Annotated in this window: 54 protein-coding genes and 1 pseudogene (1 of these 55 only partly in view); 13 read left to right on the forward strand and 42 right to left on the reverse strand. The window is 41.8% G+C overall.

Annotation, left to right across the window (positions count from 1 at the left end):
• The 5 genes in view from ABS301_RS07290 to ABS301_RS07310 are tightly spaced (at most 43 nt apart) and all read right to left on the reverse strand, a layout consistent with a single transcriptional unit that may run on beyond the window.
• Positions 1–155 carry the beginning of a MalY/PatB family protein gene (locus tag ABS301_RS07290; RefSeq protein WP_349671583.1) on the reverse strand. 1030 nt of this gene lie to the left of the window's left edge, so 155 of the gene's 1185 nt are visible here — the first part of the coding sequence; it begins with the start codon at positions 153–155; its stop codon lies off the left edge, out of view.
• 24 nt (positions 156–179) lie between these two features.
• Positions 180–935: an amino acid ABC transporter ATP-binding protein gene (locus ABS301_RS07295; RefSeq protein WP_349671660.1), complete on the reverse strand. Its 756-nt coding sequence runs from the start codon at positions 933–935 to the stop codon at positions 180–182.
• A gap of 43 nt (positions 936–978) precedes the next feature.
• Complete coding sequence (locus ABS301_RS07300) at positions 979–1683, reverse strand: amino acid ABC transporter permease (protein WP_349671584.1); 705 nt, start codon at positions 1681–1683, stop codon at positions 979–981.
• A gap of 18 nt (positions 1684–1701) precedes the next feature.
• Positions 1702–2406, reverse strand: coding sequence for an amino acid ABC transporter permease (locus tag ABS301_RS07305; RefSeq protein ID WP_349671585.1), 705 nt, complete (start codon positions 2404–2406; stop codon positions 1702–1704).
• Positions 2407–2435: 29 nt separating this feature from the next.
• Entirely contained in the window at positions 2436–3266 is an 831-nt protein-coding gene (locus tag ABS301_RS07310; protein ID WP_349671586.1) for a transporter substrate-binding domain-containing protein, read from the reverse strand.
• A 335-nt stretch (positions 3267–3601) separates the two neighbouring features.
• Here ABS301_RS07310 and ABS301_RS07315 point away from each other — a divergent pair, with 335 nt between their 5' ends.
• The 4 genes from ABS301_RS07315 (at position 3602) to ABS301_RS07330 (ending at position 6972) form a co-directional block, all read left to right on the forward strand.
• Positions 3602–4285, forward strand: coding sequence for a helix-turn-helix transcriptional regulator (locus tag ABS301_RS07315; RefSeq protein ID WP_349671587.1), 684 nt, complete (start codon positions 3602–3604; stop codon positions 4283–4285).
• Between the two features lie 85 nt (positions 4286–4370).
• The gene (locus ABS301_RS07320; protein ID WP_349671661.1) at positions 4371–5582 is read left to right on the forward strand and encodes a DUF401 family protein; all 1212 of its coding nucleotides are present in this window, start codon (positions 4371–4373) and stop codon (positions 5580–5582) included.
• A gap of 61 nt (positions 5583–5643) precedes the next feature.
• Positions 5644–5871 carry a hypothetical protein gene (locus tag ABS301_RS07325; RefSeq protein WP_349671588.1) on the forward strand — a complete coding sequence of 76 codons (228 nt, stop codon included), beginning with the start codon at positions 5644–5646 and terminating at the stop codon, positions 5869–5871.
• 90 nt (positions 5872–5961) lie between these two features.
• Positions 5962–6972, forward strand: coding sequence for a hypothetical protein (locus ABS301_RS07330; RefSeq protein WP_349671589.1), 1011 nt, complete (start codon positions 5962–5964; stop codon positions 6970–6972).
• Between the two features lie 45 nt (positions 6973–7017).
• On the opposite strand, the gene ABS301_RS07335 is transcribed toward ABS301_RS07330, so the two are convergent.
• Complete coding sequence (locus ABS301_RS07335; RefSeq protein ID WP_349671590.1) at positions 7018–7470, reverse strand: GyrI-like domain-containing protein; 453 nt, start codon at positions 7468–7470, stop codon at positions 7018–7020.
• 69 nt (positions 7471–7539) lie between these two features.
• Positions 7540–8718, reverse strand: coding sequence for an MFS transporter (locus tag ABS301_RS07340; protein WP_349671591.1), 1179 nt, complete (start codon positions 8716–8718; stop codon positions 7540–7542).
• Positions 8719–8834: 116 nt separating this feature from the next.
• On the opposite strand from ABS301_RS07340, the gene ABS301_RS07345 reads away from it, so the two are divergent.
• The gene (locus ABS301_RS07345; RefSeq protein ID WP_349671592.1) at positions 8835–9845 is read left to right on the forward strand and encodes an AraC family transcriptional regulator; all 1011 of its coding nucleotides are present in this window, start codon (positions 8835–8837) and stop codon (positions 9843–9845) included.
• A 171-nt stretch (positions 9846–10016) separates the two neighbouring features.
• Here ABS301_RS07345 and ABS301_RS07350 read toward each other — a convergent pair whose 3' ends face one another.
• The 3 genes from ABS301_RS07350 to ABS301_RS07360 are packed head-to-tail and all read right to left on the reverse strand — an operon-like array spanning position 10017 to position 11892.
• Positions 10017–10670 (reverse strand): ABC-2 transporter permease, encoded by a 654-nt coding sequence (locus tag ABS301_RS07350; protein WP_349671593.1) that lies wholly within the window; start codon positions 10668–10670, stop codon positions 10017–10019.
• Positions 10667–11515: an ABC transporter ATP-binding protein gene (locus ABS301_RS07355; RefSeq protein ID WP_349671662.1), complete on the reverse strand. Its 849-nt coding sequence runs from the start codon at positions 11513–11515 to the stop codon at positions 10667–10669. The genes ABS301_RS07350 and ABS301_RS07355 overlap by 4 nt, the downstream gene beginning before the upstream one ends.
• Positions 11516–11520: 5 nt before the next feature.
• A complete protein-coding gene (locus tag ABS301_RS07360; protein WP_170822140.1) occupies positions 11521–11892 on the reverse strand; it encodes a GntR family transcriptional regulator in 372 nt (123 codons plus the stop codon).
• A gap of 185 nt (positions 11893–12077) precedes the next feature.
• Here ABS301_RS07360 and ABS301_RS07365 point away from each other — a divergent pair, with 185 nt between their 5' ends.
• Complete coding sequence (locus ABS301_RS07365; protein WP_349671594.1) at positions 12078–12578, forward strand: GNAT family N-acetyltransferase; 501 nt, start codon at positions 12078–12080, stop codon at positions 12576–12578.
• Between the two features lie 90 nt (positions 12579–12668).
• On the opposite strand, the gene ABS301_RS07370 is transcribed toward ABS301_RS07365, so the two are convergent.
• The 8 genes from ABS301_RS07370 to ABS301_RS07405 all read right to left on the reverse strand — a co-directional run bounded on the left by ABS301_RS07370 (position 12669) and on the right by ABS301_RS07405 (position 22745).
• Complete coding sequence (locus ABS301_RS07370) at positions 12669–14345, reverse strand: methyl-accepting chemotaxis protein (protein ID WP_349671595.1); 1677 nt, start codon at positions 14343–14345, stop codon at positions 12669–12671.
• A gap of 134 nt (positions 14346–14479) precedes the next feature.
• Complete coding sequence (locus ABS301_RS07375) at positions 14480–15373, reverse strand: tocopherol cyclase family protein (protein ID WP_349671596.1); 894 nt, start codon at positions 15371–15373, stop codon at positions 14480–14482.
• 74 nt (positions 15374–15447) lie between these two features.
• Entirely contained in the window at positions 15448–16485 is a 1038-nt protein-coding gene (locus ABS301_RS07380) for a TRAP transporter substrate-binding protein (RefSeq protein ID WP_349671597.1), read from the reverse strand.
• 69 nt (positions 16486–16554) lie between these two features.
• Positions 16555–17640, reverse strand: coding sequence for an ABC transporter substrate-binding protein (locus tag ABS301_RS07385; protein WP_349671598.1), 1086 nt, complete (start codon positions 17638–17640; stop codon positions 16555–16557).
• Between the two features lie 34 nt (positions 17641–17674).
• Positions 17675–18724 (reverse strand): ABC transporter permease, encoded by a 1050-nt coding sequence (locus ABS301_RS07390; RefSeq protein ID WP_349671599.1) that lies wholly within the window; start codon positions 18722–18724, stop codon positions 17675–17677.
• Positions 18725–18726: 2 nt separating this feature from the next.
• Positions 18727–20268 (reverse strand): sugar ABC transporter ATP-binding protein, encoded by a 1542-nt coding sequence (locus ABS301_RS07395; RefSeq protein WP_349671600.1) that lies wholly within the window; start codon positions 20266–20268, stop codon positions 18727–18729.
• A gap of 178 nt (positions 20269–20446) precedes the next feature.
• Positions 20447–21256 carry a response regulator transcription factor gene (locus ABS301_RS07400; RefSeq protein WP_349671601.1) on the reverse strand — a complete coding sequence of 270 codons (810 nt, stop codon included), beginning with the start codon at positions 21254–21256 and terminating at the stop codon, positions 20447–20449.
• A 7-nt stretch (positions 21257–21263) separates the two neighbouring features.
• On the reverse strand, positions 21264–22745 hold the full coding sequence (locus ABS301_RS07405) for a sensor histidine kinase (protein ID WP_349671602.1): 1482 nt from the start codon (positions 22743–22745) through the stop codon (positions 21264–21266).
• Between the two features lie 266 nt (positions 22746–23011).
• Between ABS301_RS07405 and ABS301_RS07410 the strand changes: the two genes are divergently transcribed.
• Positions 23012–23563, forward strand: a complete 552-nt coding sequence (locus tag ABS301_RS07410; protein WP_349671603.1) for an ECF transporter S component — start codon at positions 23012–23014, stop codon at positions 23561–23563.
• A gap of 56 nt (positions 23564–23619) precedes the next feature.
• Here the strand turns inward: ABS301_RS07410 and ABS301_RS07415 are convergent, their stop codons facing one another.
• The 8 genes from ABS301_RS07415 to ABS301_RS07450 form a co-directional block, all read right to left on the reverse strand.
• On the reverse strand, positions 23620–24576 hold the full coding sequence (locus ABS301_RS07415; protein WP_349671604.1) for an L-lactate dehydrogenase: 957 nt from the start codon (positions 24574–24576) through the stop codon (positions 23620–23622).
• Positions 24577–24674: 98 nt separating this feature from the next.
• The gene (locus ABS301_RS07420) at positions 24675–25508 is read right to left on the reverse strand and encodes a methyl-accepting chemotaxis protein (protein WP_349671605.1); all 834 of its coding nucleotides are present in this window, start codon (positions 25506–25508) and stop codon (positions 24675–24677) included.
• A 130-nt stretch (positions 25509–25638) separates the two neighbouring features.
• Positions 25639–26220 (reverse strand): DJ-1/PfpI family protein, encoded by a 582-nt coding sequence (locus ABS301_RS07425; RefSeq protein ID WP_349671606.1) that lies wholly within the window; start codon positions 26218–26220, stop codon positions 25639–25641.
• A 12-nt stretch (positions 26221–26232) separates the two neighbouring features.
• Positions 26233–26991 (reverse strand): acyl-CoA dehydratase activase, encoded by a 759-nt coding sequence (locus ABS301_RS07430; RefSeq protein ID WP_349671607.1) that lies wholly within the window; start codon positions 26989–26991, stop codon positions 26233–26235.
• Positions 26992–26994: 3 nt separating this feature from the next.
• Complete coding sequence (locus ABS301_RS07435; protein ID WP_349671663.1) at positions 26995–28149, reverse strand: double-cubane-cluster-containing anaerobic reductase; 1155 nt, start codon at positions 28147–28149, stop codon at positions 26995–26997.
• Between the two features lie 102 nt (positions 28150–28251).
• Positions 28252–28707 (reverse strand): peptide deformylase, encoded by a 456-nt coding sequence (gene def, locus ABS301_RS07440; protein WP_349671608.1) that lies wholly within the window; start codon positions 28705–28707, stop codon positions 28252–28254.
• Complete coding sequence (locus ABS301_RS07445; RefSeq protein WP_349671609.1) at positions 28682–28942, reverse strand: helix-turn-helix transcriptional regulator; 261 nt, start codon at positions 28940–28942, stop codon at positions 28682–28684. Before ABS301_RS07445 ends, def begins: the two co-directional genes overlap by 26 nt.
• Positions 28943–29094: 152 nt before the next feature.
• A complete protein-coding gene (locus ABS301_RS07450; protein WP_349671610.1) occupies positions 29095–30453 on the reverse strand; it encodes a PTS transporter subunit EIIC in 1359 nt (452 codons plus the stop codon).
• Positions 30454–30715: 262 nt separating this feature from the next.
• Here ABS301_RS07450 and ABS301_RS07455 point away from each other — a divergent pair, with 262 nt between their 5' ends.
• Together ABS301_RS07455 and ABS301_RS07460 are read left to right on the forward strand one after the other, a co-directional pair.
• Positions 30716–31915, forward strand: coding sequence for an enolase C-terminal domain-like protein (locus tag ABS301_RS07455; RefSeq protein ID WP_349671611.1), 1200 nt, complete (start codon positions 30716–30718; stop codon positions 31913–31915).
• Positions 31916–31941: 26 nt separating this feature from the next.
• The gene (locus ABS301_RS07460) at positions 31942–32670 is read left to right on the forward strand and encodes a GntR family transcriptional regulator (protein WP_349671612.1); all 729 of its coding nucleotides are present in this window, start codon (positions 31942–31944) and stop codon (positions 32668–32670) included.
• A 5-nt stretch (positions 32671–32675) separates the two neighbouring features.
• Here the strand turns inward: ABS301_RS07460 and ABS301_RS07465 are convergent.
• Positions 32676–33152: pseudogene (locus ABS301_RS07465) on the reverse strand (VOC family protein).
• 222 nt (positions 33153–33374) lie between these two features.
• Here ABS301_RS07465 and ABS301_RS07470 point away from each other — a divergent pair.
• Positions 33375–34613, forward strand: a complete 1239-nt coding sequence (locus tag ABS301_RS07470; protein ID WP_349671613.1) for an MFS transporter — start codon at positions 33375–33377, stop codon at positions 34611–34613.
• A gap of 163 nt (positions 34614–34776) precedes the next feature.
• On the forward strand, positions 34777–35823 hold the full coding sequence (locus tag ABS301_RS07475; RefSeq protein ID WP_349671614.1) for a PocR ligand-binding domain-containing protein: 1047 nt from the start codon (positions 34777–34779) through the stop codon (positions 35821–35823).
• Positions 35824–35884: 61 nt separating this feature from the next.
• Here ABS301_RS07475 and ABS301_RS07480 read toward each other — a convergent pair whose 3' ends face one another.
• The 6 genes from ABS301_RS07480 to ABS301_RS07505 form a co-directional block, all read right to left on the reverse strand.
• Positions 35885–36823, reverse strand: a complete 939-nt coding sequence (locus ABS301_RS07480; RefSeq protein ID WP_349671615.1) for an ArsR/SmtB family transcription factor — start codon at positions 36821–36823, stop codon at positions 35885–35887.
• 120 nt (positions 36824–36943) lie between these two features.
• Positions 36944–38590 (reverse strand): glycoside hydrolase family 43 protein, encoded by a 1647-nt coding sequence (locus ABS301_RS07485; protein ID WP_349671616.1) that lies wholly within the window; start codon positions 38588–38590, stop codon positions 36944–36946.
• 4 nt (positions 38591–38594) lie between these two features.
• Positions 38595–39443 carry a carbohydrate ABC transporter permease gene (locus tag ABS301_RS07490; RefSeq protein WP_349671617.1) on the reverse strand — a complete coding sequence of 283 codons (849 nt, stop codon included), beginning with the start codon at positions 39441–39443 and terminating at the stop codon, positions 38595–38597.
• 2 nt (positions 39444–39445) lie between these two features.
• The gene (locus tag ABS301_RS07495; RefSeq protein ID WP_349671618.1) at positions 39446–40342 is read right to left on the reverse strand and encodes a carbohydrate ABC transporter permease; all 897 of its coding nucleotides are present in this window, start codon (positions 40340–40342) and stop codon (positions 39446–39448) included.
• A gap of 25 nt (positions 40343–40367) precedes the next feature.
• On the reverse strand, positions 40368–41738 hold the full coding sequence (locus ABS301_RS07500; RefSeq protein ID WP_349671619.1) for an ABC transporter substrate-binding protein: 1371 nt from the start codon (positions 41736–41738) through the stop codon (positions 40368–40370).
• 62 nt (positions 41739–41800) lie between these two features.
• On the reverse strand, positions 41801–42769 hold the full coding sequence (locus ABS301_RS07505) for a glycoside hydrolase family 43 protein (RefSeq protein WP_349671620.1): 969 nt from the start codon (positions 42767–42769) through the stop codon (positions 41801–41803).
• A gap of 338 nt (positions 42770–43107) precedes the next feature.
• Here ABS301_RS07505 and ABS301_RS07510 point away from each other — a divergent pair, with 338 nt between their 5' ends.
• Positions 43108–44748, forward strand: coding sequence for a putative polysaccharide biosynthesis protein (locus tag ABS301_RS07510; protein WP_349671621.1), 1641 nt, complete (start codon positions 43108–43110; stop codon positions 44746–44748).
• Between the two features lie 52 nt (positions 44749–44800).
• On the opposite strand, the gene ABS301_RS07515 is transcribed toward ABS301_RS07510, so the two are convergent.
• From ABS301_RS07515 to ABS301_RS07535, 5 genes are all read right to left on the reverse strand, one after another.
• Complete coding sequence (locus tag ABS301_RS07515; protein ID WP_349671622.1) at positions 44801–45892, reverse strand: glycosyltransferase family 2 protein; 1092 nt, start codon at positions 45890–45892, stop codon at positions 44801–44803.
• A gap of 133 nt (positions 45893–46025) precedes the next feature.
• The gene (locus tag ABS301_RS07520; protein WP_349671623.1) at positions 46026–46922 is read right to left on the reverse strand and encodes an AraC family transcriptional regulator; all 897 of its coding nucleotides are present in this window, start codon (positions 46920–46922) and stop codon (positions 46026–46028) included.
• Between the two features lie 78 nt (positions 46923–47000).
• Positions 47001–48644 carry a TIR domain-containing protein gene (locus tag ABS301_RS07525; RefSeq protein ID WP_349671624.1) on the reverse strand — a complete coding sequence of 548 codons (1644 nt, stop codon included), beginning with the start codon at positions 48642–48644 and terminating at the stop codon, positions 47001–47003.
• Positions 48645–48666: 22 nt separating this feature from the next.
• Positions 48667–49356 (reverse strand): hypothetical protein, encoded by a 690-nt coding sequence (locus ABS301_RS07530; protein ID WP_349671625.1) that lies wholly within the window; start codon positions 49354–49356, stop codon positions 48667–48669.
• Positions 49357–49386: 30 nt separating this feature from the next.
• Complete coding sequence (locus tag ABS301_RS07535; RefSeq protein WP_349671626.1) at positions 49387–50529, reverse strand: SPFH domain-containing protein; 1143 nt, start codon at positions 50527–50529, stop codon at positions 49387–49389.
• 394 nt (positions 50530–50923) lie between these two features.
• Between ABS301_RS07535 and ABS301_RS07540 the strand changes: the two genes are divergently transcribed.
• The gene (locus ABS301_RS07540; RefSeq protein ID WP_349671627.1) at positions 50924–52084 is read left to right on the forward strand and encodes an endo-1,4-beta-xylanase; all 1161 of its coding nucleotides are present in this window, start codon (positions 50924–50926) and stop codon (positions 52082–52084) included.
• 125 nt (positions 52085–52209) lie between these two features.
• Here the strand turns inward: ABS301_RS07540 and ABS301_RS07545 are convergent, their stop codons facing one another.
• The 4 genes from ABS301_RS07545 to ABS301_RS07560 are packed head-to-tail and all read right to left on the reverse strand — an operon-like array spanning position 52210 to position 57599.
• On the reverse strand, positions 52210–54153 hold the full coding sequence (locus tag ABS301_RS07545; RefSeq protein ID WP_349671628.1) for an FAD-binding protein: 1944 nt from the start codon (positions 54151–54153) through the stop codon (positions 52210–52212).
• Between the two features lie 22 nt (positions 54154–54175).
• Positions 54176–54946: a 3-ketoacyl-ACP reductase gene (locus tag ABS301_RS07550; RefSeq protein WP_502877952.1), complete on the reverse strand. Its 771-nt coding sequence runs from the start codon at positions 54944–54946 to the stop codon at positions 54176–54178.
• A 49-nt stretch (positions 54947–54995) separates the two neighbouring features.
• Complete coding sequence (locus tag ABS301_RS07555) at positions 54996–56330, reverse strand: oxidoreductase (RefSeq protein ID WP_349671629.1); 1335 nt, start codon at positions 56328–56330, stop codon at positions 54996–54998.
• A 27-nt stretch (positions 56331–56357) separates the two neighbouring features.
• Entirely contained in the window at positions 56358–57599 is a 1242-nt protein-coding gene (locus ABS301_RS07560) for a purine-cytosine permease family protein (RefSeq protein ID WP_349671630.1), read from the reverse strand.
• Positions 57600–57671: the final 72 nt, after the last annotated feature.

A 57671-nucleotide genomic window follows, 5' to 3' on the forward strand; every position in this document is an offset into this window, starting at 1 on the left:
CCTTCAATGATTTCCGGTGGATTTTTCCACTCCATATCCGCTACGGAAAGAGGCACTACATTGTCCTTCACATCCGGGTTTTTTACCTTCATATCATTCCATTTAAATGAACCGGCATGGTCTCTTCTTACCAGGGTTTCAAAATCATAATGCATTTGGCTTCCTCCGTTTAACTTCTCTTATTCTTCACCTGCAGCCTGGGGATCTGTGATCCTCTTTAAAAACTGCTGTGTTCTTGGTTCTTTTGGATTCACCAGAATCTCAGAGGGTTTTCCTTCCTCAACAATGCTTCCGCCTTCCATAAATATGATTCTTGATGCCACCTCTCTGGCAAATGAGATTTCGTGTGTTACAACGATCATGGTAATTCCTGTCTGTGCAACCGTTTTAATTGTGTTTAAAACCTCTCCTACCAGCTCCGGATCCAGCGCAGAAGTAGGTTCATCAAATAGAATTACATCCGGATCCAGGATCAGTGCCCTTGCAATGCCGGCTCTCTGCTGCTGTCCACCGGAAAGCTGGGATGGATAAAAATCACACCGTTCTGACAATCCTACTTTAGCCAGTATGTCACGGCTCATTTTTTCTGCATCTGCTTTTGCTATTTTCTTAACTGTCACAAGACCTTCCATTACATTTTCCAGAATGGTTTTATTCTGAAATAAATTATAGTTCTGAAATACCATAGCGGTCTTTCTTCTCAGCTCAATGACCTGGGTTTTGGAATGCTTTTTGCAGTCTAAACTAAAACCATTCACAGTTACACTGCCGTCATCTGCGCTGTCTAAGAAATTGACTGTACGAAGAAGTGTTGTTTTGCCGGAACCGCTGGGACCCAGAATTACCACAACTTCCCCCTTTTCAATGTTTAAATTAACGCCCTTTAAAATGTGGTTTTTCCCAAATGACTTATGGATATTGTTCAGTTCCACCATATTTGCCATAATATCTGCTCCTTCCTCCTATTCATGCCCCCGCTCAGGCAGACGCGCCTGCCCGGAACTTTTTAAGCCGGTCTTCACAGATGCGGAATACTTTATTTAGTACAAAGCTGATTGCTTCGTAAATCAGTGTTGTCATGATATAGGCTTCAATGAAATTAAGTGCCGGCATAGCCAGTAAGTTTGCGGTTGCTGTTATCTCGTAAACTCCTACATAGTAAGCCAGGGACGTTCCCTTTACCAGACCGACAAAGATGCCGCCTAAGTTTGGAATGGCAATGGCAAGCGCCTGGGGAAAGATAATCCGCAACAACGCCTGGGTCCGGGTCATTCCCACACTGAACGCTGCTTCCATCTGCCCCTCATCAACGGCTGATAATGCGGAGCGGAATATTTCCGAGGAATAGGCTGCCTGGTCAAGAGCCAGGGCGATGATCGCATACACCATGGGCGGAACTGCATTAATATCAATGGTAATTCCGATGCTCAGACCATAGCTGTACAAAAGAATGGGCAGTGCATAGTAAGAGATGTATAATAAAATCACCATGGGCACGCCTCTCATAAAGGAAACGAATACAGCTGAAAACTGGGACAAAACCGGAACCCTGTGTTTTCTGATCAATGCGATGGAAAGACCAAGCATCCAGCCTGCAGCAGCCGATACAAGAGACATGAAGAGCGTGATGGGAACTGCAAGCATGATCTTTGGCAGCGCTTCTATGATAAATTTAAAATCCATCCTGTTTTCCTCTTTTCTTTAACTTGTTGCCTTTTTCCGGCCCTTTGTATAGATTTTCTCTGTAAATTTGCTGCAATACTCCAGGATAATACAGGCTGCCCAGAAAATAATACCCGTTGCTATGTAAACTTCCAGTCGGTTTGCTCCATAGCTGGCAGAACTGATGGCTCTCGCTTTTCCCATTAAATCAATGACACCGATTGCAAATGCCAGTGAGGTGTCCTTAAACAGCATGATGACGTTATTTCCCAGCGCGGGGATGGCAATGCCAAAGGCCTGTGGGAAAATGATCCGGCGAAATGCTGTAAATTCCTTCATTCCCACACTGTAGGCCGCCTCCCTCTGCCCCTTATCCACTGCCAGATAAGAGGCTCTCATCATCTCCGCCATATTAGCGGAGCTGCTGAGGGAAAGACATGCCACAATAAATACGGTCTTGCTGACTCCTGTTAAATCAACTCCCACACTCTGAGCCAGCTGGGGAAGACCCAGATAGATTAAAAATATTAAAACAAGAGTGGGAATTCCTCTCATAAATGCGATATAACCGTTTGCAATGGCTTTGGGCCACTTTTTTTTACCGATTCCGGCTGCAGTGACGAGAGCCCCCAGTGCCAGGCTGATTAAGAGCGATATCAGGAGAATCTCCATGGTAACAGGAAAAGCCCTTAATACATTGGGAATATAGCCCGGAATTGTCTCCGGTTTGAATGTGTTCTCCAAATTCTTTTCCCTCCATTTCTACAATCCGTTTATTTTACTGTTGTGCTGACCATATCTGCATATTTTGAAAATACATCCTGACCAAGATACTCGGAGGCGATCTTTGATAAGGTTCCGTCCTTTACCATATCTTTTAATGCCCCGTCAATGGCAGTATTTAAATCATCTTTTCCTTTTGCACACATAATGTAGGTATCTTCTACCATAACGACATCGGTGAGGGACAGATTATCAAGCTTTAATTCCTTTTGCACGCTGTCATAGGTGGACTGATAGGTAAGACTTGCATCTACCTGGCCATTGGCAACCTGCTTAAAGCCGTCTGCTGTTGACAAGTCACTGACTGCGTTGATTTTCAGTTCCTTTCCCGGATGGCTTTCATTGTAAGCCATCAGCATGGAATATTCGTAACTGGTTGGTGACTGGTTAATGGATTTTCCTGCCATATCATCCAATGTCTTAATTCCACTGTCCTTTTTCACACATAAGGACATGGGGGAGAGACAGTAATACTGCTCAGGAAATAAGTATTTCTCTTTTCTTGCATCGCTTTTTACAAGCTGGTGAGACAGTACATCCAGTGCGCCTGAATCAATGGAAACAATGAGGGTATTAAAATCCATTGCCTGAATATCAAATTCATATTTGTCAAGACGCTTATCAATTTCTTTTAATACTGCCACGTCATACCCCACCGGCTCCCCCTTATCGTCCAGTGAGCAATACGGCGGCATTGCATTACCAGTACCTACCTTTACTTTCGTGACGCCTGAACTCTGGGTTTTTCCGCATGCGGTCATAGACACCGCCAGTGTAAGAACCATAACCGAGCAAACTGCATTTTTCATAATCTTTTTCATTTTTTTCTCCTCCTGCATCTGTCATCGTCGATTGAACAACAAAAAAGGCGCTTGCTTTTATGCAAACGCCTTTGTCTACCTTCCGTTCCCCTTCCTGACGGCTGTGGAACTGTTAGGCAAAGTATATTCCATCGTTTTGCCTTTGTCAATATTTTTTTATCAGGATAATAATGTTTTATTATTTTCACAAAAACCAATTGTCCATTTCTGACTTTCAGTACATTTTTCACAAATATTCAAGATTGACAGATAATTCAAGGACAAGGATTTACATATCAGGCTTTTTTGTTATATAATAATCTAAAATTTATGAGACCATAAGGGGGCCATACTCGATGAGTGATATCATGAAGCACTACGAAGTGCTGACTAATTTTCTGGGAAATGTACTAAGTGACAATTATGAAATTGCACTTCTGGATTTAAGAGAAGGGAAACGCTGCATCACAGCCATAGCCAACGGACAAAACAGCGGCAGAACCGTCGGGGCTCCATTAACGGATCTGGCTCTTAAAATCATAAGAGAAGGAATCTGGAAAAAAGAGCCGTATCTGCTTAACTACAGCGGACTGACAAAGGACAAGAGACCTTTGATCTCCTCAACCTTTTTTATTAAAGAGGAACAGGAGCTTTTAGGCATGCTCTGCTTAAATGTTGACACGCAGATTTATCAGCAGCTGTGCCAGTCCATCTTAAAGCTTGGCGGATTGTGCATTGATTCTCCCTCCAGCAAGATCATTGACCTGCCTGTGGAACACACCGAAACCTTTACCAACGACATCGGTGATATCATTGCCAGTGCCATGCCGGATTACATCATGGAAAACCGCATACCTGCAGACCGCCTCACCCAGGATGAGAAGATCTCCATCGTGAAGCAGTTAAACGAAAAAGGAGTTTTCATGATCAAAGGTGCAGTCAGTGAAGCAGCCTTAAAACTGAATTGCTCCGATGCCACCATTTACCGGTATTTAAGCAAAATAAGCAAGCAGGAGCAAAAAAAACAGATTGACATTTAAAAAAAATGGTGCTAAACTCCCTGATAATATTTTATTGCAATAATAATTTTTTATCACACAACAGGGAGGAAATATAATGGTATCAATGGAGCTGGTCAAACTTTTCCTGGTCTTTCTAGTCATTTTAGTACTGCTCTGGTTAAAAAGGCCTTTATGGCAGGCAATTGCGTGCAGCATCTTGCTGTCATTTTTTATTTTTCAAATTCCGGTTTCAAGTGTCTGTTCCATACTCATCCGGGCCATATGTTCCAAAAGCACTGCAACTATTTTATTAAGCTTTTACACCATTACGTTCTTACAGCGAATGCTGGAAAAGCGGAATCTTTTAATGACAGCAGAATCCTCATTAAACCATCTGTTCCGCAACCGGCGAATCACCACCATACTGGCTCCCATTTTCATCGGTCTTCTTCCTTCTGCAGGAGCAGTCTATATCTGCGGATCGATTGTGGATTCTTCCTGCGGAGATTATTTAAGCAAAGAGGATAAAACCTTTGTCACCAGCTATTACCGTCATATTCCGGAGAGCTTTCTTCCCACTTACTCATCTATTTTAATCGCACTGGGACTGGCAGGCGTTGAGACAGGAGACTTTCTTCTGTCCATGCTACCGGCTGTGGGAATCCTGGTTTTTCTGGGTTATATTTTTTATTTAAGAAAAATTCCAAGAGAAATTGTAAATGACCAGGGGATGTCAAAAAAGGAAGCGCTCCGGCAGCTTATAAAAAGTCTGTGGACCATTGCCGCAGCCATCCTACTCATTATTGCATTTCATCTTGAGGTATACATAGCAACTCCCCTTGTAATTGTTTCGGCATTTTTCTTTTACCGCTTTTCCTTACGGGAAATCAAACCGTTTTTTCTTTCTGCACTGGAACCAAAAATCATTGTTAATACGCTTCTCATCATGATTTTTAAAGAGGTCCTTACCTATACGGACGTGATTTCAAAACTTCCCGGTCTCTTTAGCTCTCTTCCCATACCGACTTATCTTGCCTTTGCACTGATCTTCTTCTTTGGCTCCATTGTAGGCGGATCAACAGCAATTATTGTGCTTTGCCTTCCTCTGGCCTTTGCAGCCATACCAGATGGAGGAGCCGCACTGATGATGCTTCTAATGTCCTCTTCCTACTGTGCCATGCAGGTATCTCCCACCCATGTATGCCTTGCGCTGGTAACGGAATATTTCCACACCGGAATGGGCGATTTGTTAAAACGGACACTTCCAGTGATCCTGATTTTCTTTCTCCTCATCCTCCTTTATTACCAGGCACTGACTGCTCTTTTGCTGATTTGACTCGCCACCCATTTTATGCTAGGATGTGCTTATTAATCTAGAATCAGAAAGGAATTACCGTATGAATCTCGTGAACCTTATGCAGCTGAAAGAGGCCTGGAGTATCTTTAAAGACAATCACCCTAAATTCCCCTTATTCTTAAAAGCAGCTTCGGATAGTGCTTTAAAGGAAGGATCCATGATAGAAATCCATGTCACGTCTCCGGAAGGGAAAACACTGACAACCAACATGAAGCTGAAAGCCTCTGATCTGGAGCTGATAGAACAATTGAAATCATCTTTAAAATAGCAGGTTGTTGTTACTGGAAAGTTATGGTAGAATACTTTCAGGCCATGAAACATCTACCGTTTCAATGGCAAAACAGGAGGAGTAAAAGGCATGAAAAAACTAATCAAAGTATTTGTTGCTGCCTCACTTCTGTCAATCTCTGTTGCATCTACTGCAATGGCTGGAACCTGGAAACAGGGTTCCGATGGCTGGCGGTGGAAGGAAGACGATCATACCTATACAGCATCTGCCTGGAAGTGGATCGATTCTGATAAAGACGGAATGGCGGAGTGCTACTATTTTAATGAAGACGGAATTCTGGTAACCAATACCATGACTCCTGATGGCCGTACTGTGAATGAAGACGGCGCATGGACAGAGGATGGCATCGTACGCTTAAGAGCGTCCAACCCTTCCGTTGCCGTTCAGATGAAGAAAAAGGGAGTTCTTCTTTACCAGGATGCGGACAAGAAAAGTTCTTCTTTACCAGGGCAGGATATCAACGCTGATATTGCCATGAATTTATATTACGACTGGCTGCAGATTCCGGTTATTATGAATATGCAGATGAAATACCACGATATCAACACTCCCAGTATGGAGTTTTTATCCAACAGCACGGTAAAGACTCTGGGCATGGAAAAGGTTGAGAGCTCCTTTTATACTGGCGGCTGTTATTACTCCGATTCCAAAGACAGCGGCAAGTATAAGATGAAAATCGGATATGAGGATATGACAAAGCATCTCACTCTTGGAGGTCTTACCGGACAGTTTTGGGGATTTTTAGACAATGTGCAGATCGCACAGGATCAGGACGGTAACAGTGTCATGTTTTATACCACTGAGGCAGACGGTCTGGAACAGTATTTAACCAAATTCTACGATAAAGTATGGCCCACACTTTCCGATTCGGATTATAAAATCACTGGCGTGACCGGAAAAGCGATTATTAATCCGGAAGGATACTTTTCCAAAGAACAGATCCTGATCTCCATGATTATTAACGAGGATGGAGATACCATGGGACTGGATATGAGTGTAAATCTGGATTATAAAAATCCAGGGCAGACGGTGGCAATCGCCTTTCCTTCCACGGACGGGTTTGAGGAAGTGGTATATTAAAAAAGCGGAGGAAGTGGTTCATAAACGAACTGCTTCCTCCGCTTTTTAATTCTTTAAGCCAATATAAATATGTATCCGGCAACGCCCCTCTTCTGTCTTTTCGTACTCCTCAAAGTCACATACAAATGATCTTGACAGATCCATGTTCCACAAATTCTGCCACACTTTTGCGACTGCCTCCTTACCCTCTCCCTCTGCAGTAAATTTTGCATACGTTCCGGCCGGTATGGTTTTGATTGTTATCCCGTCTGGCTGTCCTTCTGTTTTCTTGACTTCACAGGCAGCCAGTACGCTGTAATCTTCAGTTTCTCTTCCCTCATACTCCGTATAAATCCCCAATGTCTTTTCATTAGCCTTATACAATACCGAAGAATAAACACCCATAAACTGCGCCCACAAACCGCCGATTACATTTCCCATATCCGGTACATAATTATTAGTTCTTGCTGACAGACCAGCCACCATCATATCTTTTAACTCTACTAACTCATACGTCATTTAATTTTCCTCTTTTCTATTTTATGAAGAAAATTATAACAAAGATAACATGACAGCTGACTGTCATTATTACTCCCTTTTTACCGCAAAAAACCTCATAAGAACGATTACCAGAATCAGCGGAAAGATAATTGCAGAAAAAATTCCGATTTTTAAATTGCTGCCAAATAATCCCGATACAATTCCAACGAGGGTTGGTCCTCCCGAGCATCCAAGATCACCACCCAGTGCCAGGAATGCGAACATGGCAGTGCCTCCGCCCCGAATGGAAGCAGCAGCCAGACTAAACGTCCCAGGCCACATAATTCCCACTGAAAAGCCGCAAAGTCCGCATCCAATCAGTCCCAATACCGGATTAGGAGCACAGGTAATCAAAAGATAAGATGCCATACAAAGAACACCGCTGGCAGCCATGACTTTTTTCAGTTCCCATCTTTCCCCATACTGTCCATAGACAGCTCTTGATATCCCCATCATAAGTGCAAACAGCATGGGACCCGCCAGATCTCCAATAGTCTTCGTTACACCCAGCCCCTCTTCCGCAAAAGCAGATGCCCACTGGCTGACTGCCTGCTCGCTTGCCCCCGAGCAGACCATAAGAAGCAAAAAGACCCAGAACAGCTTATTTCCAATCAATGCGGCAAAAGACATTCCTTCCTCCCCTTTTGAAAGAGAAGCAATCGGCACGCGGAAAAATAAAACCATGCACACAGCCGGTACAACTGCCCAGAAAGCCGCCAGTATCTTCCAGTTTCCGATTCCCCATAACCGGAAAAATAAGGTTGAAATCAGAACAACTCCCACATGGCCCCAGCAATAGAAGGAATGGAGCATACTCATGGCTTTTTCTTTATTATCTGTGGGACACGCTTCCACAATGGGACTGACAAGAACTTCCAAAAGCCCGCCGCCGATGGCATATATAATAACTGCCAGCAGCAGTCCAACCCAGGAAACAGATACAATTCCCGGTAAAACGGTGAGAAGAATCAGTCCTGCTGCCGCCATGAGGTGCGCGGTAATCATGGAAATCCGGTATCCCACCCGATCTATTACCGCAGCCGATAAAAGATCCACCAATAGCTGAACACCAAAATTTACGGTAACGAGAAGCGTAATTCTGGATAGTGATATTCCATACTCCCATTGAAAATGCAGAAACAAAAGCGGTACAAAATTATTGACAATCGCCTGGACAATATAGCTTAGAAAGCAGGCATAAACAGTACTTTTATAATTTTCCTTCACGTATTCGGCCCTCCCCTGTAATATGATTGTATTATACTGCAGTTGGTAATTCAAATCTTGCAATTTACCGCCAGCTTATGGTACAATTTAGCCGATCACAAAAAGGAGAACGCTCTATGCAAAGCACAAAAATACTGACCGACGAATCCATGATGGAGCTGGTCTCCCATGGTTTTGCAGACTTTCCGTTTCAATACTATTACGAAGATGTGGGAAAGTTTGACAACCGCTGCATTGACTGGCACTGGCACCGGGAATTTGAACTGGTATCTGTGACCGAAGGAATGGTACATTGTTCCATCGGAAACATTCATTACATACTGGAACCCGGCGACGGTGTCTTTATTAATTCCGGCGTTATGCACCGGTTTTTATCAACCGGAACAGCAATTATTCCAAACGTACTGTTTGCTCCGGAATTTATAGCCCGGGAAGGAAGCTCAATTTACGAAAAATTCATTGCTTCCTTTTTATTTTCCGGCATATCCCACTTTGTATTAAGGGGGAGAAATCCATGGCAGAGCCATCTACTTTCCATTCTGTCTGACTTATACAAGCTATGCGAGGATCAGACAGCGACCTGGGAGCTTAATGCTCATGCACTGGTCTGCCAGATCTGGTCCATCCTGTTTTTACACAGGGACGAATTTGCCACCATGGAAAATGCAGGCGTCAACCGCCTTTCCCAGGCTCGTTTCAAACGGATGACCCATTTTATTGAGCAGAACTATGAAAAGAGACTGACTCTGGAAGACATCGCCCAGTCGGTGGGAGTCAGCAAAAGAGAGGCACTCCGCTGTTTCCAGTGTTCCGTACCTCTCTCTCCAATTGAATATTTAAATAAATACCGGTTAAATCAAGCCAAAACCCTGCTTCTTCACACTGACCGTTCCATCACTGATATCGCTGAAAGCACCGGTTTTGAAAGCACCAGCTATTTCGACCGGCTATACAAACGGGAATATCACATGACCCCCGGCCGCCACAGATCCGCTTTTGTTCAGGCAAATGTCAAAAAAAATGATACCGGTCAGGCTTCTACCAAAAAGAACGCAGAGAAAAAAGAGCAGGAAATACAACAGAACCAGGATAAAACAGATTTCACCTGCCAACCGGTATCTGACTAATCGGATTCCTTTTGCCCATTTATAAAAATAATAGGATATTAAGCCAATTCCCATGGATCCCACCAAAATCGGCATCCATGCCATGAAAAGAAGAATAAGATTCATTGTACTACGCTCCGGCACTTTCTCCTCTTATCTTCCCCTTTTTATGCCTTAATAATCCAGTTTCTGTCAGAATTGCTTTTTCTTCATGATTTTGACAGAAATAAGATATGATACAAAAACTGCTGCCAGACTGATCAAAAGCAGAACTGTTATGACTGACCCTGCTGCAGACGACGTTAAAGCTGCAACCATTGTTGATAAATCCAACTGAAAAGTCTTTGCCGCATTCACCACAAAGAATCCTGCGGCAAAGATTATCCCAATTATAAAGATCAAAACAATTCTACCTTTTTCTGTTCCGAATTTCAGCTGGACCGGAACCACTACCGCCATGAACATGAGGGAAATAAAAAGATACAAAAGCGCCGAAATCACAAGTTCCAACGTGCCTGCTCCTCCTTTCACAAAATTCATGAAAACTGCAAATACGGTCACAATAATACAAGCGGAGCCTCCCGTCACAAATCCGAATACATATTTCTCCGCTGCATATTGATTCCTTGTGATTGGAAGGGTGAATAAAAAAGCATATCCATTGTCAAATTCATCGTAGCTGATGGAACTCAGTGTGAACATTGTCAAAATTAAAGTCACATAATTAATCACAAAAACAGGATTGACACCTGCCAGTAGCATTCCTGCTGACATAATGAAGACGAGCAGGAAAAAACGCTGCTGGTTTTTCAACAAAAGTAAATCTTTTATCAACAACCCCTTCATAACCGTTCCCCCCTTATCATCATGGTAATCACTTCATCAACACTTCCCTTTTCCATTATAATTTCCGGCTGGCTTTCTCGGTAAAATCCAATTTTATCCGTAAGGAGACGATATCCGTAAGCTTCCTTTTTCCTGCGGAGAATATATCTTTGATCCAGCTTCTGTTCCTGTTCTTCTGTTACTTTTAAAAGACCATAACTTCCTAAAAGTACATCCGTCTCTTCATGCAAAACAATAGTTCCATGATCAATCAGATAAAGATCATCACAAAGCTGCTCTAAATCCGTTGAAATATGTGAACTGATCAAAATGGATCGGTCTCCCTGCTCCATATACTCCCGAATGGAATCAAGCAGCTCCTCTCTGGCAAGCACATCAAGTCCCGCTGTAGGTTCATCCAGTATAAGTAGTTTGGCCTCATGAGACATGGCAGCCAATACTTTCACTCTGGCTTTCATTCCTGCAGAAAGATCCTTTCCTCTCTTATTCAGGGGCAGACCACATTCTCCGCATTTTTTTAAAAACCCGTCCTGATCAAACAACTGATACATATTTTTCATAATTTTAGCAATATCCTGAATTGTTAAATACCCGCTGAATCCAGAGTCTGCCAGAACCACTCCCATATCCTGTCTTTCCTTCAGGGACAACTGACTGAACGGCTTGTCAAATATCTTCACTTCACCCTGATCTAAGGTAATAAGGCCCAGAGCCGATTTAAATAACGTGGTTTTTCCTGCACCATTGGTTCCAATCAGTCCGGTTATATATCCTGACTGCAGTTTAAGAGAACAGTTCAGCGTAAAATCTCCATACGTTTTCTGAATATTTTCCATTTCTAACAACATCATTAATCCTCCAAAATCAAATAAAACAAATCCGTCAGTTCCTCATCCTTCATTCCGCAGCTTCTGCCCTTACGGATTGCCGACTCCAGTTCGGCCTCAACCTCTTTTTTCTTTTCTTCCAGCATGAATTCCTGGCTGGCGTAAGCGATAAAACTTCCTTTTCCATGAACAGTGACAATAAACCCCTCCTGTTCCAGAATGTCATATGACTTTTTCACTGTTAAAGCACTGATGCGCAGTTCTTTTGCCAGAGTACGCACCGATGGCAGATTTTCTCCTTCTTTTAACGTTCCCTGCATAACACCGCACTTAATCTGCTCCGTAATCTGGTCATACAGGGGCTGCATGGATGAATTATTTATTATTATTTTCATTTCACCCCTCCTTGATAAACAGTATATAACAGTGTATTACTGTTGTCAACTGTTATATACTGTTTATTACAACTTGAAATATATTTATAAAATAGATTATTTATCCAGCCAATATTTAAGATGTGTGCAGTTTTGTAAATTATGCTATAATATGTTTCGTTAAACCCAAGAAGGAGAAAATATAAATGAATCTAAGTATAAGCAAAATTGCAGAAGAAGAAATTGAAATATTACTTGAGCTGTTACGTGAAAAAGCAAATTGGCTTATTAAAATCGGAAAGCCTATGTGGAATCCTGAATACTTATCTAAGGAGGAATTTTTAAAGAAATATATTAACTGTGAAATGTTTATTGCACAGGAAAATAAAGAGGTAATAGGTGGATTTGTATTAGTAGAGAGCGACCGCTCATTTTGGAATAATGATGAAAATAAGGATTCTGCATATTATATACATAAGCTTGTAATTAAAGATGACTATACAGGAAAGGGATATGCGAAAGAGGTCATAGAATTGATTAAGAGACACTCAATATCCCAGTGTAAAAATTATCTTAGACTTGATTGTTATGGAGACAGAGAATATTTAAATAAGTTATATAGTGAATGTGGGTTTACTTTAAAACGAGAAATTAACGTAGAAGATGGTTTAGATGCCTGTTTATATGAATTATCACTTGAAAAATAGGATGAAGAACCAAAAAAAAGGATACACAGGCTTTGAGGTGTGATGTGACCCCTTCCTGTGTATCCTTTTTCTAAACTGACTTCAGGTATTTCAGATTTTTAGCTGAAACTGGCCCATTAAGTCCTTCAGATTCTGAGCCTGCCCTGCAAGTTCCTCGCTGGAGGCGGAATTCTCTTCTGCAGAAGCCGCATTGTTATCTACTTCCATGGAGATTTTTCCGATTCCATGTTCAATCATTTTTACGGAATCCGCCTGATCTAAGGAAGCCTGGGCAATACTGCGTACCTTATCCATGATCTGGCTGCTTTCTTTTGCCACGCCGTTTAAATTACCGGCTGCCCGGTCCGCTATAACAGTCCCATCTTCCACTGCCTTTAACGATGCCTCGATTAAGTCGGTAGAATTCTTTGCAGCCTCTTTACTCTGACTTGCTAAAAGACTGACCTGACCGGCTACCACTGCAAACCCTTTTCCTGCTTCTCCGGCTCTTGCCGCTTCGATTGAGGCGTTTAATGCCAGAAGATTGGTCTGCATGGCAATATCATCAATGGTTACAATCATCTTGCTGATTTCCTGAGATGTCTTCTTAATGGTGCTCATGGCAGAAACCATTTCCTGCATATTCTGATTTTCTGTTGAAATATCCCGGGCGATCCGTTCCATCTCCAACTGAATTTCATTGGTCAGCTTGGCATTTTCATCAATCTGTTCTGTAATATGAGTCACTGACTCAGACAATCTTCCGGCAATTCCTGCCTGGTTTTCGGCTCCAACTGCCAGAAAACGGGCTGATTCGGAAATCTGGCTGGAACCGTCTGATACCTGATTGGCTGCCTCATTAATTTCTTCAAAACTTCTTGAAATCTTTTCTGTGAAACAATGAAGAGACGATTCAATATTTTTAAAATCCCCGATGAATTCACTGTTAAAATCCACATTGAAATTACCGCCAGCCATCTGTTCCATGGCACAATCGATTTCCATAATATAGCTGCGGATCTTCTCCATGGATTCCCGTAAGCTCATGGCCGCCTGACCGATTTCGTCTTCTGATTCGTAAGCAATCGCCGTATGTAAATTACCTTTGGCAAACTCTCCTGCTGCATCCTGTATCTCTTTTAATGGAACAGCTATGGACTTGGTCAGACGTTTTCCCATGAGAAGCGCAATAATGAGAGAGATCAGAGAGAAAAATGCCAGACATGCTGTGGCAGCATTCTCAACTCTCTGACTGTTTGTATATTTTGCAAGAGCTGCTTCATCCGCCTGGGAACCGGTTTTATCCAGTGCATCCGCCAGTACTTCTGAAACATCATTGAAGGTAGTCTGGTAATACTCCACGGCTCCTTTTGTATCTCCCTTTTCCAGCATAGAAAGCAGATCACCGGTATCTTTCTGGAAGTCGTCAAATGCCTGGTCCAATGTTTCTCCTGACTGTTTATCCTTCAGATTCTGTTTGATAACTGCAATATATTTTACAATTTTCTCGAATCTTCCTTCTATTTCTTTTTTTTGCTCTGCAGTAACAGAAGCATCTTCCCGAATGGCAGCCCAAAGAATTCGTTTATTAATGGTCTGTACATCCTTCCGGATCTCCATCTGTTTTTTCGTTGTTTCATATTGAATTCTGTAAAATGTTGACATGTTGTTCCCGATGCTGCGAAAACTGATCAGCGAAAATACTGAAGAAAGAAAAATAATAAAAACCAGAATTGCAAATACCCGTTTCAGCCTTGTTGAAATACTTAATTTTCCTGATTTTTTCATCTCTAGCCCCCACTTTCGATTTGTTATTGTATTTCTAATTCCATTATAACAATCCGTCTTCTCAATGCCAACTTAATATTTATTCAGAATAATAGCCATAATCTTAATAAATTGTAAGATTACGGCTATTATGACTATAAATCGTATTCAAAACTAACCGAATTACTGGAGAGATCAAATATCATGTTCTCTCCTTTATACAGCAAAAACCTTCCACGAAGTAGATGCTCTTCCTTAATAAAACGGCTCATCTCTCCCTGGACTGGCGCCCGCAGTTTATGAGCAAACCGCTTTTCATCCTTTCTGTTTTGATTGGAAAGAAATACTTTCAAAACATAGGCTCCCTGTTTTACAATGACCGCCGTCTCCCGTTTGCTGACCACTCTGGCTCCCAGGTAAGTAGCAAACCGGTATTCTTTTTCCTGATACATGACCACACAGATACAGCCTTCAAACCGGAGTCCCAGCCAAGGGATTTTGGCTACGGAAACCATGACGGAAGCATTTTCAGAAAATGCATTGCACTGAATCCAGAGGTAGCTCTCGGGAAATGATGTCCCTCTGTCTCCTTCTATATATCCCATTCCCCCAGCAAAGTCCACAACATCGCCGTTTAGTTTCACCTTTCCGGACAGTCTGTGGGACATGCTGATGATCTCATGTTTGCATTCCATAAAAGGCATGTACTGAAACGGGCCCATAATGGGATACTGAATTGGGGTAATGGGTCCAAAACGAACGATTCCTTTTAATGAAATGTCTTCTGTCTTTATATCCAGCCGGACGCCCTTGTGGGAAAAGATATTATTACCCAGTATAATCCTTTTTTGATTCCAGTCAATAAAAAAATCCTCTTCTTTAAAATCCAGCCAGCAGGCTTTCTCGTTCCATATGACCTGTAAAAATGGAAGGCGTTTTCCTGTTCCATCTCTTATAAGCCCTGGAATCAGAGCCAGAACGGTGTTTCCACACTGCATCTTAAAATACCAGCCAATAAAGAATTTCCCCTTGGTTTTCCCTTCTGCCATTTACCAGAACCCTCCTGTATCCATTATTTAATCATATGGTTGCCAGGAATGGGAAAACGTAGTCAGGAAATATATTACTGTACCTGGGCTATCCGGTTTACCACATCGATATAATCCTTGCAATAGGTCTGATAAACAGTCATCACGGCACTGCGGAAACGAACCTGCTCCGCCGGGCTTAACTCTGTTACGATACAACCGGCTTTGATCAGACGATCCCTTACATTCTGCTCCCTTTCGGTAAAGATCTGGCGCTCATACGTTGCGGATTCTTCCCCGCATTGTTTGATTATTTCCCGGTCTTTCTCGCTTAACCGGTCCCAGGTTGCCTGGGAAGCAAGCTGAAGCTCCGGTATCCGGCTGTGGGCGTCAAGGGTAATGTATTTTGCCACCTCATAGTGATTCATGGTTTCATAGGAAGGCCAGTTATTTTCTGCGCCGTCGATATAACCGGTTTCCAACGCTGCATATACATCGGAGTATGCCAGGGGAACTGCTTTCGCTCCCAATGCCTCAACTACGGCAGCCATCATATCCGACTTTGCAACCCGGATTCTCATCTTTCTGATGTCCTCCACCCGTTCAATGGGACGTTTGGTATTATAAAAATGTCTTGCACCGGCATCATACCAGGATAAGGCAACCGTCCCGCTGCCTTTTAAATCATTCATAAACTCGTCTCCGATTGCACCGTCAAGAACCTTCCACATATGAGTTTCATCCCGGTAAAGATAAGGCAGCTGCAATACGTTGAATTTGGGATTTACATCAGTCAGCGTCATAATGGATACGCGGGCAAAATCAATCCCCCCATACTGAACCTGCTCTGCGATTTCATTTTCATTTCCCATTTCCCCTCCGGAAAAGACTTTTATTTTAATTCGCCCTTCCGTTCTTTCCCATACCAGCTCCGCAAACTTTTTCGCACCCTCTGTTGTGGGATAATCATCCGGCTGGTTATCGGCATAGGTAAATACATATTCCGGAGTCTGTTCTCCGGAAGAAAAAAGTGATTCTGACGTATTTTCTTTATGAAAAATACCATAAGAAGCCATAATGACCGCTCCTGCCAGAAGGACTGCTCCCCCAATTTTTATTATACGTTTGTTCATTCCTGTACCCCCAAAACGCCTCCCCTGATTACAGGGGAAGCGTCTGATCTTTTATATAGTATGAACTGATTAAGGATTAATGATACTCTGAATTTCCTTATCATCCACATTTGTTTTATCCACCAGAATAACTCCGGTATCTACAGTTTTGTCTTTAATTTCACCGCCATCAGCAATCTGAAGAGCAGTTTTAACACCATCATAGCCCATGTAGTACTGGCGCTGAACAACAGAAGCTACATCGAACTTTCCGCTGCGGATCATGGTCTCGATCTCTGCTGAGAAATCAAATCCAACCATGGAGATATCGTCGCGTCCGGATTCTGTTAAACCAGTTACAAAGCCTACAGTAGAACCATTGTTAGGACCAAATACTGCCTTTAAATTTGGATAAGTTGTGATGAAATCCTGGCAGAAACCAACTGCCCTGCTGATGTCACCGTCATTTACCTTGATGTCGTTGTTTAAAACCTTCCAGGACTTAGGTGCATTTGCGTCCCAATACTCATTGAAGCCTTTTACACGGTCATTGATTGTCTGGGAACCAGTGGAACCAACCTGAATTGCAATCTGTGCCTCTTCTGTCTCAGAAATTCCTCTGTTCTTTAAGCGGCTGATCAGTTCGTCTGCTGCTGTTTTTCCAGCTTCCACATTATTTGTTAAAAGAGCGGCGCTGTAGTTATCGCTTTTAATTACGGTATCTACCAGTACAACCGGAGTTCCTGATTTGTATGCTTCTGTAATTGGTGCATCTAATGAAACGCTGTCAAGTGGAGCGATTACGATTCCGTCCGCCTGAGCAGATACTGCATTCTGAAGAAGGGTAAGCTGTCCTTCAATATCGGATTCCAGAGCGGTTCCGACTACAACTACATTACAGCCTAATTCCTTGCCTGCCTGCTCCGCTCCTGCCTGAAGAACGCTCCAGTACTGGTTTCCAAGTACCTTTACAATTACGTAAATGGTCTTTTCACCGGATTTTTTATCTGTCTTTGCTGCCTCTGTTGTCTTATCTCCAGCTGCTGCAGTGGTAGTTTCACCTGCTGCTGCAGTGGTTGCTGCTGTTCCGCTTGAAGATGTACTGCCACAACCTGCAAGGCCTGTTACTGCCATAGCTGCCGCTAATACAACTGCTGCTAATTTACTCTTTCTCATTTTTTTCTTCCTCCTGAATTATATAGTTTTTTTTTTATTTTTTCAAGCCAAAAAACCGCTTGAGTGCCCCTAAGTCACCGCTCTTCTTTGCTGTCTGGGAAGCAACTGCAATCAACAGGATAATTCCTACAATAACCTGCTGCCAGAAGGAGTTGACACCGTTTAAGTTCAGTCCGTTCCGGATTACACCCATCATCAGAGCTCCAATTACTGTATTTAAAACAGTTCCTTCTCCACCTGAGATGGCGATTCCACCAAGTACGGAAGCGGCAATTGCCTCCATCTCATATCCGTTTCCGGCTGTCGGCTGTGCACTGGAAAGTCTTGAAGCTACCAGGATACCACAGATTGCAGCGGATAAACCGGAGATGCAGTATGCAAACATACGTGTTTTTACTGCATTGATACCGGAAAGCTTTGCTGCCTCAAGGTTGGAACCGCAGGCATAAATCTGACGTCCGATTCGCATCTTTGCAAGTACTACTCCAAGAATTAATGCATAAACCAGAGTGATAATAACGCTATAGGGAAGACCGGTTCCGCCGATTCTTCCTCCACCCAGAACATAGAACTGTTTCTGAACCTGCTCGGAAGGAATATTGGTTGTATAAAGAGGTGCTCCGTTAACCAGTACGTTGGCCATACCACGGTATACCCACTGGGTTGCAAGAGTTGCAACGAACGGCACAACACCAAGTATCTCAATAAAAAATCCATTCATAATACCTGTCATAATACCCATGGTCAGACAGAGTATAATACACAGCCACAGGGGCAGTCCCTGCATTAAAAGCGCTACCATAATAATACCGGACAACGCCATGGAAGCACCTGCTGATAAATCGTTTCCGCCGCATACAAGGCAGAAAGTCAGACCGCAGCCGATAATCGTATAGGTTACAATCTGCTGCAGAAGGTTCTGTAAATTAGCCGGAGCCAGAAACTTTGCCGGCTGAAGAAATGAAAACAGAACAAACAGTCCGATCAGGATTCCGATAGAAAAGATCGCCCGGCGTGTTGCTGCATCAAGTTTTCCAAATGAGCCGGCTTTCTTCTCCTGTCCCTTTGCTTTTAAGTTCATCATTCTTAATCTCCCTTTCTATTTCCCACACCTAACGTAGGCGCCGGTTTTCCTTCAAGTTTGTTATAGCCAGCTGCCAGATACAAGATCTCTTCCTGGGTGGTTTCTTTCGCATTCAGTTCTCCGTTTATTTCTCCCTGATGAATGACTAAAATACGATCACTCATTCCAAGAATCTCAGGAAGCTCGGAAGATATCATGATAATGGATACACCCTGGTCGCTTAGCTGGTTAAACAGTTCGTACACCTCATATTTGGCGCCAACGTCAATTCCTCTGGTCGGTTCATCTACAATTAAAACTTTAACATCATTGCACAGCCATTTTGCGAGAACTACCTTCTGCTGGTTTCCACCTGATAAGTTGCCGCAAAGCTGATGGACGCTTGGCGTTTTAGTACGAAGACGCTTTACGTATTTCTCAGCATTGACCAGTCCTGCCTTATCATCGATGAACCCGAAGCGGGTGATGCTTGGAAGATGAGCCATATTGGTATTGTATTTGATGTCCAGTCCAAGAGCCAGTCCGTCTTTCTTTCTGTCCTCTGTTGCATATCCGATTCCATGCTTGATTGCCTGAATAACGGAATTAACCTTAATCGGCTTTCCTTCCATAATCAGCTCCATGGAATCCGGCTGGTCTGCTCCGAAGATGCAGCGCATCAGCTCTGTTCTTCCTGCTCCTACCAGACCAGAGATTCCAAGAATCTCGCCTTTTCTCACACATAAATAATCGGCATTGACTTTAGTTCCTCTTTTGACATTTTTTGCCTCCAGAACAATATCGCCGATTTTTCTTGTATGCTTGGGATATTTATCATCCAGGGAACGACCAACGATCATATTAACCAGTTCGTCCATGGTGATTTCGTTTAAGTTCCTGGTTCCGATATACTGACCGTCACGGATAATGGTAACCCGTTCACAGATCTGATTTAATTCCGCCATACGGTGGGAGATATACACCATTCCAACTCCCTTTTCCTTCAGACGTCTGATAATACCAAACAGCTGGTCGATCTCTTTTTCAGTCAGGGTTGCTGTCGGCTCATCAAGAACCAGTATTTTTGAATTGAAGCTGATTGCTTTTGCAATTTCCACCATCTGCTGTTTGGCAATGCTTAAGCTGCCTACCATTACATAGGTGTTTATATCAATCCCAAGATCATCGAGAATCTTCTGAGCCTCCTCGTGCATCTTCTTGTCATCGACAAAGATTCCTTTTTTGTGAGCTCTCCCAATGAAAATATTATCTGCAACGCTTAAATGACCGCACATATTTAATTCCTGCATGATAATACTTACTCCAAGATCATGGGCTTTGGCCACAGAATCAATGACTACTTTCTCCCCTTCGATAAAGATTTCTCCTTCATCAGCCCGGTGAACACCGGACAATATCTTCATCAGGGTGGATTTTCCAGCACCGTTTTCACCTACCAGTCCCAGAACTTCTCCTTTATTTACAGACAGACTTACTTTATCGAGAGCTTTGACTCCAGGAAAGCTTTTGCTGATTCCGTCCATTCGAAACAATTCCTGTCCCATGCCATATCCTCCTCTCTGGTTTCTACACTTTTTGTGCCTGGGTTTATTATACGGGTGATTACCCCCTGGATTCTATCGTAACATTTTAGCTTTCATAGAAAATTTTTATCCTTTTTTGTGAATGAGCACAAAAAAACACCTGTCCCGTTTAAAAGACAAGCGTTTTTTTACCAATTGTTTAAGATTGAAGTTCTTTTAATTTGTTCATTCTGTACTCAGATGGATTTAAGCCTTCCAGACGTTTGAAGACTTTCGTAAAGTAATTATTGTCCGTATACCCCACTCTGGCACCGATTTCCTTTACATTGACATTGGGCTGCTCCAGCATCTTTTTGGCTTCCCCCACCCGGTATTCCGCCAGGTAAGAGGTAAAGCTCTGACCAAACTGTTGCTTGAACATCTTGCAGAAATAAGGCTCTGAATAGCCGATTGCCCGGGCTGTTTCACTCATGGAGATCTCATTCATAAAATTGGATTTAATATACTCCATAACCATGGCGGCCATAACTGACAGACGGCTGCTGTTTAAATCCGTTTCCTCTTCCATCAGTTCTTTCTGTTCCTCAGCCTCGTTTTGTATTGTCTGTATTGCTTTAATGCCATGCCCGGCCCAGTCATCAGTCACCCGGAGGGCCTCTTCTACCACACTGATTACCTCTTTCTGGGAGTAGGGTTTCAGTATATATTCCATGGCTCTGATAGAAATCGCCTTTTTGGCATAATCAAACCGGTCATAAGCCGTCAAAAAGATCAGACAGCACCTGGAATTTTCTTTTCGCATAATTTCTGCAGCCTGGATCCCATTCATTCCCGGCATGCCAATATCCAGAATAATGATCTGTATGTCCTCTTTTCGAAAGAGTTCCACCGCTTCTATGCCGTTTCTGGCTTCATAGATCATGCAGTCCTCTCCGAATTTTTTTTGGAGCATTTTTTTGAGCACCATCCGCTCAATCATTTCATCTTCCACAATCATCAGCCGATACATCGTTTGTTCACCCCTTTTTTCCTCCAAAAACAATGATTACCTCTGTTCCCTGATCCAATGTGCTGTCAATCGTCACTTTTCCATATTCGTAGTACGAGGAAATTCTTCTGTATATATTTCCAAGCCCAATCCCCAGACCTTTTCCTTCTGTCTCAATGGCATTGCGGATCTCTGCCAGCTTCACCGGATCCATGCCCCTGCCTGTATCAGAAATCAAAATATGCAGCAGTTCCTTCTGCTTTCTGATACTGATAAAAATACTCCCCCCATTTTCCTTTTCAGAGATCCCATGTATGACTGCATTCTCCAGCAAAGGCTGCAGGATAAAAACGGGGACTTCCTCCTTATAGAGATCTTCCTCACAGTCAATATTCCAGGACAGCCTGTCTCCGAACCTCATCTTTTGGATATACATATAATCTCTTGCCACCTTTAGCTCCTGCTCCAAAGGTTCAAACGCATTGGCAGTCCGTAAGCTGTAGCGCAGAAGGTTTCCGATGGAAACCAGCATCTCTTCCGTAACGGGCGCCTCTTCCATCTGGGCCATTCGTGTGATCATATTAAGGGTATTAAATAAAAAATGAGGATTCAGCTGGCTCTTAATCAACTGAAGCTGTGCCATGGAAAAACGCTTTTCCAAATCTGCCCGTTCCAGTTCGTGCTTATAGAGTTTTTCTTCAATCTGGCGCTTTTCTTCTGTTGCTGATATGAAATTCTTTGTGGAATGTTTCATTTTATTAAATGCGTGAACCAGCCGGCCAATCTCATCTGTCCCTTCCCAGACCACATCTGGAGAAGAAAAGTCATTCTTCTCAATTCTCCCGGAGACCGTAGCAAGCTGCATCATGATCTTTACAATATTCCCAGTAAAAAACCGGATAAATACTACCAGAATCAAAAATGCAGTTAAACTGATTGCAACCAGCAGATAGGGCATCCGTTTCAGCACAGGAACCCGAATCTCATAATAGTCGTTACCGCTCATCAGAACGACTTTCGTCAGCCGGGAAGCGTATTGATCCAGATATTTCTGCATACTATAAACCTTATACAGTTCTCGTATATAATCCGGATCCCCCTGCTTCATGGCTAAAACCCTATCCTTCTGCTTTTCATAGGTCTCGTATCCGTTTATAATGTTCCAGGTTACGCCGTACCGGTCTTCTCCGATTTTATCATACTCATAAGGCAGGCTGCTTAAGTATGCTTTGGTGTCCTGGCAGATTCTTTGATAGATCTCCAGATTTTCCATGGTTCTGCTGGAAATCAGACTGGCAAATATTCCCCTCTCCTGTACCATTGATTCCTGAAATTTATAACAAGCCAGATTATCATCCATAATGCCTCTTGCATCGTCGATAAAAATATAGGCAACCTTTAAATTAATAAAAATGGAAAAGCCCATGATAATTCCCACGCTTCCGATCGCCATATATAGCTTTCTGTTCAGCGTCATCTGATACCAACGGGCAAGCAGCCTTTTTCCCACCTGTTTCTCCCTCCAATTACTTTTTTTATGCAATAATGCTAATTAATCTTATATGCTTTGCTATATTATGTCAATATTATTCGAAAACCATTTGTACAGGACCTTAAAAATTACCTTTTCACTGCTCAGTCATGGAAATCATTATTTTCCATTCAACTGGTATGCATGATTTTGCTTAAATTGGCTATTTAAAAAACTCCAGTTTTTCTATATGATAGGTTTTATCAAAAAACATCAATTATCTTATTTGAAAGGACGAGGATACTATGAATCAGAAAAGAACAAAGAAGTTAGTATTTGGATCTTTAATGGCAGCACTTACCACGGTAGCTACCATGGTAATACATATCCCAACCGCTACCAATGGTTATATTCATCTGGGGGATGGAATGGTTTTACTAAGCGGTATCCTTCTTGGTCCTATGACAGGCGCAGTTGCAGGCGGGATTGGCTCAATGACAGCAGATTTGATTTCAGGTTACGTATTTTATGCACCGGCTACCTTTCTTATTAAAGCACTGGCGGCCTTTAGCGGGGGATATCTTTACCGGAGATTTACACGCAGCCGTCAAAAAGCGCAGTTTCGTCTGCTGCCTTTTCTGATTGCAGGCATTGTGTCCAGTATTCTCATTACAGGGGGATATTTTGCTTACGAACTGATGGTATACAATCAGTCGGCTGCCCTTATTAATGTTCCATTTAATCTGGTTCAGAATTTATTCAGCCTGATTGTGTCCGGTGCCCTGCTCCCATTTCTTCTGCGCAATCACGAAATCAGGAGCCTGAGCCTGGAAACAGATCCTGATGGCATTCAATAAAATAAGCCTGTCACTATAATATTTCACAGTGACAGGCTTTGACGTTCTGATTGTTTTTAGTCCGGCGTATGCATTTTGCCAGTATATTCCCGAAGAATTTCAACGGACTGATGAAACTTATTCAGTTCCTCATCTGTCATATGGATCTCCAGTATATCTGCGGCTCCCGTGCGGTTTAAAATAGTGGGTACTCCGGCAAATACACCGGTTTCTCCATATTCGCCTTCCAGCAGGGTGGATACAGGAATAATACGGTTTTCATCGTAAAGAATCGCCTTAATGATACCGGCACAGGCCGTGGCAATCCCATAATAGGTGGTTCCCTTTCTGTTGTAGATCTCCCAACCCTCTCTGGTTGTCTTTTTAACGATCTCATCTAAGTCAACGTCTCCAACCAGATCCTTGTTATCCTGAATGATATCATTGAAGGATTTGCCTGCCACTGTTACTGTAGACCAGGGTACCATCTGGGAATCACCATGTTCTCCCATGGAATAGGCATAGACGCTTCTGGGGTCTACGTTTACAAGCTCCGCGATAAAGTTCTGAAGTCTGGACGTATCCAGGGAGCTTCCCGTACCGATTACCTGATTCTTTGGCAGACCGGACAGCTTATAGACATAATGGGCAATGATATCAACCGGATTGGATACTACAATGAAAATCCCGTCAAAGCCGCTTGCCATGACTGGGTCAACAATGGTTTTTACAATCTTTGCACTGACCTCCAGGGTATCCAGTCTGGTCTGTCCTTTCTGTGGCGGTGCTCCCGCCGTGATTACAATTATATCCACGTCTGAGCAGTCCGCATAGCTGGCTGTACGTACTTTTACATTACGATCCAGATATTTGATGGTATCCCTTAAATCAAGCACCTCTCCTAAAGCTCTTTCCTCGTTGATGTCAATCATTAAAATTTCATCACATACTCCCTGGGTTACCAGGCTGAATGCGGTGGAGGAACCAACCAGTCCACACCCCACTACAGCCACTTTTGATGTTTTAATCTTCATGTTTTATTCCCTTTCCTGATGTTCAAAAATTTTCATTACGAAAACATAAGAATAGAGATAGTGCCTCCCTTGGCTCTATCCCTATCTCATCAGCGGCTTTACAGATGCTCTAAAAGTGTTTCCAGCTGCTTTGCCGTTCCATTTAATTCCTCAATGGAATTTAGTATTTTTGCAAATTCTTCCGTTTCTTTTGTAAAAATCACATTGGATTCTGTTATCCGGGTGTTAATTGCAGTAATGGATGCATTAATGCTTTTCAGCACACCGTCGATCTGCCCAATGGATTCGCTGGTAGAAGCCGACATCTTTCTGATCTCTCCTGCTACTACAGAAAAGCCTCTTCCTGCTTCTCCTGCACGGGCTGCCTCAATGGCTGCATTCAGTCCCAGTAAATTGGACTGGGTTGCAACATCCTTAACAAAATCCAGTATGGAATCTGTATTCTTCGTGCTGTCATTGGCTTCCTTCACCTTAACAGAAATCTCGCCGTTCATCTCCCTGAGTTGTCCGATTCCCTGGCTCACTCCATTGGTTGATACAGAAATCTGGTTTGCACCTGCACTCAGCTTGTTAATCAGACTAATTAAGTTATTCCTCTTTTCCAGGCTTCTTCCCAAAGTCAGGACACCAATAACCTTATTCCTTTCTGTAATGGGTACTGCGTAGGATTTAAAAGGAATGCCATACACCGTGGCAGGCACATCTTTTATAATTACCCTGCCTAAATCCAATGCCTCTCTGATTGCACCTCCGGCAGGTACAACGTCACCAGAATTGACATGAAATTTTAAATTTCTGCCATTCCAGACATGGATAAACTTCTCTGAATCGGTTAAGGCAAATGATACATCATCATCAAATAAATTCATTAAATATGGTATAACAGAATAAAAAGAATCCAGTATTTCGTTACCAGTCACTGAACTGCCCATCTTTCGTAATCCCCCTTTTTTAGGAAATCATCCGGTACCTGTCTGCGGGAGCACAGGTCAATGATTTCAGACACATTTCTATTTTAATACATTCCAAGTTTTCTGTCAATGTAACCAAATGAAAGCTTATTTAATTTTTATATTCAAATTCACCAATTCTAACGATTTGCTCATATTCCTGAATATCTGATTCAAATATCTTTAGATATCTGCAAATTTCCAAAGCGAAATCAACAAATGCATAACCCTGAGCCGTAATAATATGCCGGTCACAAACAACCCGTTTCATCACTTCATTTTTCCGGTTAAACGGATCCTTGCAGGACAATGTAACAATCTTCTCCTGAGAACAGGAGGTCGTGTAGCGATACCGGTCAAGAAGTCCCGCTCTTCCGAGGAACTGCGGGCCGAAACAAATGGCTCCTATGAGTTTTTCCCTGTCATCCATCAGCCGGATCAGAGGGCAGATTTCATTCTGACCATTATCAATGGGGCCGCCTGGAATAATCAGCGCTTCTACCTCATCCAGATTATGAATGTCACTGATCCTTCTGTCTGGTTGATAGGTCAGTCCCGACTGGGCCGTTTTTAAATCCAGGTCTTCTGAGATTGCTATAATCTCCCTTTTCCCTGTATTCTTTAATCTATGAAGCAGCAGAGTGACTTCAAAGTCAGCCATATTATGATATACATAGCATAAAATTTTACCCATTTATCCTCCTCACTAAAACCCTTTCCTTGCAGCTCCGATTGCTCCTGCATACCTGGATAATTCAGAAGTGATAACCGGTAGTTGAAACTGCCCCTCCAGGGCGATTTTTAATCCTTCCAGATCAGCCAGTCCTCCTGTCAGAAGAACAGGTGATCCCATTTCAATTCTGGCTGCAAGCGCTGACGTTCTGACCGCCACTGAATTCACAATCCCGCCAGCCACTTCCTCCCGGCTTTTTCCACCAGCCAGAAGGGATACGATTTCCGAATCTGCAAACACCGCACACATACTGCTGATGGCGCAGCTTTTTCCTTCCTTTAAAAGAGCCGCAAACCCCGACATATCAACTCCCATTCGGTGGGCTGACATTTCCAGAAACCGACCGGTTCCAGCCGCGCATTTATCGTTCATCTGAAATGACTGTACCTTGCCGTCTCTGACGGAAATTACTTTGGAATCCTGCCCGCCGATGTCAACCACAGTACGGACACCGGGGAGAATATAATCTGCCCCCAGTGCATGGCAGGTAATTTCAGTTACCGCCCTGTGTGCAAAATCAATTCCCACTCTTCCATACCCAGTAGCAGTAATAAGCAGCTCTTCTCCCTCTGCTCCTGCTTTTACAATCAGTTCATCAAGTATGGTTTTCGCTGTTTCTTTTGGGTTCCAACCCGTTGGTTTTACTGCGGCTGCTTTTACCGCTCCATCCCACAAAAGAATTCCTTTGCAGGCTGCTGAACCGCAGTCAATTCCTATCCTCACCTGTCCCATAATTTAAAGCATCTCCACAAATGCGCCTGCCCGGGTAGAAAGCTGTCCGATGTCCGCAGTGCTGTAATCCGTCTCCAGCTGCAGGTAAGGGATGTTTTTCTCCTGCATAAACAATTTAACAGAATGAGCCTCTACGGCATAAGGGTGGCAGGCCTGGAGCGTCATCTCAACCACTCCGTCAATGTGAAACTGCTGGCAGAGGCGCTCTAAAAGTTCAAACCGGTTTGTATCCGGCGTCATGACGGCACAGCCAATCTGCAGATAGTGATCTGCAAGGTTGGTCAATGGATCTCCCTCTTCCCTGCACTGTCTGTCCATCTGTTTTGCACCGGTACAGTTTTCAAATACTACTACTACCCCTCCAGCTTCCTCAATCACCCGTACTACTTTTTCTGTCACACCGCCGATGGGGCATCCGGTGACCAGAATTCGGGGAGCACTGGCAGCAACTGGTCTTTCTCCCGCATCATAAGCCTGTCTGATGCCGGCTATGGCATTCTCGATTTCCCTTATTTTCTCTTCCCAGTTGAATTTAAACTGGGACCCGAACAGGATCTGAAGCTGCCGCATTCCCGTTAAAGGAGGAGGCGTCATCGTGCTTAACTCATAGAGTTCTTTTAACAGCTTTCTCTCCATATTCCGCCTGCGAATTGCCTCCTGAAGCATCTCATCTGTAATGGTGACATGAAAATCCTTTTCCACCCGCTCTTTTAACCGGACCAGTTCTTCTCTCCAGAGAGCCTTTGCCTGGGGCGTATTCTGCCGTTTGGGCAGCTCCAGAATATGTACATTTTTGATCTTGCCAAGAAGTTCATACATCTTCACTTTTCCATCACAGGTGGTTTCTCCTACCACCAGATCAGAGAAGTACATATACGGGCATTTATCCGTTATGGCAAAGCCGTAGCTGGACTTGATCAGAGGACATAAATTACTGGGGAGATCCTTTTCCGCTTCAGGAATTGTCTCGTCGCTGGTTGCACAAAGACCTACTGTAACAAGCCCTGCAGCCATAAATATTTCCTGAGGGGTATAGGTGCAGAACTGACCTACCACTCCGGTGCCACTGTCCTTTAATTCCTTCATAGCCAGAAATCCATCCTGTCTGGCCTTTGCGAAGCTGTCAAATATCCGGGGTAACTGGGTTTTTAATTCCACCATAATTTCTCTCCATTTCGACAAGTATTGTATGTATAATCATACACTATGACACATAAAATGAAAACACCCATCTTTCGACAGGTGTCCATTCCTAAGATTCTAAAGTTGTAATTCTTCTATGGCTTTATCCAAAAATATAATTCCGTCCAGATGTTCCAGTTCATGACAGAAGCATTTTGCCAGCTCATCTTCCCCTGTGACCATGATCTGTTTCCCGTTCTCATCCAGTGCCTCAATGGTAACTTTCCGGGGACGGATGGTCTTTACAAAACGATCGGGAAAACTGAGACAGCCCTCGATGCATTCCTGTTCTCCGCTGCATCCGATGATTCTTGGATTAACCAGCTTTAGCAGGCAGTCACAGTAATCAATGACAACCAGCCTCTTGCAGATCCCTACCTGATTGGCCGCGATAGCGGCTCCGTTCTCTGTTTGATGCAGGGTTTCCAGCATATCATCCAGGTTCTGCCTGATTCTGTCGTCTATGACTGTTACTTCTTTACAGCGTTTCCGAAGGAGCTCATCCTCATTATACCGCAGCTTCCTGACAGCCATTCTTATCCCTCCTGCTTTTATCCGCTCTGGATTTCCGTTCACTTTCCTCAAACAGAAATACCTCCTCAATGGGACATTCAAAAACACTGGCGATATCATAAGCAAGCCAGATGGAAGGCTCAAACTTTTCTGTCTCAATTGCATTGATTGCCTGCCTGGAGGTACCGACCAGTTCCCCAAGCTGTTCCTGGGTGAGCCCTTTTTCCTCTCTCAGCTGTTTCATTCTATTCTTCATATTGTCCCTTTCCATTGTCATGTTAACTTTACATTAGTATATGACGTTTGTATTGTAATGTCAACCTTACACGCAGGAACAATATAAAAAAATCCTGCAGATACCAGGCAAAATGCGGTTCCTGCAAGATTTTTTATTAATCTGATATTAAATTATTTCGTATCCATTTTTACTACAAATAAGTATGACAAGAAGAACGAAAGTCCAAATGCTATGATCCATCCCATTGCTGCATAAACAAAGTACGGTCCAATATAGGCCGGAATGCTGAACACGCTGGACGTAATATATCCATATAACCTTACACCGAATGCGCCAATAAATGCACTTCCCACACAGCTTGCAATGGTAGCTGCTAAAAATCCTTTTTTATATTTTGTTAATACACCAAATAGTGCCGGTTCCGTAATACCCAGAATTCCAGATAACACAGCTGATAAAACAATGGATTTATCCCGCTGGGTTGTCTCTTTGAAATAACATCCGCATGCAGCACCTACGATAGAAAGGTTTGCAATGAACATCATAGGCATCAGCATATCCCACCCTTTCGTTGCAAAGTTTTCCAGAGCAATGGGCGTCATGGCATGGTGCATGCCAACCAGAATGGATACCGGACGAATAAGCCCCATAACGAAACCTGCGAAAATCGGAGAAATGCCAAACAGGAAATCAAGCATTCCAGCAAGTCCTTTTCCCATATAGATACCAACGGGACCGATTACAGTAAGAGTGAAAAATCCGGAAATTAATAAGGTTAGGGTAGGAGTAACAACCGTTCTGGCTGCTTCTGGCACCACTTTATCCACCCATTTGTAAATGTAGCTTAAAGCAAAGACTCCGAAAATAATGGGAATTACGGAGCCGGAATAATTAAATACCGGAACCGGAATTACTCCGGCGAATAAAAAACTGCTGATTTCTTTTGCCTTAGCGGCGTCAACCATGGTAGGATACATGATAATAGAAGCAATTGCGGCAGCCAGATATTGGTTTGTCTGAAATTTCTTAGCTGCAGACACTGCAATAAAAAATGGAAGAAACGTAAATACTCCGCTGGCCAGCATGTCAATAATCTTATAAGTATCTGTTGTATTTGTGATGACTCCCAACGCAACAAGACCACCGATCAGACCCTTAATCATACCCGCTCCTGCTATGGCAGGTACGATGGGGCCGAATACACCGGAAACCATATCCATAAACCACGTAATAAAGTCTTTTTTCTGCTTTTCTTCTCTTTTTACCGGTGCCTGACCATCGTCTAGCGGAAGCATTTCCATCAGGATTTCATAATACTTATGTACACTGGTCCCGATCACGATCTGAAGCTGGTCTTTGGCAAACTGAATCCCCATAACACCTTCTAAATTCTTAATTTCTTCCTGCTTAATCAGCTCGTTATTCTTTAAATCAAAGCGGAGCCGGGTCATACAATGCCATGCATTGATTATGTTTTCTTTCCCACCCACATATTCTATAATTTTAGCTGCAACTTCCTGCTTTTCCATTTTTCAATGGTACCTCCTTCAGTTTTTGATGTTTTAGGCACGTGCTTTGTGGTCTAAATATAGCATAGGCGTATTTTTTTGTAAACCGCTCCATTTTTCGGTTTGCATTGTGTAAAATCCTTGTAAATAAAGGGTTTCTTAGACTTATTATTTCAAATTGGACTGTTAATTTTGGCGTTTTTGCAAATCAAAAAGCCAGGTTGACATCACCCCTGTGCCTGTGCTTAAATTAGACTCATACAAAACAAAAGGAGTATCTGACATGAGACAAACCATTATCACAGACATCCGCTGCTATATTACAAATCCGGAACGGCATAATCTGGTAGCTGTAAAGGTTATGACTGACCGGGGCGTTTACGGGGTTGGCTGCGGAACCTTTCAGCAACGGCCACTGGCGGTAAAAACTGCTGTAGAGGATTATTTAAAACCCATCCTGATCGGCCGGGATGCCAATGATATTGAGGATCTCTGGAATCTGATGATGGTCAATTCCTACTGGAGAAACGGACCTGTCTTAAATAATGCCATATCAGGCATTGACATGGCGCTCTGGGATATTAAGGGAAAACTTGCGGATATGCCGTTATATCAGCTTTTAGGCGGAAAATCCCGCACTGCTATCCCCGCTTATACCCATGCAGTTGCTGATTCCATGGAAGAGCTATACCAGGAGATTGAACGAATCCGCGCAGAGGGGTATCAGCATATCCGATGCCAGCTCGGATTTTATGGAGGAATCCCAGATGATCTTAAGACTCCTTTAAACCCGGTTTCCGGAACTTATTTTAATCAGGACGACTATATGCATAACACAGTCACCATGTTTTCAAAGCTTCGTGAACGTTATGGCAGGGACTTCCATATTCTTCATGATGTCCATGAACGTCTTTATCCAAACCAGGCCATTCAATTTGCCAAGGAACTGGAACAATATCACCCTTATTACATTGAAGATCTTCTTCCTCCGGACCAGAATGAATGGCTGTCCCAGTTACGAAGCCAGTCCTCTGTCCCTGTTGCAACCGGGGAACTATTTAATAATCCCATGGAATGGAAACATTTAATCGTCAATCGTCAGATTGATTTTCTTCGCTGCCATGTGTCACAGCTTGGGGGGATCACTCCCGCTCTCAAACTGGCTGCGCTTTGTGAAGCCTTTGGTGTCCGGATTGCATGGCACACTCCCTCTGATATTACTCCGATCGGGATTGCTGTAAACACTCACTTAAACATCCATCTGCACAATGCTGCAATTCAGGAAGACATTGAGTTAAAGGACAAGATAAAAGCCGTGTTCCCTGGCTATAATGAATCCCAGGGCGGATATTTCTATCCCATCGAACGTCCGGGCATTGGTGTGGATATTAACGAAGAGGAATTATCCCGCTATCCGGTTGTCTATCGTCCTCATGAGTGGACCCAGAGCCGGATTCCGGACGGCACGCTTATCACTCCGTAATAACCACGCACTATGGAGGTGTGACTATGAGCTCCAGAAAGACAGAATTTATCGTAATTGATTTAGTTAGTAAAATATATCAGCAAAAGTTCTGGAATAACAAACTCCCCACCCAGAGGGATCTGGCATCTGCTTATCAGGTCTCCCGTTTTACCATACAAAAAGCCCTAAAGCGCCTGGAAAGCATCGGTCTGATCTCCGTGATTCAGGGGGATGGCATCTATGTCCGGGCCCGCGCTCTGGGCAATCCTCTGGTATATAACTCCATGATTGAAGTTCCCTATCAGGAGCTTCAGTCGAAAATGCTCTACTTAAAAAAGATTGTTCCCGACCCAAAGCTGATCAGTATCTTTAATCTAAACCAAAACGAGGTAGTCTGGGAATACAAACGGTTACGCATTGTCCGATACGAAATAACCCAGATCGAAACCGGCTGGATCCCCTGCCGTCTTTTTCCGGAACTGAGCAGGGAAATTATTGAAGATTCCATACAAAATCATGCATTAAAAAACAAGTACCAGATCTCCCATTTCATGACCAATTATCAACCCAATTCCCTGACCAAAGAGGAAGCAGAATTGTTGGGCTGTAAAAAAGGAACTCCGGCGATGGAAATAACATCACGCGGAGTTCTAAAGGATGGAACCATATTGGTATACAGTAAAATCTGTGCGATACATTATGAATGTACTTACATTATACCATTTAATAAAGAAGTATATCTGTCCCGAAGGAAAAAAGGGAAGCAGAAATAACTGGATTAACGGCTATTTCCGTGATTGCCTGTCTCCAGTATTGTAGAAATGGGCAGTCCGGTTTTCGCAGCCGTTTCCTCAGCAGTCATTCCCGAACCCAGCAGTCTGGCTATCACCCCAGACTGAGATTCTCCTATCTCCAGTATATGATGGTCCGGATCAAAAATCCGGACCGTTTTCTGTCCCCAGTCCCGCTCAAAACAAGGATTTAAATATTCAATGGCATAGCTGGAATTTTCCAGCCTCCTAAGAAAACGTTCCATATCATATTCTTCAAAATAAAGAGCACTATCAAGTCCACCAAATTGTACCCCATTCCCAACTCCGCTCTCTCAGGCAGATTTCTCCTGCAAAACCAGTCCTTCCGTAAGAATCACATTCTCTCCAAAATCCGTTACAACAGAAAGGCTAAACAATTCTTTATAGAAGGTCTTGGATATTTCTATATCTTTGACAGTCAAGAGTACATTCTTCAGTTTCATATGATCACTCCTTTTCTTTGTTTTATTTTATTATACCATTGCTTCTATCAGGCAGACAAACCATTTTGATTTCTGCAGTTAGATGCCTCACCGGACTTCAGCTAAAACAGATAAACGTTTTTAATTTTAGTTTGTTTTATTATAGACGTTTTTTTGCTTTATGTTGTATAATTCATAATATAAAGGAGGCATTTTAAATGCAGCTGTTAAAAGGGGATTACTATGAGAGAAGAAAAAGATTACAAAAAAAATATTATATTATTGATTGCAGGCAGAATTACTTCGAAATTTGGTGTGGCCTTTTACCTGGTAGTTTTACCGCTATATATACTGAAAAGCTCTGGAAACCTGGCATTGTCCGGACTTTTCTTCACATTATCCACAATTCCGGCAATCGTTGTCACCCCTTTTTTAGGATTAGTTGTAGAGCGGCTGAACCGAAAAAATATAATTGTGGTATGTGACCTGCTGACATCATTCTTGTATTTTATTTTACTATTAACCATTGGTTTAAAAGATATCTATCCCATAATTCTTTTAATCGTCACCATTGTTATCAATATTATCTCTAATATTTTTGAAATTTCATCAAAGGTTCTGTTTACAGAGCTTGTTTCAGCGGAGACACTTGAAAACTATAATGGCATCAAAAGCTTTGGGGACAATGGCGCAGCACTGATCGCACCTGTTCTGGGAACGATTATCTTTGGTCTGTGGGGATTTAAGCTTGTTCTGGTCATCATGGTCTACCTTTATTTCTTGTCTGCCATCCAGGAATATTTTATCCAGTATACTTTTTGCAGAATGAGACATTTGGAGAAATCCCACTGGTTTCATGACTTAAAAGGTGGACTCCATTTTGTGTGGCATAACAAGGATATTCTAAATTTATTTATCATGGCTATGTCTCTGAATTTTTTTATAGGAGGCAGTGATGAAATTATGAATCCGGGAATTATTGTTCAGAAATATCAAATATCAGAAACATTATATGGATTCACATCCACATCATTAATTATCGGAACCTTCATTGCCGGGCTGTTTATTTTTAAGAATAAGAAAATAAAACTGCAGAATTATATGCATCACCTCATTTTTATTAACAGCATTCTGATGATTGGTATCGGTGTCTTCTCCTTCCTATTCTATCCAATGAAACAATTATACTTTTGTACGTTCTTAATCCTGCAATTCTTTATTGGGTTTATTATAACATGTGTAAATGTGCCGCTGAACTCCTATTTTCAGATACATACCCCCCTTGAATACCAGGGTCGTTTTTTTGCTTTACTTTCGTTTAGTTCCAATCTCCTGATTCCGCTTGGAATCCTTTATTCCGGTTACCTTTCCTCTGCGGCAGGCCCGGATGTCACATACATTGTGAACAATGTGTTTGTAATATTAATCATTCTGTTTTATTTTTTTAAAGCAAACAAAATACATACAAAAACAGTAGGTTGAATTTATTATTTTCTCCATTTAATTTCTAAATGAGAACCACAATCAATAAAAAATCTCTAAATTATATATACAAATCACCCTGTAAGTGGTAAAATTTATGTAAAATTATTCGACATATTTCAACACAATACATCAAATTTCAACATTTATGGAGGGCATGTATATGAACATGAATCATGAGGAAAATGTTTATAAAACACTTTCAGAAATCAATCTCTCAGATGTAATGGAGATCAGTCTGCTGCAAAAATTCCTTGATAATTTTGCAGTTAGTATGAATCTGGCCAGCGTTGCGGTGGACCGGGAGGGAAATCCTGTTACAAATCCAAGTTCCTATACCAGAATCTGCGCAAATTACACCCATTCAACAAAAACCGGAGACGACCGGTGTGCCGCATCCCATAAAAGAGGCGGTCAGGAAGCAGCCAGAACCGGAAGACCCTACATCTTTAAATGCCATTCAGGTCTGATCGATTTCGCAGCTCCAATCATGGTGGAAGGGGAATTAATTGGAACAATTCTCGGCGGACAGACCTTAAGCAGCAAGCCAAATGAAGATGAATTCCGACGGGTTGCCAGAGAAATCGGAGTCAATGAAGATCAATACATAAATGCGCTTCATGAAGTGAAGGTTACCTCAGAGAAAAGCATACAGGCAGCGGCTGAAGTACTTTTTATAGTTGCTAACTCCCTTTCCCAGATCGGCTATCAGAAATATAAGTTAAAATCAATGAGCAAGGATCTGGTCGATCAGTTTACCGTGATTGAGGCAACCATGGAAGAGCTTGCCTCCTCCTCCATACAGGTCAATGAAAATCAGAATGAACTGAACAAAGAGATTTTAAATGTAAAACAGATATCCGAGCAGATCAACGTCATTCTCAATTCAATTAAGAGTATCGCAGATCAGACTAAACTGCTGGGACTTAATGCTTCCATTGAAGCTGCACGGGCTGGTGAGGCCGGAAAAGGCTTTGCAGTAGTTGCCACAGAGATACAAAAGCTCTCCCAGAATTCAAAAGATACTGCAACAAAAGTGGTACAGCTGACCGAAGACGTACAGAAATCAATCACAAAGACACTGCAGTTTTCCAATTCAACCATGAAAAATACGGAACAGCAATCATCAGGAATTGAGGAAACGACTGCAAGTATTGAAGAGGTTTTAGCTTTAACAAATGAATTAAATAAAATGGCGAATGCGAAATAAAAAATACCGGGAAATGATATCCTTCAGACGATCATTTCCCGGTATTTTTACGTTTCCTATCTTAATCTTCCCGTTTTCCTTTTACAGGGCTATAGTGAACCCGGACTTTAATGTCCTGGTTATAGTTACCGAAGCTGCTTCCAAATATGGTTAAACCCCCTGCATTTACTGCGTCTTCCTTTACCTGGAATTTTAACTTGATGGGGCTGCGTTTATCCAGTTTAAAATCATCAATGGTAACGGAAGATATCTTTAAACCATCAATAAAGGTTCCAAACTGATTGACCACTATCATCTTAAGCAGACCATACTGATTCCAGTTGGGGAACCACCAGTCCGGTGTGAATATTCCCGGAACATCACCAAAATCCCCAGGACTGGTCCACGTTCCCAGTTCTACATTGTTGATGCTGATGGTAATATCGGAAGGCCAGTCATTGTTAATTCCAGGCGCTTCACTCCCGATTTCCACAGAAAATGTAATCTGATCGATTTTTTGAAGAGGTGGTAGCAGATTAGGAATTACATATTCAACGTATCCTTTGGTAAACCAGACAATGTCAGCCTGATACCGGTCCGGGTGAGCAAAATAACGGGGATCATCTACCTCTCCAATAATTGCCTGGCTGCTGGCCAGACCGCATGTGGGGAGAACCTCATAATCCGTAAAATATCCCACTTTAATATCTGTGGTATAGGTATTTTTCCCATCGTCACTTTGTTTTGGAGCAATATCCACCAACAGTTTATCCACATTGACACGGCATATTTTCTGGTTCCCGTGACCATTGTGCTCTGAAATCACACAAATCAGGCCACAGTCTTCCAGTTTCTTAATATGGCTGGTCAAAGCTCCATTGGTCACCCCTAAACTGGATGCCAGCTCATTCATGTTCAACTCGGTGTGCTCAATTAGAAGCTTTATAATATTTATTCTTAATTCCGATCCCAGGGCCACAAAAATCTTCAGCCCTTCCTCAACACTCTTAATATGCAGCATAGCAAATCCTTTCACGCAGATGGGCAGTATACTATAAAAAACCTTCTCCTTTTACTAACCACCATCATACATGATTTCCTGTTTTGATACAATACTGTTTTTTCATAGGAACGGCGTATCTCATTTCTCCCTGGTCCCCCATATGCACATATTGTTATCTCCAATAGCGGTGAACGTCATCACCTGTTCTGTCCCCGTTTTTTCATTAAGCTGCCTGTAGAATACGCCGTGATACTCCGCCCCCTCCATATTGATGGTGACATAATCATACCGGTCACCTTTTATTTTTTTCCACGTTCCTTCCCTGTCACCTCCAATTTTTCCGTTCGCCAATAAAGTAATTGATTCCGGGCTGATCATTCCGGTTGAAGTATCCAGACCATGATTAATAAACTCATATGTGCCTGTGATATCGTTGTCCGGATAATGGCCAGCCTTCTCATTGCGGTTTTCATATACAGCAATCACCGGCCATCCCTTTTGATTGAGAAATTGCTGGTGAACCCGGACTTCGTGATATTCCGTCCCCTGATCAAACCTCTGGTGGTAAATCAGATAATGCTGCCCGTCCTCATCAATAAATGCCGAGTTATGTCCGGCTGCTTTATACCCTGTATTGGTGCCGGCAAGCTTATAATTTCCAATCAGCTTAACGCCATACTGATCATTATTCCTATAACTGTCCGCTGCATTATTCCCTGCAGCATCCAAATATGGTCCCGTGACCTCTTTTGACCGGAACATGCGCATGTTATAGCCTCCATTGGCAGTCAGCGCTCCATATGTCTCATATAAATAATAATATCCGGCTTCATCATCATAGACAATATACGGTCCTTCCCCTGACTGATGGTTTCCGCCTGCAAGGTGAATACCAAAATACCGGTCCACATAATTTCCGCTTATTTTATCAACAGAATCCGTTCCCGGATACTTTGCATCTCCTGTCTCTCTGTCCAGTTCCAGCAAATAGATTCCTCCGGACCAGGAACCATAAACCATATAGAGCCTTTGACCTTGTGCATCAAAAAACAGTGTCGGATCTATGGCGTTTGGACAATTGTTATGGTTCCATTCTTCCCCCGTAAACCACTTCGCTCTTATACCATTTTTCAATCTTCCGGAATCAATCAGTTTTTTAATATGAATGGCATCCGTATCCCACCGGGTATTTCTCTGACTATTGCCATCCGGCTTTCCGTTTTTCGTAAAACCGGAATAAACAACTGTGCCGACATAGGTATAAGGCCCTTCTATGTCCTGTGATACTGCATAACCAATACAGGAACGGCGCCATGTGGAAGAGGCACTGTAATAAATCATATATGCCCCTTTTGTTCCACCACCGTTATTATAATAAGGATTCCAAATCACATCCGGAGCCCATACCGCATATTTTCCCCCCGCACAGTCTCCGTCATCATAACCTGCCCAGCGAAATGATTCCGCCAGATTCTCTTTTATATTCCCAAAAAGCCAGTTATCCGTTACATTCTCATAGTCTTTGCCAAGAGATTCCCAGTCCATCAGATTCTTTGATTTTGCGCCGGCCAGATGAGAGCCAAAAATATAATATTCTCCGTTTTTGGCCTTGATTATGGACGGATCGTGTACAGATACCCGTTTCAGTGGTTCTGGTTTTTTATTTGTTTTAAATGCATTTTCTCTCCCTGCTGCAAGAGTAATACTAACTAATACCATCAGGACCATAACCAATACAGCAGCTGTATATTTAACTGCTTTTCTATATTTTTTTCCACTTCCCATTCATTCACCCCTTTACTGCACCGACTGTCATACCTTCGATAAAATAATTCTGAAAGCATAAAAACACTGCCAATACAGGAAGAATTGCAAACATGGACCCTGCAATCAATAAATCATAATTATTCCCATAAGGCGTCAGCAGGGTATTCAGACCAATGGGGAGCGTAAATTTTCCCGAATCCCGGTATACCATCATGGGCCAAAGCATGTTGTTCCACGACCCCATTGCACATAAAATTCCCATGGCTGCAAACGCCGGCTTGGTTAATGGCAGCATAATCTTAACACAGATACCAAACTCAGTGGCCCCATCGATTCGTCCGGCATCCAGCAGCTCCTTGGGCAGTGATAACATGTACTGGCGGAAGAAAAAAATGGTGGATGCGCTGCATAACCCAGGAAGAATGACTCCGGCCGTCGTATCGATCAGCTTTAAATCTATCATTTCCTGATACAGTGGAAGCATCAGTATTTCAAACGGAACCATCATGGTAGCAATCACCAGAAAGAACAATACATTCTTCAGCCTGTAATTATACATAGACAGTCCATAGGCCACAAAATAGCAGATAATGAGTGTCAGTACCACTGAAAGCAGAGTCAGTACTGTGCTGTTTTTAAACCACATGAAATACTTTTTGGAATCCACATTCCAGGAAAAAAGATAGTTATAATTGCTAAGTGACATTGTTGAAAAATCCAGGTTAATGCTGAGTCCGCGGCGAATTAACTCTCTTCCCGGCCGAAATGAGGCCAAAGCCCCTGCCACGACCGGAAACATCACCAAAATGCACAGAAATGCGAAAGATGCCGTTGCTAATATGGTAAGGAGTTTTTTCTTATTAAGATTCATAATTATGTTTCCTCCTTTTTAAAGGTCCCGTTCAGGATCAACTGAATCACATTAATGATTAGTGCCATCGAAAGGAGAGTCAGACCTACCGCCGAGGCATATCCCATCTGATTCTTTTCAATTCCCCTTTTATAAAGGTATCCGACAATGGTCAATCCAATATTTTTCGGTGAAGCATTTCCTGCCCATAGCATAAAACTCTCCAAAAACATAGATAGTCCTGCATAGACGCTGATGGTCAGTACATAAATTGTGGTTGGCCTCAGAAGAGGAATGGTAATATAACGGAATTTGTTCCATGCAGATGCTCCGTCTATGGATGCAGATTCATACAGGGTGGTATCAATACTTTTAAGACCAGACAGAAAATACAGCATATTCACGCCGGTCCACCTCCAGCAGCAAAGGATTAAGAGTGCAAACATTGCAGAACTTTTTTCTTTCAGCCATGGAATCGGTGCCTTCCCCAGAATGCTTAGAAAAACATTCATCTGACCTGTTGGAAGTTCTGAAAACATCAGGCGGAATAACGTACCGGAAATTACGACTGAGGTAAGAGCAGGCAGGTATAAAGCCCCTTTCCAGAATCCTTTTGCCCTGACCAGATTACTGTCCATCAAAACAGCATACATCATGGGAAAGGGAATCAGTAATACAATAGAAAAAAACATATAAGTAAGGCTGTTTTTAACAGCTGTATGAAACGTAGTATCTCTCAGCAGTTTCCCATAATTTGCAAACCCGATCCATTCAATCTGTCCCGGTAGAATATTTTGAAAACTCATTTTAACCGTACTGAACAGAGGATAAATCCAGAATACCGTAAAACTTAATATAAATGGCAGCACAAAAATAAAAGGAGCTGCTTTTTGCGAATAGAAAATCCGTTTTATTTTCATTCATTCCCCTCCACTGTATAACCAGCTACTGTTCCAATTCCAGATATTCCTGGGCTTCCTTTAAAGCCTCATCCACGTCTTTACCGTCCTCCAGAACCTCGTTTAAGGTAGTCGTACAGAAATAATCATTGATGGAAGGAGTCATCTTTGTAATGCTTAAGGTATTAATTTCTGATTTAACCTCATTTAAAACGTCAAAAGGATTTGTCTTAAAAAAGCTGATATATTTATTTGAAGAATCCTTCGTTACCGTATCATCCGTCCATAGTTTGGTATTGCATACATCAAAACCAAGCTGTTCCCAAATCTGACGGCTTCCTACTGCCGAACACTTTGCATATGTAATAAAATCTGCTGCCAGTTCCGGATCCGAAGATTGTTTTGTCACTACCGTTCCAGTTCCTCCGATACCCACAGAGCGGCTCTGTCCATCCTTAAATACCGGCAATGGTGCCATGGCTATCTTACCTTTCATATCCGGCATATAATTTAAAAATCGGCTCATATACCATAAGGCTTTGGGAAAGGAAGCGATATTTCCGTCCAGTATATTCTGGAACCCTTCTTCCAGATCCACATGCCCGGCCGGTGAGATCATGGCAATCCCGTCTGTCAGCCAGGTCTGCTGCATGGTGAGCATATTTTTCACAGACTCCAGTTCTACGTTCAGGGTACCATCCTTGCCCGCTGCCCAGTCTTCTCCATATTCAGACATTGCAATAGACATCCAGTCAATACCTCCGGTATCTACGCTGGTCATCTTTACTTTTCCATCTGAGGCCTCTTTTAATTTTCTTCCGGCCTCCGTATAGTCATCCCATGTCTTTATTTTTGTATAATCGATTCCGTACTGATCCAGTATTTCCGTATTGTAATACATGACAGTCGCTCCTACATGGGTCGGCGCACCATAATAGTTCCCATCTTTTGAATAAACATCTAATCTGGATTGCACCAGATCACCCTGATATGGTTTTATTGCATCGTTCAACGGATAAAGCTGTATATCTCCCTGAAGGAAGTTGGGAAACTGACCAATCTCCACATCACAGAGATCCGGCGCTCCCTGCCCGGTCTGCAATGCCATAATCAGCTTATTATGCATATCGGCAAACGGATAAGTTGTAAAGGTAATCTGAATCTGCCGGTCCGGATTCTCTTTATTCCATCTTTCCAGCATATCCGCATAAAATGTATTATGCAGCTCAACAAACGACCACATATTCAGGTGTGAACCGGAATCCGGTCCCACTGTATTCACTACTTCTTTTTTGTCATCTGCAGCAGACTCCTTTGCATCAGCTTTTGAATCTGTCCCTGCTGCGGAACTGCAGCCGGTTAAAACCATTGCCGCTGTTACGGCACCAGCCAGAATAATTGATAATTTACGCTTCATATTGTTTCTCCTTTACATTATATTAAATTAATTTAGTTTTTTCTAAATATTCAGGCAAAAAATTACACACCAAAAGAAAATACCGGTTCCCCTTCTTCACTCCACTTCACTTGCATGATCATTGTATGACGATTGGGATCATACAGAGGGTTTCCCTGTATTTCACCATACTCTCTCCCATGATAAATACAATAATCAGCAGCATCCTCTTCTCCTTTTACAAAAGAATTATGGCCAGGCCCATAGATGTGCTTTGTTTCATCCGTTGTTAAAACAGGTTTCCGGCATTTCCTCCATGCGTGTGGATCCATTACGTCCTCAGTCTCATCAATGGTTAACATACCCATGCAGTAATTGCTTCCCGTATCACTGGCAGAGTAGGTCACATAGATCCGCCCGCCGTGCTTTAAAACCGCTGGTCCCTCATTTACCCAGAAACCTTTCCGCTCCCAGTCATAATCCGGTGTAGACAAAAGGATATGTTCACCTGACAATTTCCATGGTGTCTCCATCTTAGACAGATACAATTGAGATATCTTTTTTCCAGTGCCGGTTTTCTCTGCCCAGACCAGATAGTATTCCTTTTTATGCTGGAAAACAGTAGCGTCCAGTGAAAAATCCTGAAATGTAAAGGGATCCTCATCCGATGCATTCATTCTGCCCAGTTCTCTCCACTGATCTGTTACGGGATCCGGACCTGTACACTGCAGCACATAAGGCCTGATCTTCCACTTGTTCTCTGTTTCTCCAGCTGCATAATAGATGTACCAGCAGTCATTTAAGTAATGAATCTCCGGTGCCCATATGTGGCTGCCCTGCTCCCCGCTTTCATGTTTATACCATATCACATGCTCTTTTGCAGTCTGTAAGCCCTTAACCGTATCTGCGCTGCGCAAAATAATTCTGTCATATTCCGGTACTGAAGCTGTGAAATAATAAGTTCCGTCTTCATGCCGGCATATAAATGGATCCGCACGCTGACGTATAAACGGAGTGTTAAACTCGATGTCTGATTCATTTGGTCTTTTCATACACTAATCTTTGCTCTCGCTTTCTATTTTTGTGTATATTATACAACATAATTCATCTGAGCTCAAGTATCATTTTAGATATATGTTAAATATTTTTGTTTTATCTAAATATGTTAATTTTTCTATGAAATAGAAATACCGAATAAAAGCTCCCCCTGGTTTTGTTTATAAAAAATTCATTTCGCAGTTAATGAATTTTATTATATGCGGTGGGGTGGAGAATAACAACGAAAAAGAACAGGCTGGAATACAGAAATGATAACAGGATTGTAATAACTGCTTATTTGATGTAAGATAATACAGCATTGAAGTAAATATGACAGAGGAATAGAATTAATATGACAAACCAGAAAGAAAACAGAAACAGCATTATTAAGCAGGGCAGTATTTTAGCTGTTGCATCAATTACCGTACGTATAATCGGGTTAATTTACAGAATCCCCATGGCTAATATTATTGGAGAAAAAGCTATGGGCATCTATTCTGCCGCTTTTGAAATTTATAATATTATACTTATTTTATCTTCATACAGCATGCCATTGGCTGTCTCAAAATTAATATCTGAAAAACTGATACAAAAAAGGTATAAAAACGCCAACATTTACCTACTCAACTGTTTCATTTTTTCAATTATCGTGGGGTTAACAGCAAGTCTTTTTCTGTATTTTAATGCTTCCTGGATTGAAAGCAGCCTGTTAAACAAATACGCGGGAGTTTCCAAATCCCTGAAAATATTAGCTCCTACGATTTTTATCGTTTCCGTGATGGGTGTGTTTCGAGGCTTTTTTCAGGGAAAGAGTACTATGGTTCCAACAGCTGTCTCCCAGGTGATTGAGCAGATCATAAATGCAGTTGTCAGTATCGCAGCTGCCAGTTATTTAATCAGTATAAACAGTTCCTCTCCTGAAGTGGCTGCCTGGGGAGCTGCCGGAGGTACACTGGGAACCTGTATCGGGGCATTATCCGGATTGCTGTTTCTTATCTTTATATTTATTTTGTATTCTCCCAATATTCGAAAACAGATGAGAAAATATGATGGGGAACCTACCGACAGTATTAAAATCATATATCAATCCATTTTTATAACAGTAATTCCCATTATATTAAGTCAGACAGTCTATCAGATAAATGGTGTCATTGATATATCATTGTTTAATAATATCATGGGGCGTAAAGGTTTCTCTGAAACTGACATCAGTATTCTGCAGGGTAACTACAGCACACTTTATAAGCTGTTAATCAGTGTTCCGATTGCCATCTCCAGTTCCTTTGGGGGATCCATGATTCCAAGTATTGTAAGCTCACATACCAATAAAAAGTACCATGAGACCAGGAAAAAGATATCAAGCGCAATCCTTTTTAATATGAATATTGCCTTTCCAAGCGCAATTGGATTAATGGTTCTGGGAAAGCCAGTTTTAAGCATTCTGTTTCCCAGATATAACGTGATATTAGGCGGAAATTTGTTGTTAACCGGTGCATCCGCCATTCTGTTTTATGCTTATTCAACCATAACCAGTTCCACCTTACAAGGGATTAATAAGATGAAAATTCCAGTTATAAATTCAGCAATAGGCCTGTTCATTCATATCGGTGTGGTCTATCTCTGTTTAAATCATTTTAATCTGGGAATATACTCCCTGATTATTGGAAATATCACACTTCCTCTCATCGTGATGATTTTAAATAGCCTGGCTCTGAATAAGTATTTGAGTTACAGAGAAAATAAAACCAAGATCTTCCTGAAACCATTTTTATGTTCTGCTATCATGGGAGTGATCTGCTATGCTGTTTATCATGGAATTTATTTCGTTATCAGAATTAATTCCATCTCTGTACTTTTGGCAATTACGGCTTCTGTCTTCGCTTATTTTTATCTGATATTGAAATTCGGCGGAATCAGCGGGGAGGAATTAACGGAATTCCCTGCCGGCCGCACCTTATACCGGGCAGCTGATAAGTTACATTTAATTAAATAACGTTCTAAGAAAGCCTCGCACTGAGTACCAATGCAGAGGCTTTCTCTATACACTAATTTTTTGTTTTTTCCTGAAACTTCCGCATACGGCCGCAGATCAACGCATAGTAAAAATAAACGACTAAATACAGTCGTAACTCGATTAATTTAATCAGGATTTTTTCAGCTGGTGTAAATTCGTTTTTCAACAAATATTTTTTATTTTCAAATAAGAATACTTTATTTCTTAGTTTATATACATTGAAAAGTCCGCCCCAGAACCCGGCTGGATTCTCATGATGGGTTTCATTTCTTATGCTTCTAAAAAATTTCAAATACAAAGAAGTGCTTAATCTTCCCATATATCTGTTCTCATCATCAAAGAGAACTTCTGCAAATTCCTTTTTAGCTTTGAATACCTCAATTATATTATCCCAGTAATTATTCCAGTATGTAGATCGTCTACTCAAGGAATTAAAGGACATTCTGTTGTAGTGATAGAAGGATCGATCCGTTATGTATAAGCTGTTTGCCCTCATAAAGGACTGAAGAATCATAATCTCATCTTCATGCAGGAAGACGTTTTTATAAAACTTTATGCCATCTATCATTTCTCTTTTAAACAGGCAGCACCAGATGTAGCCTGTGGTGATTAACTGGTCCTGCTGTATATCACCATATAGCGGGAGTATGTAGCAATCATATAGCGCTGAAATCGGGTACAGGCCAGCGGGCAGGGGAAGATTGCATATAATGGCAACTCCATCCTGACGATGCCTGCAGGCAGAAAAGAATACCAGATCGGCGGATGATCCAATGGCTTCTTCATACAGCTTTTCACACATATCCAGTTCACACCAGTCATCACTGTCAACAAAACTGATATATTGACCTGACGCATTTTTCAAACAAACTTCTCTGGTTGCAGATAATCCCTGGTTCTTTTGATGAATTAGCTTGATACGACTATCCTCTGAGGCATACCGGTCACAAATTTCCCCCGCCCCATCGGTTGATCCATCATCTACGATTATTATTTCAATATGATCCAATGTCTGATTGATTAAAGATTGGATACATCTGTCTATTGTATCCTTCATATTGTAAACAGCAACCAGAATGCTTATAAGAATTTCTGAATCCTCTACCCCTTTATATTCCCCCATGACAGCTCCTTCCATGATCACTCATTTCATGATTCATTCGTCCGTTAGCTTAATTTTACAGGTCTTTAAAGATTCAAACCTTAAACAAAATAGGGAGAACGTGTAATATATTCAGAATTTAGTTGATAACCTATTATTTATTATGTTTCAGGGTCTTTTTGCGATACTCGGTCGGGGAACATCCTTTCACTTTGTAAAATGTATGAGAATAGTAATTGGAATCGCCAAAACCTGCCTTCGCAGCAATATCTCCAATGGAATCATTGGAAGCCACCAGATCCTTTAAGCTTTTTTCAATCCGATATTCTAATATAAACCTAAAGAGAGGAATCTTCATGTACTGCTTAAAAATCCTGCAGCATTCCCCTTTACAGATATGGATATGATCTGCAATCTCTTCCAACGTTATTTTATGACTGTAATTCTCTTCTATGAATGATAAAATACTTCTGATTCTTTCATAATTATGCTGTTCCGGTGATGTAATTGTCTGAGTAGTATCATAATTTAGATATAACACTTTCCAAAATTCCAACAGTTTGATCAGAACATCTATTTCATAGGTATCCTGCTGTTTATGATGAATCGTAACAAGTTCATTCAGAATCTTTATGATCTCTTTGTGCCAGGGCTTAGTTAAATCAAAACAAACAGAGAACAGAGAAAGATTCTGAATGAATGGGGATACGTATTTTAAGTAGAAAATACTGTTTTCATAAGAATAAATTAACCTGGGATTGAATGTAATTGAAACATACTCGCAATCCATATTCTCATACATGCGTCCTGTGTGAAGTACTCCCGTATTACCAAAAAGCGCCTCTCCCTGACAAAGATGATATTCTTCATTATTAATCTCATATATCATCTGCCCCTGAGTAATCAGTGTAAGTTCAATTTCTGGATGCCAATGCCAGAGAAATGAATTCAAGTCATATTTTGATAGTTTTTCATTACTAATTAGTAATGGAAATTGAAAATCCCCATGCTCTTTCAACTCTTTTTGGAATTGATTGGTTAAAATCTGCATACATGTATCCCCCTGGAACTGCAAATCGTATTTGATAGATTCTATTCCGGTTTTTTATGGTTTTACGGTTCTTTTCTTCTAGAAATCTTTTCCGTATTGTTTTCTTGTTTGCCGAATACGTTCGTATAATTCTATCAGCTCTTTTTCAATTTCAGCTTTTTTCCCCCTCTGGAATATATTAAGCTTCATATTAATTGTTTCAAGTTCTTTTATTCGATCACGAAGCGAGTTCATGGTATCTGTAAATTCCTGTTCTAATCGTTGTCTCTCTTCTACTTTTAAACGAGCCTCTTCTTTTTCACGTTCCCTTATAAGGCGCTTTTCATTTGCTAATGCACGACATGAATCGGCTTTATCACCAGAATCTTTATATGCCCCCAGATTTTCAAACACGGAAGCTACTTCTAAATATTCTGTCTCAGTCAGGGCAGTCTGCATCTTTAACAATCCCTGTTGATAAATGCCCTCGATCCGCTCATTCTCAATCCGAACCTCTACTCTCCGATTATAATCTTCAAGTATTGCTTTATAACTGTCATTAGCAAATCGAACCGCCTTTTGGTAATCTGGATATTCATTCAGCGATTTGGCATTTAATATAATCTCTTCCGGACTTCGCAGTTTTAACTGAACCAGAAGCTTATAGAAATATGTTTGTGAATTTCTTGGCTCTAAATCTAAAATCCGATCACAATACTCAGCGGCTGATTCGAAATCCCCGTCTTCAAGGAAAAGGCTGACACGGTCTAATAACTGAGTTACTCCAGGTGTCATATATGATACATCTACATTTCCCTGTGAATGACTGACTGGTTTCTCTGCCGCTGCAGACAATACTTTTTTTATTCCCCGTATTAAATCCTGAATAAAACCAATCTTTGTCATATCCTGACTTTGAAGCATAGACAATTCTTCAGGCAAATCGTAGGCGTCCATATCGCTGTAGCAGGGAATCAAAAGCCTGCTTCTGTCATTCTTTGATAATGCCAGGTAACGACTCCATTCATTTTTAACCCATGTGGCATTAAAATGCTCCTGCTTTGTACCAATCACCACCATCACCTTAGCGCTGTTTAAAGCAGCAAATATGTATGGTTCGTACTCCTGACCCAGTTTATCTTCTAAAGTAATCCGAGCGAAAAACACTTTATATCCCTCGTTTGTCAGCTGATAGTAGACATCCTGCGCCATTGAGCTGTCTTTTGTACGGCTTCCGCCATCGGTTGTTTCTTTATAACAGATAAAAACATCGTACGGTTTTTCTTGTGCGGATATGGTAAGAATACTCTTTTGAATGTCGGCTATACGCTTTGCTTCCGATTCGTACAGATTTTTTGTATATGCATCCTCTGCATTTTCAAGTGCAGAAAGATAATCTGTGTCAGTCAGAATGGATTCGTTTTGCACACGATGGCAGGTGGGAATTCGTTCCCTGGACTGTGGGTCTTCCACATATTCAATTCCAAACTTTGACAATACAAGTCCCCAATGGGCCTCTGCAGATGAAGCATCAATGTTGAGGATGTTCTCATACGCGGATACCGCTCTGTCAAAGTCATTCTGACGTCTGAAATGGTTGGCACGGTTATAAAGGTTCGTTATTTGTTCATCAGCAGCTTTGGGTAAAGTCATTGTGCTGCCGCAATGGTCACAGGTTCCGTATGTTTGATTTGGGGCAGCTTCGATATCGCCGCCACACATTTTACATTTTAATACTGCCATAGTCAGCCTCCTCAAAAATACATTATTTTATTGTTTTGCAGGTTCTGTTACGATCAGCGACCAGCTGCTGCATCTCACCGCAAATGGATACGATTGCAGATGAATCAAAGGAAGCTGCCGCATCTTTAAGTCCAGCCGCTTTCACCTTGATCTCATTCTCAATTGCTGAAAGCTGCGAGCTGCTCATTGGATCACTGTAGCGAATTGCTTCCGCAAGGTCCTTCAAAACCTTTTTTGCAGCTTCATCTTCTGCTTTACCAATCAGACCTTCTATATCTGTTTGCAGGGATTTAATGTAAGAAACTTTCTTTTTCACCGTCTCATCTATACGCTCAACCTCATCTATTGCAATGTCAGCCGCAATTAACCCGATGAGGCAGGCACCCAATAAAATCGCATTGAGTATAATCCCATATTGGAAGGGAATAGATGGTAAAGCCATCTCCATCAAACCTATAATGAGTTGGGCAATCAGATAACTCCATACAAGAGAAAGCAGGGACACCCCATAGACTTTGCTTTTTAAGCCTTTCCGCCTAAACGTATAAAATCCAACTCCGGCAGTCAATAAAATCGCGGCCATAGTAAAGCCGTATCCTGTCCAGAACATTCCTCCCTTACCGTTGGGGAGCATAAAAGCAATTATGTTATAAACAGCGAATATAATAAACGTTATTAGGAGTGATAACCCCTTGTTTTTTGAGATATTCATGCAGCGTCCTCCTTATGTACTGGTAGCCATTTACAGGCTGTTTAACAGTTTTTTCTTTTCTTCATCAAATTCTTCATCAGACAGCATTCCTGCGTCCTTCATTAATTTCAGCTTCTCCAGTTTTTGTTTAAAAATGGTCATGTCGTCTGAACCTGCTGGTACTGTAGTGCTGGCCGGCGACTTTAAATCCACAGGGGCAACGGCATCATTGGTAATCCCGGCAACCATTGCGCCCATACCTCCGGCAATTCCGCCCATCATTCCAAGCCCAATTCCAGCACTGGAAAAATTACCTGTTCCTTCATTCTGAGCAACCTTTTCAGCCACATCATAAGCCCGTTCAGACTGATAGGTATATCCTTCCTGTGCTCTTTTCTGAGCCATTGCTGCAGATTCAATCACCATTTTCTGCGCACTTGTCTGCTGATCGATAATCCCAACCTGCTGCCTTAACTGTGCGTTTGCAACATCCGCATATTGCCGTATGTGTATATCCTGAAATGACTCATAGGCTTTGTCTCCATCAGGCTTAACTATGGTTGTGACGAAAAAGCGTTCCAGTGACAGACCATAATCAGCAAAATCAGGAATCAATTGTTTATGTAAATTCGTTGAAAGCTCACCCATATGAGAGTCAACCTCAAAGATTCCAAATTCGCTGCTCTGCATCGTCTGGGCCAGATATGGCTTCACTTTTGCCATAAGAAAGACCCGAAACATCTGGGTGAGCCCTGTTTTATCAAGAGATTTTTCTGTTCCAAGAAGTTTCACCAGTAATTTTCTGGAATCTTCGACCCGTAAAGACATCTCACCCGATGCACCTATTTTCAGAGGAAATTTATAAGTCGGCTCCATGTATTGAACCTGACTGTCAGTTCCCCATTTAATTGACATTTGTTCCGCTTTATTGATGAAATAGACCTGACAATGAAAAGGCGTCTGATCATTTGTGGGTTTGCTCAAAAACTTCCTGATCAAAGGAATGTTTTGTGTTTCAAGCGTATGTCGACCCGGGCCAAATAAGTCCAGTGCCTGACCATTCATGAAAAATATTGCTTCCTGAGATTCATGGACAATCAGCTGTGTCCCTGTATTAAAATCTTCCACACCCGATCTCCAGATAAAGGTACTGTTATCTCCCTCATACTTGACAATCTTGAATAAATCTGCCATTTTACTGCCTCCCCTATAATGATTTTTGTCTGGGTGAATACTTAGAACTTTTTGTTTATGATATCAAATCATGATATGAATTACGAATAGAATTGGTAAAGTATTCCATTATTAGTTATACCTTAAGTTGCTTTATCTTTCAATATGTAAGTTAATTTCAATATCAACGAAAAAATGACGAACAGTATCGTAATAGTTACATTTTCATGTTTTAGCTTATATATTGTGTTATATTAGTAACACATTAATGAATTTGATATCTCAATACATTATTAAGTAAAAAAGAATCTTTGGAAGAAGGTATGAATAAAAAGCAGGTTATAAGAAAGGAGGAGAAAATACCGTTTCAAAGAATCTTAAATAAATAATTAATTACACAAAAGGGGGTAGTTTAATGAAAAGAACATTTACAAAAAGGCTATTAACTGTTATATCTGCAATTGCACTTACCGCTTCATCATTAGGAGTTACCCAGGCAGCAACCGCCGACCAGACTTTGTTAAATACCTATGGGACCAAATTCCAGAGGGTGGGAACCTGTGTAACGTTGGCCCAGTTGCAGAACGCTTCCACCTTAAATCTGATCAAGCAAAGGTACAACAGTATCACGCTTGAAAATGAGATGAAACCAGATGCACTGCTTGGCAGTTCACCTAATTTGATTTCAGTGGCAGAAGCAAAATCCTTAGGATATTACATTCCCAGCAACTATACAGAAGCTACCGTACCAAGAATCAATTTTAATACGGTAGATAAAGTATTAAAAATCTGCTATGAAAATGGCCTGGGAGTACGTGCCCACACTCTTGTATGGCATGGTCAGACTCCAACCTGGCTGTTCCGCACAGGCTATAACGCCGGCGCAAATCATGTGGATCAAAACACAATGAATGCACGTATGGAGTTTTATATAAAGACAGTGATGAATCACGTCTATTTAAGTGAATACGGCAGTGTGGTATACGCATGGGATGTTGTAAATGAATATCTGCATTCTCCGGCAAATTCAGATTGGGTAAGAATCTATGGAGGTGTTTCTACAAGTCCGCAATTTGTAAAAACAGCTTTCCGTTATGCCAATGAAACATTAAGTTATTTTAATCTGACCGATAAGGTTAGTTTATTCTATAATGATTATAACGAGTATATGGAAGCTGACAATATTGTTAAGTTGATTCAGTTTATCAATGCAGAGAAGAAATTATGCAACGGCGTTGGCGGACAGTCTCACCTTGAATCAACGTTCCCAAGTGCTTCCTATTTCAAACAGGCCTATACCAAATTTAAGAATGCAGGATTAGAGATCCAGATTACAGAATTCGATGCTGGTGCTAACTCTGAATCAGAACAGGCCGCTTATGTATATGACGTGATGAAGGCAGTCTGCGAAGTGAAAAAGGAAGGCGGCAATATTACAGGGTTCACCTGGTGGGGAATGTCAGATGATATCTCCTGGAGAAAGGATAAGAGTCCTCTTCTTTTCTCAAATATTTGGACTCCAAAGGCTTCTTATTACAGAACGCTGGATGCCTTTACCGATACATTTAACCGGTAAAGGATAAACTTCGGCAAATCCAGAATACAAATATTACGCCTTACCATAAAAGCGAGGAACAGGACTGTCTTATAACAGCCCTGTTCCTCACGATACGTTAGCAGGTAATTTTATGTCCGGAATTCTCATCTGGTTTCCATTCTCTCCCGGTAATGCTTCCATTGCGTTTCGAAGAAATAATCAACATCAGGAATGTCTCTTACCGGTCTCCATTCACAGAAACATACATTATCTTTCATATAAGTTTCCTGAACTACTTTTCCAAACTTTCCCTGATCCAGTTGGCATGTAAACAAATCCGGCATCTTTTCTCCCGGCTTTTTGCCTGTACTTGATGTATAAAGCGCAGATCCCCTGCTTCCGCCCTTCTTCATCAGGTAATCATACATGGAAGTCAGATAAACTTTCTGTGCCAGCAAAGTATCATACAGATGATAAAACAAGGACGCCTGACTGATGTTTGTAATAGAGACATATTGCAGATAATTGATCAGTACATATTCCGTCTCATCAAGAGCTTTTTTTACTTCCTCTTTATTACGGATCATGCCTCCGCACTGACTCATTCGCATGGTTGCTTCTTTCCATGCTTCTGATAAACTTTTCGTACCATGATTTGCTCCGGTCAATAATTGTATCACCTGATCTGCTCTTTCTCTGCAGACGTTTTTCATACTGTCGTTCATTCTTCCAGTGCTTATATTTTTATCATGAGCAATGTACTCCGCAGCACGGGTAGATCCTACCTGCCCGGCATTTAAGGCCGATCCTCCCGGCCTTGTTACACCGTGGGTTCCTGCAACTTCACCTACAGCAAAAAAACCTTTCACGTTAGTCTGCCAGTGATGATCTACTGCCAAACCTCCATTATTATGCTGTGCACAGATAGCTATTTCCAGTTTATCCTGGTATAAATCCACTCCATGTTCCTGATAAAAGTGAATTGCCAGTTCATTCATTTGTTCCAGTCTTTGTATTGGAGTTCCAAAACAGGCATCAGCATTCTTTAAATACTCATAAGCCTCTGATGATAATTTTTCAAACACAATCTCCTGATCTCCGGGATTTTTCTGGTAGTCCAGAAAAACACGCCGTTTCTTTATTATAGTTTCCTGATAAACCAACAAATCTATGATGGAAGAACCGCCAAATATCTTATTTGTATCAAATGGCCACTGATATCCTTTTAAGAACAGCAGTGATAACATCTCTTCTTTTGAATCAAAATAATCCAGTAAAAACTCTCTTTCATCATTTCCATGGGAATCGATTGAAATCAGCCTTGGAAGCACCTGCATGTAGGTACCGCTTACATTCCACCGCGGCTGAAGTGATGCCATTCCAAACTGCCATTCTGTAAGATTCTTTCCCCTTACTCCGGCTGCAAAAGCAATTCCTGAACTTCCAAGCTGGGATTCGGGGTAAACACTGTCGTGATACATCCCAGCTGGCCCGCCGGTAGCGTATACAATATTCTGGCACCAGATAATGACATAATGCAATTCATCTTTGCTTTTCAAATCCAGACACAGTACTCCGCATACTTCATTTTCTTCTGCCATTATGTGAATGACCTGAAGTCTGTCAAGAATTTGGATCTGCTTGCTCTGTACGTCCTTTTCAAGCTGCTGAGTCATGATTTTAGAGGTGTAGGGCCCCACACTGGTGGCCCGTCTGCCTCTGTCATGATCCGTCTTGTATCCAACGTATTCCCCAAATTCTGTACAGGGAAATGGAACTCCAAGTTCCACCAGCCGATAGAAGGATAAGGTGGAAAGGGCGGCTTCGCATAATGCCACATCCCCATCCACACATTGGCCCGCAAACAGATCTTCTGCAAGATTTAACACAGAGTCCTCGTCTTTTCCTGCCAATGACAATTTATAATACGTCTGCTTATCTGAGCCTGTGTTTCTTGAGGTTCCTGCATTGACCTGTTCCGCAATAATGGCTATATCATTGACACCATACTGCTTTAAACGGGAAGCTGCATTGAATCCAGCCGCACCGGTTCCAACCACAACGGTATGAAACTCCATTTCCTGAATTAACGTCTTTTTTATTTCCATAAAAACCTCTTGTTTTTCTAATTTACAGCCTTTTTATATGAAATCCACCGTCAACATCAATATAGTTTCCCGTTGTGTACAGTACTTTGTCTGAGCAAAATACGCTGACCATATTGGCCACATCTTCTGGTGTTCCCCAACGTTTAATAGGGAATACTCCATCGTCCAGCAGCTTATCGTATTTTCCTTTCACGGCAGTTGTCATATCCGTTGCGATTACACCGGGACGAACCTCATGTACCAGAATGTTTTCTGACGCGAGGCGGTCTGCAAAAAGCTGGGTCAGCATGGCTACTCCTGCTTTGGACACACAGTATTCGCCTCTGGAAGTAGAAGTTACTTCTGCGGAGCAGGAACCAATATTGATGATGGTCCCCTGTTTCCTGCCCAGCCGTTCCTGCTTTATCATTTGCCTGGCAACTAACTGGGTTAAAAACATGGTTCCCTTTGTGTTGATCCCAATCACACGGTCAAAGCTTTCTTCTGTCATTTCCAGTAAATCGTTTCGTTCAAGGGGTGCGACTCCTGCATTGTTCACCAGCACATCAATTCTGGAAAAACGGCTGACTGTCTCTTCCACCAGTCGTTTTCGATCTTCTGTGGAGTCAATGCTTCCCTGTACATAGTGCCATTCAATCTCCAACTCATCTAAAAGCTGAAAGTTCTCCTGATATCTGTCTGCTTCCCCAGTGGCAAGTATAACGATCCGATACCCATCCACTCCAAGCTGTCTGGCAATGGAAAAACCAATTCCTCTGCTCCCACCTGTTACAATTGCTACTTTTTTCATCATTCTAAAACTCCATCCTGACTTTGCACAGCCACATTCCTGCAGTTATATGTTATTTGTTCTCTTCCTGAAATTCTCTGTAATATTTCAAATAAGTAGCTGAATCCCGCACGATACAGCCGGTATGTTTCCCTGCACGAATCAGGTCACCGCACTTTCCGCAGGCAACGCAGACCTGTTTTGCATCAAATCTTCCTGTTTCAATGATCTGTTTCGGGAATTCCGGATTGGCAAATGACATACGTCCAAATAACATATGATCGCACAGTCCCTCTTCAATTGCACCGGCTGACAGTAAATCGGAATACTGTCTTAAATAAGACGGGCCAGATGCAGAAATAATCATTTCAGGAACTGCTTTTTTAACTTCACCGATTCCATTTATCATTCTTGCAATACCAAAAAGAGGATGTTCATCCGGTATGTATTTTCCGGCATCATAAGGTCTTGTCACATGGGTGCTCACATAAGGATTTCCCATGGTTAAGTTTACCATATCAATCTGATAATTCTCTTTCAGCTCACGGATCAGGCGGATTGGTTCTTCCAGATTGGGGACATTTCCTTCGCCTTCCTTTACTCCAAAGCCATAAGGGTAAGCAAATCCATCGTAAATACCAATTCTGGCTGTTACTTTAAAATCAGAGTCTTCATAGACTTTTGCTGCTGCGATTCCATTTTTCAACACGCGGGTTCTGTTTTCATAGCTGCCGCCGTACTCACCTGGCCGGTTGTAAGCGGAAGACAGCTCAGCCAGTAAATAACCGTGGCAGGACTTAATATCAACGGAATCAAATCCCGCTTTTTTAGCCAGCAGAGCTGCTTTTCCAAAGCTCTCTTCCAGTCCCTTTAAGTAATCATCTGTAACGATACAGGAATCATCTGCTTTACGCAGCTTTTCATACTCCGGATGACGATAAGCGATGAGAGGAGCCGGTTTTCCATCGGGATTGGAATAACGTCCGCTATGATTGGCCTGCATGATTAAATAAGGTGCAAAACCATTTGCCTTTCTTCCAGCTTCCTTAATCTTTTCCGTAAATTCCTTATATTCCTCTAAGTTCTCTTCTGTCAGCATCAGCTGATGTGCACTGGAGCGGCCTTCCTTAACAATTGAAATAGCCTCAAACCAGATTACAGAGCTGCCGCCAATGGCTTCACGCACATAACGGCGTGTTGTCAGTTCAGAAGGAGCACCATTCGGCAGGGAATCTGCACCTTCCATCGGTGCAATTCCCATGCGGTTTTCCCAGTTAACACCATGACTCACGAAAAGCTTTTCTTTAAGAATAGATGTGGTTTCTGCGAAAGGCAAATAAACGCCCAGTTCCTTTGCCTTATTTTTTATATCATCCAAATTTTTATAGTTAAATCTTTCATGCTTCATGTTAATAACTCCTGTTCTTTTATTCGCTTACTCTGTTTTATTATTTTTTTTGGTAATCATTCTTGCTATTACATAGCAAATGACAGCGGCAAGGAAACCATTTAAAGGTTTGATACCAAATGTAATGGTTTTTGAGACAATAATACCAACGATCCAGGCGATAAATGCTTCGATCCGGTAATCAGGCATATTCTCAAATGTTTTTTTGTAATCTCTGTCAACAAGGAAGAAATGTCCTACTAAAGTTCCTCCCACTGGCGGAATTGCAGTTCCAATGATACCAAGCCATGAGGCAAATGTAGAAGTAAAATCGTTTGCAGTCATCATAATCGCGATGATTCCTCCAAAGATACAGCTGGGAATAACAAAGAACTGTGTTGTGAATTTACCATCACTTTCTTTTCCTTCTCTTCCGCGAATTACTTTTGTGATATTTTCCAATGCTAATGCTGCGATATAAATCACTGCCTGTCCGCTGGTAATTGTTAATAATAAATAGATACCAAAAGCCACCACTGACATATTTAATTTAGCAAGTATTGTTACTAAATTGCTTTCTCCGGTTCCGAGAGAGCACATAAGACCTACGGTTTCCAGAACTGTTACACACAGGAAGGAGCCGATTGTTACAAACCATACGTAGGATGGTTTTTTAACAAAACGAGTAAGATCAGAACTAAAAGTTGCTCCAGTCATCCAGCTTGCAGATATAAAAGAAACAACAGTAAAAAAGGATGCCGGCGCTACAGGTACTGCAGCGGTTACATTGGTAAATCCGATCTGTTTGCCTACAACGATCATACCGTACACAATAAATAATCCAATGACAGGAACACCGATTTTACTAAAAAGGCTCATACCGGTAAATCCTTTTAAATTGATTAAGGTAATAACGATCAGATAACAAAATAAACCGATATAAGGTGAAATCCCAAAAATGGATGACATCATATTGCCCACTAAAGAGCTGTAAACACTAACAAATACCAAGGAAAAGATACTAACAATACTGGACGTAACAACCTGTCCTTTAATACCGAATACTGGTTTAAACATATCCGTTGAAGAACGTTTTGTCTTCATACCGATGATCCCCAGAATACCTGCATAAAAAGCCAAAACCATATTACCTGTGAGCAGAGCCATAACCCCATGCCAGAAATTTAACTGATTGCCTACACTTCCGCCAATTACAAATGCGGTAACACTTAACACGTAACCTGCAAATACAAAAAACACACTTCCCAAACCCTTGGTTTCTTCTTTCATTGAACCCTCCATTTGACTCCCTTTTTAAAGTAGGCTATAATGGCTACTGACAAAGGACTTTACATAATTATT

It is taken from the genome of Lacrimispora sp., assembly GCF_031982545.1.
GTDB lineage: Bacteria > Bacillota > Clostridia > Lachnospirales > Lachnospiraceae > Lacrimispora.

Coding starts and splice junctions, on each gene's coding strand:
- ABS301_RS07295 (WP_349671660.1), bottom strand. CDS start 935: ATGGTGGAACTGAACAATATCCATAAGTCATTTGGGAAAAACCACATT.
- ABS301_RS07300 (WP_349671584.1), bottom strand. CDS start 1,683: ATGGATTTTAAATTTATCATAGAAGCGCTGCCAAAGATCATGCTTGCA.
- ABS301_RS07310 (WP_349671586.1), bottom strand. CDS start 3,266: ATGAAAAAGATTATGAAAAATGCAGTTTGCTCGGTTATGGTTCTTACA.
- ABS301_RS07315 (WP_349671587.1), top strand. CDS start 3,602: ATGAGTGATATCATGAAGCACTACGAAGTGCTGACTAATTTTCTGGGA.
- ABS301_RS07320 (WP_349671661.1), top strand. CDS start 4,371: ATGGAGCTGGTCAAACTTTTCCTGGTCTTTCTAGTCATTTTAGTACTG.
- ABS301_RS07325 (WP_349671588.1), top strand. CDS start 5,644: ATGAATCTCGTGAACCTTATGCAGCTGAAAGAGGCCTGGAGTATCTTT.
- ABS301_RS07330 (WP_349671589.1), top strand. CDS start 5,962: ATGAAAAAACTAATCAAAGTATTTGTTGCTGCCTCACTTCTGTCAATC.
- ABS301_RS07335 (WP_349671590.1), bottom strand. CDS start 7,470: ATGACGTATGAGTTAGTAGAGTTAAAAGATATGATGGTGGCTGGTCTG.
- ABS301_RS07345 (WP_349671592.1), top strand. CDS start 8,835: ATGCAAAGCACAAAAATACTGACCGACGAATCCATGATGGAGCTGGTC.
- ABS301_RS07350 (WP_349671593.1), bottom strand. CDS start 10,670: ATGAAGGGGTTGTTGATAAAAGATTTACTTTTGTTGAAAAACCAGCAG.
- ABS301_RS07360 (WP_170822140.1), bottom strand. CDS start 11,892: ATGAAAATAATAATAAATAATTCATCCATGCAGCCCCTGTATGACCAG.
- ABS301_RS07365 (WP_349671594.1), top strand. CDS start 12,078: ATGAATCTAAGTATAAGCAAAATTGCAGAAGAAGAAATTGAAATATTA.
- ABS301_RS07370 (WP_349671595.1), bottom strand. CDS start 14,345: ATGAAAAAATCAGGAAAATTAAGTATTTCAACAAGGCTGAAACGGGTA.
- ABS301_RS07375 (WP_349671596.1), bottom strand. CDS start 15,373: ATGGCAGAAGGGAAAACCAAGGGGAAATTCTTTATTGGCTGGTATTTT.
- ABS301_RS07380 (WP_349671597.1), bottom strand. CDS start 16,485: ATGAACAAACGTATAATAAAAATTGGGGGAGCAGTCCTTCTGGCAGGA.
- ABS301_RS07385 (WP_349671598.1), bottom strand. CDS start 17,640: ATGAGAAAGAGTAAATTAGCAGCAGTTGTATTAGCGGCAGCTATGGCA.
- ABS301_RS07390 (WP_349671599.1), bottom strand. CDS start 18,724: ATGATGAACTTAAAAGCAAAGGGACAGGAGAAGAAAGCCGGCTCATTT.
- ABS301_RS07395 (WP_349671600.1), bottom strand. CDS start 20,268: ATGGGACAGGAATTGTTTCGAATGGACGGAATCAGCAAAAGCTTTCCT.
- ABS301_RS07400 (WP_349671601.1), bottom strand. CDS start 21,256: ATGTATCGGCTGATGATTGTGGAAGATGAAATGATTGAGCGGATGGTG.
- ABS301_RS07410 (WP_349671603.1), top strand. CDS start 23,012: ATGAATCAGAAAAGAACAAAGAAGTTAGTATTTGGATCTTTAATGGCA.
- ABS301_RS07415 (WP_349671604.1), bottom strand. CDS start 24,576: ATGAAGATTAAAACATCAAAAGTGGCTGTAGTGGGGTGTGGACTGGTT.
- ABS301_RS07420 (WP_349671605.1), bottom strand. CDS start 25,508: ATGGGCAGTTCAGTGACTGGTAACGAAATACTGGATTCTTTTTATTCT.
- ABS301_RS07425 (WP_349671606.1), bottom strand. CDS start 26,220: ATGGGTAAAATTTTATGCTATGTATATCATAATATGGCTGACTTTGAA.
- ABS301_RS07430 (WP_349671607.1), bottom strand. CDS start 26,991: ATGGGACAGGTGAGGATAGGAATTGACTGCGGTTCAGCAGCCTGCAAA.
- def (WP_349671608.1), bottom strand. CDS start 28,707: ATGGCTGTCAGGAAGCTGCGGTATAATGAGGATGAGCTCCTTCGGAAA.
- ABS301_RS07445 (WP_349671609.1), bottom strand. CDS start 28,942: ATGAAGAATAGAATGAAACAGCTGAGAGAGGAAAAAGGGCTCACCCAG.
- ABS301_RS07450 (WP_349671610.1), bottom strand. CDS start 30,453: ATGGAAAAGCAGGAAGTTGCAGCTAAAATTATAGAATATGTGGGTGGG.
- ABS301_RS07455 (WP_349671611.1), top strand. CDS start 30,716: ATGAGACAAACCATTATCACAGACATCCGCTGCTATATTACAAATCCG.
- ABS301_RS07460 (WP_349671612.1), top strand. CDS start 31,942: ATGAGCTCCAGAAAGACAGAATTTATCGTAATTGATTTAGTTAGTAAA.
- ABS301_RS07470 (WP_349671613.1), top strand. CDS start 33,375: ATGAGAGAAGAAAAAGATTACAAAAAAAATATTATATTATTGATTGCA.
- ABS301_RS07475 (WP_349671614.1), top strand. CDS start 34,777: ATGAACATGAATCATGAGGAAAATGTTTATAAAACACTTTCAGAAATC.
- ABS301_RS07480 (WP_349671615.1), bottom strand. CDS start 36,823: ATGCTGCATATTAAGAGTGTTGAGGAAGGGCTGAAGATTTTTGTGGCC.
- ABS301_RS07485 (WP_349671616.1), bottom strand. CDS start 38,590: ATGGGAAGTGGAAAAAAATATAGAAAAGCAGTTAAATATACAGCTGCT.
- ABS301_RS07490 (WP_349671617.1), bottom strand. CDS start 39,443: ATGAATCTTAATAAGAAAAAACTCCTTACCATATTAGCAACGGCATCT.
- ABS301_RS07495 (WP_349671618.1), bottom strand. CDS start 40,342: ATGAAAATAAAACGGATTTTCTATTCGCAAAAAGCAGCTCCTTTTATT.
- ABS301_RS07500 (WP_349671619.1), bottom strand. CDS start 41,738: ATGAAGCGTAAATTATCAATTATTCTGGCTGGTGCCGTAACAGCGGCA.
- ABS301_RS07505 (WP_349671620.1), bottom strand. CDS start 42,769: ATGAAAAGACCAAATGAATCAGACATCGAGTTTAACACTCCGTTTATA.
- ABS301_RS07510 (WP_349671621.1), top strand. CDS start 43,108: ATGACAAACCAGAAAGAAAACAGAAACAGCATTATTAAGCAGGGCAGT.
- ABS301_RS07515 (WP_349671622.1), bottom strand. CDS start 45,892: ATGGGGGAATATAAAGGGGTAGAGGATTCAGAAATTCTTATAAGCATT.
- ABS301_RS07520 (WP_349671623.1), bottom strand. CDS start 46,922: ATGCAGATTTTAACCAATCAATTCCAAAAAGAGTTGAAAGAGCATGGG.
- ABS301_RS07525 (WP_349671624.1), bottom strand. CDS start 48,644: ATGGCAGTATTAAAATGTAAAATGTGTGGCGGCGATATCGAAGCTGCC.
- ABS301_RS07530 (WP_349671625.1), bottom strand. CDS start 49,356: ATGAATATCTCAAAAAACAAGGGGTTATCACTCCTAATAACGTTTATT.
- ABS301_RS07535 (WP_349671626.1), bottom strand. CDS start 50,529: ATGGCAGATTTATTCAAGATTGTCAAGTATGAGGGAGATAACAGTACC.
- ABS301_RS07540 (WP_349671627.1), top strand. CDS start 50,924: ATGAAAAGAACATTTACAAAAAGGCTATTAACTGTTATATCTGCAATT.
- ABS301_RS07545 (WP_349671628.1), bottom strand. CDS start 54,153: ATGGAAATAAAAAAGACGTTAATTCAGGAAATGGAGTTTCATACCGTT.
- ABS301_RS07550 (WP_502877952.1), bottom strand. CDS start 54,946: ATGATGAAAAAAGTAGCAATTGTAACAGGTGGGAGCAGAGGAATTGGT.
- ABS301_RS07555 (WP_349671629.1), bottom strand. CDS start 56,330: ATGAAGCATGAAAGATTTAACTATAAAAATTTGGATGATATAAAAAAT.
- ABS301_RS07560 (WP_349671630.1), bottom strand. CDS start 57,599: ATGAAAGAAGAAACCAAGGGTTTGGGAAGTGTGTTTTTTGTATTTGCA.